This is a genomic window from Microtetraspora sp. NBRC 16547, assembly GCF_030268965.1.
Lineage (GTDB): Bacteria > Actinomycetota > Actinomycetes > Streptosporangiales > Streptosporangiaceae > Microtetraspora.
Map to the genome: position 1 here is coordinate 1 of NZ_BSSE01000041.1, position 44,198 is coordinate 44,198.

Annotated in this window: 43 protein-coding genes, 3 tRNA genes and 1 pseudogene; 33 read left to right on the forward strand and 14 right to left on the reverse strand. The window is 69.8% G+C overall.

All coding sequences use genetic code 11. From position 1 onward, the window contains the following. Positions 1-204, forward strand: a 204-nt coding sequence (locus QSK17_RS33240; RefSeq protein ID WP_285710080.1) for a zinc ribbon domain-containing protein, incomplete at its 5' end; no start/stop codon positions are given. 448 nt (positions 205-652) lie between these two features. Beyond that, complete coding sequence (cimA, locus tag QSK17_RS33245) at positions 653-2,227, forward strand: citramalate synthase (protein ID WP_285710082.1); 1,575 nt, start codon at positions 653-655, stop codon at positions 2,225-2,227. Between the two features lie 311 nt (positions 2,228-2,538). On the opposite strand, the gene QSK17_RS33250 is transcribed toward cimA, so the two are convergent. Together QSK17_RS33250 and QSK17_RS33255 are read right to left on the reverse strand one after the other, a co-directional pair. Beyond that, positions 2,539-4,209: a heparinase II/III domain-containing protein gene (locus QSK17_RS33250; protein ID WP_285710084.1), complete on the reverse strand. Its 1,671-nt coding sequence runs from the start codon at positions 4,207-4,209 to the stop codon at positions 2,539-2,541. A gap of 193 nt (positions 4,210-4,402) precedes the next feature. Next, positions 4,403-5,530: an MFS transporter gene (locus QSK17_RS33255; protein WP_285710085.1), complete on the reverse strand. Its 1,128-nt coding sequence runs from the start codon at positions 5,528-5,530 to the stop codon at positions 4,403-4,405. A gap of 264 nt (positions 5,531-5,794) precedes the next feature. On the opposite strand from QSK17_RS33255, the gene QSK17_RS33260 reads away from it, so the two are divergent. Continuing rightward, a complete protein-coding gene (locus QSK17_RS33260; RefSeq protein ID WP_285710087.1) occupies positions 5,795-6,139 on the forward strand; it encodes a VOC family protein in 345 nt (114 codons plus the stop codon). A 41-nt stretch (positions 6,140-6,180) separates the two neighbouring features. Here the strand turns inward: QSK17_RS33260 and QSK17_RS33265 are convergent, their stop codons facing one another. Continuing rightward, complete coding sequence (locus QSK17_RS33265) at positions 6,181-6,558, reverse strand: antibiotic biosynthesis monooxygenase family protein (RefSeq protein ID WP_285710090.1); 378 nt, start codon at positions 6,556-6,558, stop codon at positions 6,181-6,183. A gap of 178 nt (positions 6,559-6,736) precedes the next feature. On the opposite strand from QSK17_RS33265, the gene QSK17_RS33270 reads away from it, so the two are divergent. Continuing rightward, positions 6,737-7,507: a fumarylacetoacetate hydrolase family protein gene (locus tag QSK17_RS33270; protein ID WP_285710093.1), complete on the forward strand. Its 771-nt coding sequence runs from the start codon at positions 6,737-6,739 to the stop codon at positions 7,505-7,507. Beyond that, the gene (gltX, locus tag QSK17_RS33275) at positions 7,500-8,870 is read left to right on the forward strand and encodes a glutamate--tRNA ligase (protein ID WP_285710096.1); all 1,371 of its coding nucleotides are present in this window, start codon (positions 7,500-7,502) and stop codon (positions 8,868-8,870) included. Before QSK17_RS33270 ends, gltX begins: the two co-directional genes overlap by 8 nt. 101 nt (positions 8,871-8,971) lie before the next feature. On the opposite strand, the gene QSK17_RS33280 is transcribed toward gltX, so the two are convergent. Next, positions 8,972-10,951, reverse strand: coding sequence for a M3 family metallopeptidase (locus QSK17_RS33280; RefSeq protein WP_285710098.1), 1,980 nt, complete (start codon positions 10,949-10,951; stop codon positions 8,972-8,974). Between the two features lie 170 nt (positions 10,952-11,121). Between QSK17_RS33280 and QSK17_RS33285 the strand changes: the two genes are divergently transcribed. From QSK17_RS33285 to QSK17_RS33305, 5 genes are all read left to right on the forward strand, one after another. After that, positions 11,122-11,193, forward strand: a tRNA-Gln gene (locus QSK17_RS33285). Between the two features lie 64 nt (positions 11,194-11,257). Further along, positions 11,258-11,333, forward strand: a tRNA-Glu gene (locus QSK17_RS33290). A 10-nt stretch (positions 11,334-11,343) separates the two neighbouring features. After that, positions 11,344-11,416: transfer RNA gene (locus QSK17_RS33295), tRNA-Glu, on the forward strand. A 143-nt stretch (positions 11,417-11,559) separates the two neighbouring features. Beyond that, positions 11,560-12,546, forward strand: coding sequence for a TlpA disulfide reductase family protein (locus QSK17_RS33300; RefSeq protein WP_352231887.1), 987 nt, complete (start codon positions 11,560-11,562; stop codon positions 12,544-12,546). Positions 12,547-12,597: 51 nt separating this feature from the next. Next, a complete protein-coding gene (locus tag QSK17_RS33305; protein ID WP_285710100.1) occupies positions 12,598-13,095 on the forward strand; it encodes a PaaI family thioesterase in 498 nt (165 codons plus the stop codon). A 134-nt stretch (positions 13,096-13,229) separates the two neighbouring features. Here QSK17_RS33305 and QSK17_RS33310 read toward each other — a convergent pair whose 3' ends face one another. Both QSK17_RS33310 and QSK17_RS33315 read right to left on the reverse strand, forming a co-directional pair. Beyond that, positions 13,230-14,930: a hypothetical protein gene (locus tag QSK17_RS33310; protein ID WP_285710102.1), complete on the reverse strand. Its 1,701-nt coding sequence runs from the start codon at positions 14,928-14,930 to the stop codon at positions 13,230-13,232. Between the two features lie 36 nt (positions 14,931-14,966). Then, positions 14,967-15,683, reverse strand: coding sequence for an IclR family transcriptional regulator (locus QSK17_RS33315; RefSeq protein WP_285710104.1), 717 nt, complete (start codon positions 15,681-15,683; stop codon positions 14,967-14,969). A 136-nt stretch (positions 15,684-15,819) separates the two neighbouring features. On the opposite strand from QSK17_RS33315, the gene leuC reads away from it, so the two are divergent. From leuC to QSK17_RS33335, 4 genes are read left to right on the forward strand one after another with little or no spacing between them, the layout of a single operon-like run. Then, entirely contained in the window at positions 15,820-17,208 is a 1,389-nt protein-coding gene (gene leuC / locus QSK17_RS33320) for a 3-isopropylmalate dehydratase large subunit (protein ID WP_285710106.1), read from the forward strand. Positions 17,209-17,220: 12 nt separating this feature from the next. Continuing rightward, positions 17,221-17,808: a 3-isopropylmalate dehydratase small subunit gene (gene leuD, locus QSK17_RS33325; protein ID WP_285710108.1), complete on the forward strand. Its 588-nt coding sequence runs from the start codon at positions 17,221-17,223 to the stop codon at positions 17,806-17,808. Beyond that, positions 17,787-18,047 (forward strand): SCO5555 family protein, encoded by a 261-nt coding sequence (locus QSK17_RS33330; RefSeq protein ID WP_285710111.1) that lies wholly within the window; start codon positions 17,787-17,789, stop codon positions 18,045-18,047. The genes leuD and QSK17_RS33330 overlap by 22 nt, the downstream gene beginning before the upstream one ends. Before the next feature lie 49 nt (positions 18,048-18,096). After that, positions 18,097-18,393, forward strand: coding sequence for an HU family DNA-binding protein (locus tag QSK17_RS33335; RefSeq protein WP_285710113.1), 297 nt, complete (start codon positions 18,097-18,099; stop codon positions 18,391-18,393). A gap of 191 nt (positions 18,394-18,584) precedes the next feature. Here QSK17_RS33335 and QSK17_RS33340 read toward each other — a convergent pair whose 3' ends face one another. Beyond that, complete coding sequence (locus QSK17_RS33340) at positions 18,585-18,788, reverse strand: hypothetical protein (RefSeq protein WP_285710116.1); 204 nt, start codon at positions 18,786-18,788, stop codon at positions 18,585-18,587. A gap of 131 nt (positions 18,789-18,919) precedes the next feature. Further along, a complete protein-coding gene (locus QSK17_RS33345; protein ID WP_285710117.1) occupies positions 18,920-19,651 on the reverse strand; it encodes a TetR/AcrR family transcriptional regulator in 732 nt (243 codons plus the stop codon). Between the two features lie 193 nt (positions 19,652-19,844). Here QSK17_RS33345 and QSK17_RS33350 point away from each other — a divergent pair, with 193 nt between their 5' ends. Beyond that, on the forward strand, positions 19,845-21,338 hold the full coding sequence (locus tag QSK17_RS33350) for an MFS transporter (RefSeq protein ID WP_285710119.1): 1,494 nt from the start codon (positions 19,845-19,847) through the stop codon (positions 21,336-21,338). Between the two features lie 143 nt (positions 21,339-21,481). Here the strand turns inward: QSK17_RS33350 and cofC are convergent, their stop codons facing one another. Next, on the reverse strand, positions 21,482-22,150 hold the full coding sequence (gene cofC / locus QSK17_RS33355; protein ID WP_285710121.1) for a 2-phospho-L-lactate guanylyltransferase: 669 nt from the start codon (positions 22,148-22,150) through the stop codon (positions 21,482-21,484). Between the two features lie 209 nt (positions 22,151-22,359). On the opposite strand from cofC, the gene QSK17_RS33360 reads away from it, so the two are divergent. The 4 genes and pseudogenes from QSK17_RS33360 to QSK17_RS33375 all read left to right on the forward strand — a co-directional run bounded on the left by QSK17_RS33360 (position 22,360) and on the right by QSK17_RS33375 (position 25,631). After that, positions 22,360-23,082 (forward strand): lysophospholipid acyltransferase family protein, encoded by a 723-nt coding sequence (locus tag QSK17_RS33360; RefSeq protein WP_285710124.1) that lies wholly within the window; start codon positions 22,360-22,362, stop codon positions 23,080-23,082. 136 nt (positions 23,083-23,218) lie between these two features. Beyond that, positions 23,219-24,226: an NAD(P)H-dependent glycerol-3-phosphate dehydrogenase gene (locus tag QSK17_RS33365; protein ID WP_285710126.1), complete on the forward strand. Its 1,008-nt coding sequence runs from the start codon at positions 23,219-23,221 to the stop codon at positions 24,224-24,226. 18 nt (positions 24,227-24,244) lie between these two features. Further along, a pseudogene (locus QSK17_RS33370) lies at positions 24,245-24,472 on the forward strand (PLP-dependent transferase); the annotation flags it as partial. Positions 24,473-24,512: 40 nt separating this feature from the next. Then, a complete protein-coding gene (locus tag QSK17_RS33375) occupies positions 24,513-25,631 on the forward strand; it encodes a D-alanine--D-alanine ligase family protein (protein WP_285710128.1) in 1,119 nt (372 codons plus the stop codon). Positions 25,632-25,640: 9 nt separating this feature from the next. Here the strand turns inward: QSK17_RS33375 and QSK17_RS33380 are convergent, their stop codons facing one another. Next, positions 25,641-26,099: a DUF3515 domain-containing protein gene (locus tag QSK17_RS33380; protein WP_285710131.1), complete on the reverse strand. Its 459-nt coding sequence runs from the start codon at positions 26,097-26,099 to the stop codon at positions 25,641-25,643. A gap of 11 nt (positions 26,100-26,110) precedes the next feature. Further along, positions 26,111-26,344 (reverse strand): Lrp/AsnC family transcriptional regulator, encoded by a 234-nt coding sequence (locus QSK17_RS33385; RefSeq protein WP_285710134.1) that lies wholly within the window; start codon positions 26,342-26,344, stop codon positions 26,111-26,113. Between the two features lie 64 nt (positions 26,345-26,408). Here QSK17_RS33385 and QSK17_RS33390 point away from each other — a divergent pair, with 64 nt between their 5' ends. Then, entirely contained in the window at positions 26,409-27,356 is a 948-nt protein-coding gene (locus tag QSK17_RS33390) for a thiamine-phosphate kinase (RefSeq protein ID WP_285710165.1), read from the forward strand. Positions 27,357-27,416: 60 nt separating this feature from the next. Next, a complete protein-coding gene (gene thiD / locus QSK17_RS33395; RefSeq protein ID WP_285710136.1) occupies positions 27,417-28,217 on the forward strand; it encodes a bifunctional hydroxymethylpyrimidine kinase/phosphomethylpyrimidine kinase in 801 nt (266 codons plus the stop codon). A gap of 51 nt (positions 28,218-28,268) precedes the next feature. Here thiD and QSK17_RS33400 read toward each other — a convergent pair whose 3' ends face one another. The 3 genes from QSK17_RS33400 to rpmB all read right to left on the reverse strand — a co-directional run bounded on the left by QSK17_RS33400 (position 28,269) and on the right by rpmB (position 29,368). Beyond that, positions 28,269-28,703 (reverse strand): type II toxin-antitoxin system VapC family toxin, encoded by a 435-nt coding sequence (locus QSK17_RS33400; RefSeq protein WP_285710138.1) that lies wholly within the window; start codon positions 28,701-28,703, stop codon positions 28,269-28,271. Next, positions 28,700-29,011 carry a ribbon-helix-helix domain-containing protein gene (locus tag QSK17_RS33405; RefSeq protein ID WP_285710140.1) on the reverse strand — a complete coding sequence of 104 codons (312 nt, stop codon included), beginning with the start codon at positions 29,009-29,011 and terminating at the stop codon, positions 28,700-28,702. Before QSK17_RS33405 ends, QSK17_RS33400 begins: the two co-directional genes overlap by 4 nt. 171 nt (positions 29,012-29,182) lie before the next feature. Further along, positions 29,183-29,368 (reverse strand): 50S ribosomal protein L28, encoded by a 186-nt coding sequence (rpmB, locus tag QSK17_RS33410; RefSeq protein ID WP_061255238.1) that lies wholly within the window; start codon positions 29,366-29,368, stop codon positions 29,183-29,185. A gap of 217 nt (positions 29,369-29,585) precedes the next feature. Here rpmB and QSK17_RS33415 point away from each other — a divergent pair, with 217 nt between their 5' ends. The 12 genes from QSK17_RS33415 (at position 29,586) to ftsY (ending at position 43,995) form a co-directional block, all read left to right on the forward strand. Continuing rightward, positions 29,586-31,163, forward strand: a complete 1,578-nt coding sequence (locus QSK17_RS33415) for a DAK2 domain-containing protein (RefSeq protein ID WP_285710143.1) — start codon at positions 29,586-29,588, stop codon at positions 31,161-31,163. Between the two features lie 164 nt (positions 31,164-31,327). Beyond that, positions 31,328-33,487 carry an ATP-dependent DNA helicase RecG gene (gene recG, locus QSK17_RS33420; protein ID WP_285710146.1) on the forward strand — a complete coding sequence of 720 codons (2,160 nt, stop codon included), beginning with the start codon at positions 31,328-31,330 and terminating at the stop codon, positions 33,485-33,487. A gap of 457 nt (positions 33,488-33,944) precedes the next feature. Beyond that, positions 33,945-34,514, forward strand: a complete 570-nt coding sequence (gene rsmD, locus QSK17_RS33425; RefSeq protein ID WP_285710148.1) for a 16S rRNA (guanine(966)-N(2))-methyltransferase RsmD — start codon at positions 33,945-33,947, stop codon at positions 34,512-34,514. Positions 34,515-34,529: 15 nt separating this feature from the next. After that, positions 34,530-35,006 (forward strand): pantetheine-phosphate adenylyltransferase, encoded by a 477-nt coding sequence (gene coaD / locus QSK17_RS33430; RefSeq protein WP_285710150.1) that lies wholly within the window; start codon positions 34,530-34,532, stop codon positions 35,004-35,006. Positions 35,007-35,076: 70 nt separating this feature from the next. Beyond that, complete coding sequence (locus tag QSK17_RS33435; protein WP_285710152.1) at positions 35,077-35,634, forward strand: YceD family protein; 558 nt, start codon at positions 35,077-35,079, stop codon at positions 35,632-35,634. A gap of 1 nt (position 35,635) precedes the next feature. Further along, complete coding sequence (rpmF, locus tag QSK17_RS33440; RefSeq protein ID WP_061255026.1) at positions 35,636-35,815, forward strand: 50S ribosomal protein L32; 180 nt, start codon at positions 35,636-35,638, stop codon at positions 35,813-35,815. 240 nt (positions 35,816-36,055) lie between these two features. Beyond that, positions 36,056-36,802: a ribonuclease III gene (gene rnc, locus QSK17_RS33445; protein ID WP_502889340.1), complete on the forward strand. Its 747-nt coding sequence runs from the start codon at positions 36,056-36,058 to the stop codon at positions 36,800-36,802. 33 nt (positions 36,803-36,835) lie between these two features. Further along, positions 36,836-37,798 (forward strand): bifunctional DNA-formamidopyrimidine glycosylase/DNA-(apurinic or apyrimidinic site) lyase, encoded by a 963-nt coding sequence (gene mutM, locus QSK17_RS33450; protein WP_285710157.1) that lies wholly within the window; start codon positions 36,836-36,838, stop codon positions 37,796-37,798. Between the two features lie 56 nt (positions 37,799-37,854). Next, positions 37,855-38,124, forward strand: a complete 270-nt coding sequence (locus QSK17_RS33455) for an acylphosphatase (RefSeq protein ID WP_285710160.1) — start codon at positions 37,855-37,857, stop codon at positions 38,122-38,124. Positions 38,125-38,312: 188 nt separating this feature from the next. Beyond that, positions 38,313-38,507 carry a hypothetical protein gene (locus QSK17_RS33460; protein WP_061255024.1) on the forward strand — a complete coding sequence of 65 codons (195 nt, stop codon included), beginning with the start codon at positions 38,313-38,315 and terminating at the stop codon, positions 38,505-38,507. A gap of 255 nt (positions 38,508-38,762) precedes the next feature. Then, entirely contained in the window at positions 38,763-42,482 is a 3,720-nt protein-coding gene (locus tag QSK17_RS33465) for an SMC hinge domain-related protein (protein WP_285710163.1), read from the forward strand. A gap of 373 nt (positions 42,483-42,855) precedes the next feature. Then, positions 42,856-43,995 carry a signal recognition particle-docking protein FtsY gene (ftsY, locus tag QSK17_RS33470; protein ID WP_285710172.1) on the forward strand — a complete coding sequence of 380 codons (1,140 nt, stop codon included), beginning with the start codon at positions 42,856-42,858 and terminating at the stop codon, positions 43,993-43,995. Positions 43,996-44,198 lie beyond the last annotated feature (203 nt).

Consider the following 44,198-nt stretch of genomic DNA (forward strand, 5'->3'; position numbering starts at 1 on the left):
GCCGGTCGAGAGCTGATCGCAGTGAACCCTGCCAACACCTCCCGTACGTGTGCCCGGTGCGGGCACTGCGCGAAGGAGAACCGCCTCACCCAAGCCGAGTTCCGGTGCGTGTCGTGCGGGCATACCGTGCACGCCGACGTCAACGCGGCGATCAACATTCTCAGGGCAGGGCTTGCCCTTCGCGATGCTGCGGAAGCGGCTTAGCGAGAAGCCGCTCCCTTCAGGGAGCGGAGGAGTCACGGGTACATCATCCCCTGGCGGCACGGCGCAACGTGATTGACGCGACACGTAATGTAATCGCAAAGATCTGTGTGTACCTGGAGTTCCGGAAACTCGGACCTGGCGGCTCAGGGCCGTCGGCGACACTTGGGGTGGAGAGTCGTCCCTGGTCGGATGGGGGCGTGAGCCGGACGACAAGATTTGTGTCTCGAATTGTGAGACCTATGTACCGAGCAGGTCACGGCGTGTGGCAGACTTCAAGGCACCATGTTCTACGGTCTGCTCATTATCGGCAGGCGCGCTGGCTGACATCAGGACAACGCCAGCGCGCAGACCTCTCACGTCCGTGAGGGGTCTTTTGTGTTTTCCGGCACAGCGATAGAGCGGATGACCGCGCGCGGCGAGGAACACCCCGCGAAGGAGATAGCAAGAAATGGCCGATGACCGCTTCCATGTGTATGACACGACACTGCGTGACGGGGCCCAGCAGGAAGGCCTGAACCTCACGGTCGCCGACAAGCTGGCCATCGCCCGTCAGCTGGACGGCCTCGGCGTCGGCTTCATCGAGGGTGGCTGGCCGGGCGCCAACCCCAAGGACACGGAATTCTTCCGGCGAGCCCAAACAGAGCTCGACCTGAAGCATGCGCAGCTCACCGCGTTCGGCGCGACCCGCCGAGCCGGAGTGAAGGCCGCCGACGACCCGTTGGTGGCCGCACTGCGCGAATCCGGCGCGCCTGTCGTGACACTCGTTGCGAAGAGTCACGACAGGCACGTTGAGCTGGCCCTCCGCACGACCCTCAAGGAGAACCTCGCGATGATCCGCGACACGGTCTCCCACCTGCGTGCGGAAGGCCAGCGCGTCTTCCTCGACGCCGAGCACTTCTTCGACGGCTACGCGTCCAACCCGGCGTATGCGCTGGAGGTGCTCCGCACCGCCGCCGAGGCGGGCGCGTCGGTCGTCGCGCTGTGCGACACCAACGGCGGCATGCTCCCCGACGAACTGGCCGACGTCGTCCACGCCGCCGTCTCCACCGGGGCGCGGGTTGGCATCCACTGCCACGACGACACCGGCTGCGCCGTCGCCAACACCCTCGCCGCCGTCAAGGCCGGCGCCACCCACGTCCAGGGATGCGCCAACGGGTACGGCGAGCGCTCCGGCAACGCCAACCTGTTCACCGTCGTGGCGAACCTCCAGCTCAAGAGGGGGTTCGACCTCGTACCCACGCAGTCGCTGAGGGAGATGACCCGCATCGCGCACGCGATCACCGAGGTCACCAACGTCACGCCCAACTCGCACCAGCCGTACGTCGGCACGTCCGCGTTCGCGCACAAGGCGGGGCTGCACGCGTCGGCCATCAAGATCGACCCGAACCTCTACCAGCACATCGACCCCGCCCAGGTCGGCAACGACATGCGCATGCTCGTCTCCGACATGGCCGGCCGGGCGTCTGTCGAGCTCAAGGGCAAGGAGCTGGGGTACGACCTGACCTCTGACCAGTCGCGCCACCTTGTCGAGCGCGTCAAGGAGCTGGAGTCGCGCGGCCACACGTTCGAGGCCGCCGACGCGTCCTTCGAGCTGCTGCTGCGCGAAACCGTCGCCGGAGAGCGCAGGCGGCACTTCTCCGTCGAATCCTGGCGGGTCATCGTCGAGCGGCGCCCCTCCGGCGAGGTCGCGAGCGAGGCCACGGTCAAACTGCACGCCAAGGGCGAGCGCATCGTCGCCACCGGCGAGGGCAACGGCCCCGTCAACGCCCTCGACAAGGCCGTGCGGCTCGCGCTGGAGAAGCTCTACCCCGAGCTCGCCGGCGTGGAGCTCATCGACTTCAAGGTCCGCATCCTGGAAGGCACCCACGGCACCGACGCCATCACCCGGGTGCTCATCACCTCCAGCGACGCCACCGCAGACTGGTCCACCGTCGGTGTCGCCGAGAACATCGTCGAGGCGTCCTGGCAGGCCCTGGAGCAGGCCGTCACCTACGGCCTCCTCCGCGCCGGGTACAGTGCTTGACTTGCCTCGCTGCGCTCGGAGGGCGCGGGGCGCCCTTGAGGCGGCTCGTGCCCTTCTCGCTCAGAGTCGCTCGTTTCTCGCTTCCCACTCGCTCGTCGGTTACTTCCCCGCCGCGCCCCGCGCTGTGCTTACTTGCCTCGCTGCGCTCGGCGGGCTCGGGGCGCCTTTGAGGCGACTCGTGCCCTCCTCGCTCGGAGTCGCTCGTTCCTCGCTCGGAGTCGCTCGTTCCTCGCTCCGCACTCGCTCGTCGGTTACTTCCCCGCCGCGCCCCGCGCTGTGCTCGATTTGCCGCGCCTCCGGGGGAGCGGGGATCAGACGAGGTCGGAGTCGGAGATCTTGAAGGACGTGGGGCCGTCGGAGGTGTGGACGATCACGGTACGGCCGGAGCACGTCACCTCGGGCTTGGCGGTACCAGGCACGACGATTGTCAGCAGGGACGAGGCCGCGGGCGAGACCACCACCGGGGCGGCGACCTTCTGCATGTAGGCGGGGGAGATCCACCCCTGGTAGGGGTTGGTCTGGCCGCGTACCACCTTCTGGCCGCCGATCGGCTTGCACGAGGGCATGGAGAGTTGCACCAGCGTCGCCCGCCACGATCCTTCGCCGATGACGACACGGCCTCCGGCGTTGGAGAAGACCTTCATCGACGGGTCGAAGTGCCACAGGTTGCGCACCTTGCCCCCGGCCGCGTCGAGCACCGCCATGACGTCCTGGTCGTGGTTCACGAGCACCGCCCTGGTACGGCGCACGCCGTACGCGTTGTCGGTGACGGTGAACGACTGCCGGTCCTTGCCCACGGAGCGGTGGATCAGGGACGACGGCGTGCGGCCGCGGAACCTCTTGCCCACGACCACCGGGACGTTGTGCGCCTCCGGCGTCATCGTCCAGCGACGGTACGGATTGTTCTCGTATGAGTGGAAACCCGCCTCGGTGAGCAGGTTGCGGCCCTGCGCGTAGTAGGTCACGCCCAGGTGGTCCTCGTGGCCGTGGTGCTTCATGCCCGGCCCGAACCTGATCGAGTAGTAGGCCGACTGAGGGTCGCCCCAGGCCGTCCGGCCGAAGACGTATCCGGCCTTGAACACCTGCACGGTCTCGGAGGAGTGGGCGAACCCGGCGGGCTGGACGTCCGGCGCGCCGTCCCCGATCGGCACCATGTACCCGTTGGGCTGCGTGGCCGCGCTGATGTGCTTGGGCAGGCCGTCCCATCGCTTGGCGAGGTCGTCGGGCACCTTGAGGCCGCAGTCCTTGATGGTGTCCATCGCGACCCTGAGCCGGTCGTGCACGTAGATGGCGTACCGGGGAGCCTGTTCCCTGAGCGAGCCCTCGGAGTCAATGTCGATCTTCATCGACTTGACCATGCGGTCGAGCGCGAGGTCCTTCCAGCCCTTCTGGTTGTAGCGGCAGCCGATCCGCAGGAGGCCGATGTCCTGGTCGAGCCCGTGGTTGTGCCCGGCCTTGTAGAAGCGCGGGTCGGCCAGCACCTTCGCGTGCACGGCCAGGCTGTCCTTCAGCCAGGCGTCGGAGACGTACCTGCTCAGGCAGACCAGCGCCGGGGCGCGCAGCGCGGTCGGGTGGTCCTGCCAGGCGTACTTGTTGGTGGTCCGCCCGCCGTAGGGGTTCTTCTCGACCCAGTCCTTGGCGATCTCGCTCGCGCGGTTGAGATAGGCCTGCTTCCCGGTGGCTTCGTAGTCGGCCACCAGCCGTCCCATCCACCGCAGCGACTGGAAGACCATCTGCCAGGACCGGCTCTTGTACGGGTCGAGCGACCAGTCGACCTTGGACCCGATCTTGACGGCGGGGCGATCGAGGAACGACAGCTCGCCGTTCATGATGTCCTCGGAGGTCGGTGTCGCCGGGAGCCAGTCTCCCTGGCACTCCGGCGTGCGTGCGGGCGCCTGAGCGGCTTCGGCGGGAACGACGAGCCCGCCGCCGGCGAGGGTCAGTACGGCGATGAGGCCAAGAGCGTGAGTGCGGGGGCGCACGCCAGTTCCTTCCGACCACGGTGAGGGGGGTTGATCATGCTGTCCGAATAGTAATGATTCGGTCAAGCGGCAGGTTACATCGTTAGCAGGATTTGACGTCCCTGCCCAGCCGAGGGAGCCCGACTTCCGCTCGTCGGCTGGTCGAGCCGGCCCGCCGTGCCCCCATCCGGTCGCCGTGCGCCCGGGACACGACCTAAGTGGCCAGACGCGCCTTCAGGGCGAAGGGCACCACCAGGAACGCCGCGCCGGCGGTGAGGAAGGCCGCCGGCCCGACAGCACCGGCGACACCGCCCACCAGGGCGACCATGCCCGGGACAGCGGGCTGGGCGATCCCCCACGACGACCCCTGGAAAGCGAACCAGCGAGGACGTTCGGCTTCGGGAGCCGCATCGGCGACCAGAGCCTGCCAGCGGCCCAGCAACACCCCGTTCACGGCCGTCCATGCCAGATAGGCCCCGACGGTGAGCGGGAGATTCTCCGCGCGGGCCATCGTCAGGGCGAGCAGTCCGAGCAAGACGGCCCCGCCCGCCAGAACCAGGCCGTGAGGGCGCGGGGTCAGCAGTCGTCGCGTCGCCCACAAGGTCAAGGGAGCGAGGGCGGCCGCTCCGGTGAGAGCGACACCCGGGAGCCACGCGGGCGCGCCGCGCTGCAAGAGCACCAGGGGCATGAACATCACCACCGCCAGGTAGCCGACGGCGAAGGCGGTGCCCGCGAGGGTGAACCGCAGCAGCAGAGCCGATGGTCTCCAGCGCTTGCGGTCCTCTCCGGGAACCGGTCGCTCCGCGTTCCCGCGGGGAAGGAAGAACAGAGCGATCGCGGCGGCCGCCAGGCAGGTGGCGGCGTCGACGACCACCAGCCAGCGCACCCCCAGCGGTAGCAGCGCCGCGGCGATCAGTCCGCCGATCGCACCTGCGGCCACCAGCGAGCTGCCCAGCAGCCCGTACAGCTCCTGGCGCTGATCATCCTCGGTGACCTGGGCCACCAGCTCCTGGGTCGCCGGTTCATAGATCTCGAACGCCAGGCCCACCAGGACCACGGCGATCAACACCTGAGGGGGAGTCCGCGCAGCCGACAGGGCGACCAACGACAGACCTGTCGCGCAGAGACCCGCGGCCACCACGATCCGAGGCGGCAGCCAATCGAGGACGAAAGCCCCGGCCCAGCGTGAGAGCAGGGCCGCGACGCCGAAGAGCGCCAAAGCGAGCGACGCGAGGTCGGGACCGGCGAACACCGCCAGGAAGGCGAGCGCGTACGCGCCCATCTGGTTCAGTATCCGGACCCACAACAACGCCTTGGCCGCCCCAGGCATCGAAGCGAACACCCCTCGCACCTCCGACAGGCCCGCACGGCATCACCGTCGCGAACATCGAGCGAACAGACCAGGCGTCATCGTTCCAGGCGGCACCGACAAGAACGCACGGGTGAAGGGCCAGGGGATCCGCTTCCTGTTCGAGGACCAGGCGAAGCGGAAGCCGGGCAGCGCGGCGGCGGAAACGGTCAGGGATGGGACAGCGGGGCGAATTGCCGCGAACCCACTCGATGCTTGACCTTCTCCCGGGAATGACTCGCGGAAAGGAGGCAAGCGATGATCAAAGGCGCGCACTGGCTCATGTACAGCCGAGATCCGGACGCCGACCGGGCCTTCCTCCGCGACGTGCTCGGCCTGGGGAGCGTCGACGCCGGCAGCGGGTGGCTCATCTTCCGGTTACCTCCCGCCGAGTTGGGGGTGCATCCCACGGAAGAGCGGCCGATGTTCGATCTCTACCTGATGTGCGACCGGATAGCGGAGACGGTCAAGGAACTGAGCGCGAAGGGGGTCACGTTCACTCGGGAGGTCGGTGACGAGGGGTACGGCCTCGTCACCGGATTCCGCCTCCCGGGCGGCGCCGAGATCGGCCTCTACGAGCCACGCCACCCCACCGCCATCTGACCTCCCCGCTTCATGCTCCGCACCGCGAGGGGCGCGGCGAATCAAGCACTGTGCTTGGGTGTGGCGCTCTGCACGACTTCGAAGGACCACAGCTCGGCGCCCGAGGCCGCCGGACCCTGACCATGCCCGTGGCCCTGCTGCGGGGCCTGGCCGTGCCCGTGCCCGTGGCCGGCTTCGGCAGCGGCCTGGGCGTGTCCCGCCTGGAAGGCACGGCTCTCCTGCCAGCGCTGGAAGTCCTCCTCGCTGCGCCACCGGGTGTACACCATGTAGCGATCCGTGCCCTCGACCGGCCGCAGCAGTTCGAACCACTCGAATCCGTCGGCCGTCTCCACCATCCCCGCGCGGTTGGCGAAGCGCTTCTCCAGCTCATCGCGCATCTCCGCGCTCACCGTCAACACGTTGATCTTCACGACTGACATCGCGGGCTCCTCTGGTGAGTGAATTCGGACAGTGAATTCGGACAAGGCCACACTACGAGTCACCCAGGTCGCCCCCGGGACGCGCCACGGTGGTTCGCGCCGACATCGACCCTCGTTCCCGCTGATCACCCGATCCTGCCGGGCGAACCTTGCCGGTCAGGGCACTAGCCTTGTGACCGTGCGTATCGCGAGGTTCTCCAAAGGCGACGGCGTCGCTTTCGGCGTGGTGGAAGAGGGCGAGCAGGTCGTCGCCAGGATCGACGGGCATCCCTTCGGCGGGGTCGAGCTCACCGGGGAAAGATATCCGCTCGCCGAGGTCAGGATCGTCGCGCCGATGCTGCCCAGCAAGATCGTGGCGATCGGCAAGAACTACTCCGACCACGCGCGCGAGATGGGTGGCGAGGCCCCTGAGGAGCCGCTCATCTTCCTCAAGCCGAGCACCTCGGTGGTCGGCCCGGGGGAGGCCATCGCGTACCCCACGAAGCTGTCGCAGCGGGTCGACTACGAGGGTGAGCTGGCCGTGGTCATCGGGCGGCTCTGCCGGGACGTGCCGGTCGAGCGGGCAGCCGAGGTGATCTTCGGGTACACCTGCGCGAACGACGTCACCGCCCGCGACCTGCAGCAGCGGGACGGCCAGTGGTCCAGGGCCAAGGGCTTCGATACGTTCTGCCCGGTGGGCCCGTGGATCGAGACCGACCTGGACCCGAGTGACCTCGCCCTCACGACCAGCGTGAACGGCGAGCTCAAGCAGAGCGCGCGCACGTCGCTCCTGCTGCACGACATCCCTGCGCTCATCGCGTATGTGAGCGCGGTCATGACGCTGCTTCCCGGCGACATCATCCTGACCGGCACGCCCGCCGGCGTCGGGCCCATGTCCGTCGGTGACGAGGTCAGCGTCGGCATCGAAGGAATCGGAACTCTCACCAACCGGGTGATCTCTCGTGACTGACCTGCGTGTCCGCTTCGCGCCCTCGCCGACCGGCATGTTCCATGTCGGCGGCGCCCGTTCCGCGCTCTACAACTGGGCGCTCGCCGAGCAGTCCGGGGGCACGTTCGTGCTCCGCATCGAGGACACCGACGCCGCGCGCAACCGGCCGGAGTGGACCGAGGGCATCATCTCGGCGCTCGCCTGGATCGGCATCAACGGCGACTCTCCGCACTTCGAGGGCCCCTACTTCCAGTCCGCCTACGAGGCGCAGCATCGCGAGGCGGCGGCGACGCTGCTCAAGGACGGCAAGGCCTACCACTGCACCTGTACGCGTGACGACGTGAAGGCCAGGACCGGGTCCGAGCACCAGGGCTACGACGGCTTCTGCCGGGACCGCGGCCTCACGGAGGGCGCGGTCAGGTTCCGCACCCCCGACGAGGGCGTGACCGTGGTGGACGACCTTGTCCGCGGGCGGGTCGAGTTCCCGAACGCCGCCATGGAGGACTTCGTGATCGTGCGCGGCGACGGTTCGCCGCTGTTCATCCTCGCCAACGTGATCGACGACATCGAGATGCGGATCTCCCATGTCGTACGCGCGGAGGAGCACCTGTCGAACACCCCCAAGCAGCAGCTGCTGTGGGAGGCGCTCGGGGTCACACCGCCGATCTGGGCGCACGTTCCCGTCATCGTCAACGAGAAGCGGCAGAAGCTGTCCAAGCGGCGCGACAAGGTGGCCCTGGAGTCCTATCGCGACGAGGGTTACCTCGCCGAGGCGATGGTCAACTACCTCATGCTGCTCGGCTGGGGTCCCGGCGACGACCGGGAGATCATGCCCTGGTCGGAGATGATGCCGATGTTCCGGCTGGAGGACGTGAACCCGTCCCCCGCGTTCTTCGACGAGAAGAAGCTGCGCGCGTTCAACGGCGAGTACATCCGGGCGCTGCCCCTCAACGTCTTCATCGAGCGGTGCGCGCCGTGGCTCGACCCCAGCTGGGACCGCGAGACCTTCGCCCGGGTGGCCGAGCTCGCGCAGACCCGGGTGGCGGTGCTGTCCGAGATCACCGCGAACGTGGACTTCCTCTTCCTGGACGAGCCCGTCCACGACCAGGCGTCATGGGACAAGGCGATGAAGCCGGGTGCCGCCGAGATCCTCTCCGGGTACGCCGAGCGGCTGCAGGAGGTCAGCTGGGATCCCGAGTCGCTCAAGACCGCCCTGGAGGAGGTCGGGGCCGCGCACGGGCTCAAGCTGGGCAAGGCCCAGGCGCCGGTCCGGGTCGCGATCACCGGCCGCACGGTCGGCCTCCCGCTGTTCGAGTCGATCGAGGTCCTCGGCCGCGAGCGGGCCCTCGAAAGGCTGCGTACGGCTCTCGCCAAGCTCTCCTGAGACTCGTGCGGCCCCGCGTGGCCGGCCGCCCGCGTGTGATCGCGGGCGGCCGGCGTGGCGGGATCAGACCGCCCGCGTGATCACGGCCGGGTCATGGCGGGTCAGAGCAGGCCGCGGCGGGCGAGCAGGGGCTCGATCTGCGGGTCACGGCCCCGGAAGTCGCGGAACGCCGTCAGGGCCTCCACGCTGCCGCCCTTGGACAGCAGGCGCTGCCGGAACCGGTCGCCGTTCTCCCTGAGCAGTCCGCCGTTCTCCTTGAACCACTCGACCGTGTCGGCGTCGAGGACCTCGCTCCAGATGTAGGAGTAGTAGCCCGCGCTGTAGCCGCTGGACCAGATGTGCGCGAAGTAGGTGCTGCGGTAGCGCGGCGGCACCGCGGGCAGGTCCACGCCCGCGGTCCGCAGGGCCTCGGCCTCGAACTCCTCCGCGTCGCCGCCGGTGTAGGTCGTGTGCCAGGCCCAGTCCAGCAGCGTCGCGGCGAGGTACTCCACCGTCGCGAATCCCTGGTTGAACTTCTGCGACTCCAGCATCCGGTCCACGAGTTCGCGCGGCATGGGTTCGCCGGTCTCGTAGTGCCTGGCGTAGTTCGCGAGGATCTCCGGGTCGGTCGCCCACATCTCGTTGACCTGCGAGGGGTACTCGACGAAGTCCCTCGGCACCGCCGTACCCGAGAACCGGGGGAAGCGGACGTCGGAGAACAGGCCGTGCAGGGCGTGCCCGAACTCGTGGAACATCGTGTTGACCTCGTCGAAGGTCAGCAGCGTCGGCTCGCCCTTGACGATGTTGAGGTTGTTGACCACGACCGGCCGGGTGCCGTCGAGGGCCGACTGCTTGACCAGGCTGTTCATCCACGCCCCGCCGCGCTTGGAGGCGCGGGCGAAGAAGTCCCCGAGGAACAGGCCCAGCGGTGAACCGTCCTCGTTGAACACCTCGAAGACCCGGACGTCCGAGTGGTAGCCCTGCAGGTCCTCGCGCTCCCGGAAGGTGAGGCCGTACAGCCGCTGCGCCGCGTAGAAGACACCGCGCTCCAGGACGCTGTTCAGCTCGAAGTAGGGCCGCATGCGGGCGCTGTCGATGTCGTACCGGGCCTTGCGCACCTTCTCGGTGTAGAACGACCAGTCCCAGGGCTGGATCGCGTGCCCGGCGAGCTCCTCGAGGTCCGACTGCTCCTTGCGGGCGTTGGCCACGGCGGGCGGGACGAGCCGGTCCAGCATCTCGGAGACCGCCTGGGTGGTCCCGGCCGTCTGGTCAGCCAGGACGTACTCGGCGTGGTTCGCGTACCCGAGCAGTCTGGCCCGCTCCTCGCGCAGCCGCGCGATCCGGGTGATCAGCTCGGCGTTCTCCGCTCCGCGCCCGGTGGACGCCTTGTGGATCCGCTCGCGGAGCGCCCTGTGCGTGAGCTCGGCGAGCGCGGGCTGGCCGGTGGGCAGGACGAGGGTGATGAGGTATCCCGCGTCCAGTCCCCGCTCCTTGGCGGTCTCCTGGAGGCCCTGGACGGCGTCCGGCGAGAGCCCGTCGAGCTCCGCGGCGTCCTCGACCAGGACGGCCCGCGCGTTGGTGTCGGCGAGCAGGTTCTGCTGGAACGTGGTCGCCAGCGTGGACAGCTCCTCGTTGAGCTCCCTGAGCCGCGCCTGCTCGTCCTCTCCGAGGATGGCTCCCGCCCGGGTGAAGTCGGTGAGATAGCGGTCGAGGAGCCACTGCTGCTCGTCGTCAGCTGTCTGGACGGCCCGGATGCGGGCGAACAGCCGGGGGTTCAGGTGGATGGCGTCGGCGTGCTTGGACAGTTTGGGCGTGATGTCCTTCTGGATCTCCTGGACACCCGGCGTGGTGTCGGAGGAGGCCTGGTTGAAGAAGACCGTCGAGACCCGGTCGAGGAGCCGGCCGGACCGCTCCAGAGCCTCGATCGTGTTCTCGAAGGTCGGCGGCTCGGGATCGTCGGCGATCGCCGCGATCTCGGCGAGATGCTCGGCCATCCCCTGCTCGAACGCCGGGACGTAGTGCTCCTCCCGGATCTCCTGGAAGGGAGGCAGTTGGTACGGCAGGGAGCTGGGGCTCAGAAACGGGTTCACCGTCTGGGACATCGGGGGCTGCTCCTCATCGCTGTTCTCGACGCTGGTGGCTCTTCTCAGCCTGGCACAGCAGGGCTGTGAGCAGTGATGAGGAGCCACGCGGGCAATCGTTTTGGTGGTGGGCCGCAAGCTGGGCTATTCTTTCGGAGTCGCCAGCGAGCCCCAAGGGGCGAGCGAAACGATGGGGTATAGTGCAATTGGCAGCACGACTGATTCTGGTTCAGTTAGTCTAGGTTCGAGTCCTGGTACCCCAGCTGCATCCCTCCTTCGGGAGATGCTACGGATTCGGGTTCCCCCCGGTCCGATCACAGTGTGCACGGTCCCGTCGTCTAGTGGCCCAGGACGCCGCCCTCTCAAGGCGGTAGCGGCGGTTCGAATCCGCTCGGGACTACCACACACTGCGAGGTCCCGTCGTCTAGTGGCCTAGGACGCCGCCCTCTCAAGGCGGTAACGGCGGTTCGAATCCGCTCGGGACTACTTTCTCTCCACCCTCGGAACGATCGTTCCGAGGGTTTTTCGTTGTCTCGGTCCCCGCTTGCCGCCGATCTTCATCACCTCATTGACTGGACAGCGTTGCTATCCAATACTGGAGAGCGACACTATCTAATGGAGGTGTGGGGATGTTCACGTTGCTGGCGGACGGCCGCGATGAGGTCGTCCCGGGGCTGACCGTCCCGGCCGGAGAGAAGGTCCTCGGTTGGGAGCGCAAGCCGCACGGCTGGTGCCGGGGGGACGCCTGCATACCGGCCTTCCGGGCCACGGCCGCCGAGGCCGCCGCCGGCACCGACCTGGTCGCGTTCGCCGGGTTGCTCGGGCGCGGTGTGGTGGTCGACCACGACGAGAGGCTGATCGCGGTCGGTGACGCGCGGACGATCAGTCCCGAGGGGGCTCCGGAGTTCGAGCTGGACGGCTTCCGTCTCGGCGGCCTCCGCGGTACCAAGGTGGCGCTCGTCTTCTGGGCGTCGTGGTGCGGCTGCCGCTACGACCTGCCCGCCTGGGAGCTGCTGCACCGGGAGCTGTCCCCGGGCGGCTTCAGCGTGGTCAGCGTCTCACTCGATCGGAACCGTGAGGAGGCCGCCCCGTGGATCGAGGACGTGACCCATCCGGCGCTGGTCGACATGGAAGGCGCGGTCGCCGAGATGTACGGCGTCATCAACGTCCCGACCGTCGTGTGGATCGACGAGGAGGGGCGGGTCGCCCGGCCGCAGGACACCATGACCGCGACCGACACGTTCCGCGAGATGAACGGGCTCTCCTCCGAGGCCGCCACGGCGGCCCTGCGCCGATGGGTCGTCGAGGGCGAGTCCGGCCTGTCCGAGCAGGCCGTACGGGAGCACCTGCGCGTCCCGACCGAGGAAGAGCGGCTGGCCCGGCTGCACGCGCGCCTCGCCACCTGGCTGTTCCGCCGTGGCCGCGCGGACGCCGCCCGCGGGCACGCCCGCCGGGCGGCCGAGCTGGCGCCGCACGACATCGCCATCCGCCGGGGGCTGATGCCGCTCGACGGCGTGGATCCGTTCGGGGACGACTACTTCCGGCTTCGTGCTGAGCTCGAGGCCAGTGGGACGCCGATCTACCGGCCGCTGCCCGACTGGGCGGGGGAGCGGTGACGTGATGGGGCGGGTTGCGGTGCGCGGCACCTGGGTTCCAAAATCAGACTCATGACCACGACACTGCGCTCGCGCACGCACAGCTGGGCCCCGCCGACATTGCCGGGGGACGTCGCGGAGTTGAGCGGCCTGGAGTTCCTCCAGGCCATGCTCGACGGCGTGATCGCCGCTCCGCCGATCGCCGGCACGATGGGTTTCACGCTGCTGAAGGTCGAGCCCGGGGTGGCGATCTTCGAGGGGGAGACGGGAGAGCACCAGTACAACCCGATGGGCTCCGTGCACGGGGGCTACTTCGCCACCCTGCTCGACTCGGCCCTCGGATGCGCCGTCATGACCATGCTCCCGGCCGGGACGGCCTACACGACCACCCAGTTGAACGTGCACATGGTCCGCCCGGCCTTCGCGCACACCGGGCTTCTGCGGTGCGAGGCGAAAGCCCTCCATGTCGGCCGGACCGTCGCGACCGCCGAGGGGCGGCTGGTCGGCTCGGACGACGGCAAGCTGTACGCGCACGGCACGACGACCTGCGCCGTTTTCGCGATGCGCTGACGGTCCCGCCGCCGGGAAAACGGACCGGCCCCGGGCGGCGATCGTCGCGGACATGACAGCGGACATGACAAGGGGACACGCCCTCTCCAGAGCGTGTCCCCTTCTTCGTGCCCTTCGGGGCCGTGGAGCGCCGCCTAGCCGCGCGACCGGGCCTTGAAGAGCGCCCGCTTGGCGGCCTTGCCCACCTGCTTGTCCGGGTGGGCCTCGTCGACGGCTTCGAGCAGCTCCTCCAGGTGCGGGTGAGGCACCTTCCAGATCACGTCGAGCAGGCCGATGATCTGCTGCGCGGGGCCGATGTCGTGCAGGCTGCTGACGAACTCCGCGCGGCCGAGGCCCGCCGAGATCGTCCACATGTCGAGGATGAGCCAGTGCGTGTCGGCCTGGGTGGGCTCCGGGGCGTCCTCGACGTCCAGCTGGGCGAGGTGCGTCGCGGCGTACGGCCGGAGCGAGGGCTCCTTGAGCGCGTCGGTCCAGGCGGGCACGGCCACCTCGCCGAGGGAACCGACCAGGCTGGCGGCCTGCACCCGGACCAGGGCGTCGGCCTCGTCCTCCGCAGCGGCGGCGAGCAGCTCGGCGGCGGCCTGGGCGGGATCGCGCAGGGCGAGCCACGCGGTGAACTCGGCGTCCGCCTCCTCCTCCGGCAGGTCGGCGCTCAGCGACAGCAGGTCGAGCGCGGACATCGCGTCGATGGCGGGCCGGGCGTCGATGTCGATGTCCGCGTCGTCCACGAGGTGGACCACGCCTTCGGTGCCGAGGGGCGTGAGACGCACCTCGTCGTCCTCGACGGTCACCATGCCGTAGCCGGTCAGCCAGGCGAGCACCGGCGCCAGCGGGTCGCCGGCGGCGGCCCAGGCGTCGGCGCCGAGGTCGTCGTACTCGCTGACCGCCTCGGTCAGCTCCTCGCGCAGCTCTCCGACGGAGCGCGAGCCGCCGTTGACCAGCACACGGATCAGCAGCGCGCGGGTCAGCCCCGACAGGGCGAGGGTCAGGTCGTCGTCGTCCAGCTCGGGGTCGCCGTAGTCGACCGAATGAAGGCCGAGCAGCCAGGCGTCGAGCACATCGTCGTCGTCCTCGAACGGCCAGGCGGCGGTATCGGGGTCGACGCTGACCGTGTCGTCATCGTCCGGGGCGATGAACTCCAGGTCGATGGCGAGGTTCCACAGGTTCCACAGGGTCTGCGCGTCGCTCAGGCCGACGGTGCGCACCGCCTCCTTGACCTCTTCCTCGGTAAGGAGGGTGTCCTCGCCGACCTTGCGGCCGGAGCCGACCCACGCCGCGAGGTCGCGGGCCTGGGCGATGAGCGTGACCCCGCGAGCCGCCGCCGCGAGCTCGGAGTCCGGTCGCATCCGGATCGTGGGGAGGTCGGCGATCTCGTCGGCGAACGGCTCGAAGTCGCCGAGGCTCTCGTCCTCGTCGTCCTCGAACTCGTCCTCCTCCTCGTCCCAGTCGCGCTCGGCGATGACGTCCTCCATCGCCTCGACGAAGTCGTCCTCGATCTCGTCGAGCTCGGCGAGGAGGGTGTCGATCGAGGCCGACCCCTTCGCCAGGCGGTCCGTCTCGGACAGGAACGTCAGATAGGACCGCAGGGCGGGAACCATGCCGTCGGCGGCCTCGTCGGGATCCTCGACGACCTGCGGGATGCGTTCCAGCAGGACGGTGCGCAGGTCACCCGCCTTCCACAACCCCGCGTCGTCGCGGGCATCCAGGCGATGCCAGAGAACGGCCGGGCCCACCAGGTCGGGATCGCTGTCCGGAGCGTTGGCGGGAGCCCAGAGGATGAACTCCTGGAGCAGTGGACGCAGTTCAGCGGCGGCTGCCTCGATGCGGTCTGTCACCCCGCCAGCCTAGGGCTAACCGGGCATGCTCTCTAATCAGTTAGCGCGCCGCATCGCCTCGGTGATCCGTTCGGCGGCGGACACGACGGGGGCGGCGTGCATGCGGCCCGGCGTGCGGGTGAGCCTCTCGATCGGCCCGGAGACGGAAACCGCGGCGATGACCTTGCCCCCGGCACCCCGGATGGGCGCCGAGACGCTGGCCACGCCCTGCTCGCGCTCGCCGACGCTGTGCGCCCAGCCTCTCCTGCGTACGCTCGCGAGCGTGGCGGCGGTGAACTTCGCGCCACGCAGGCCGCGGTGCAGCCGGTCGGGCTCCTCCCAGGCGAGCAGGATCTGCGCGGCCGAGCCCGCGATCATGGGCAGTGCGGAGCCGACGGGTACGGTGTCACGCAGGCCGCTCGCGCGCTCGGCGGCGGCCACGCAGACCCGCTCGTCACCCTGGCGCCGGTAGAGCTGGGCGCTCTCCCCGGTGAGATCGCGGAGGTGCGTCAGGACGGGGCCCGCGACGGCGAGCAGCCGGTCCTCGCCGGCGGCCGTGGACAACTCCGACAGCCGAGGGCCCAGAACGAAACGCCCCTGGGTGTCACGGGAGACGATGCGGTGATGCTCGAGTGCCACCGCGAGCCGGTGTGCCGTCGGCCGGGCGAGGCCGGTCGCCTGGACGAGCTGGGCCAGGGAAGCCGGTCCCGCTTCCAGGGCGTTGAGTACGAGTACGGCCTTGTCGAGCACTCCGACTCCGCTAGAGTTGTCCATACCCCGATACTGCCGTCTCGCGATCCGAGACGCAAACACAATGGTCCGGATTGCCCGGTAGGCTTGTCCATATCCCGATATTTCTGTCTCATGATGAGAGACATCGGGAGGTCGAACGCAAGGAGGCGTCACAACCATGGGTCGCACACTGGCCGAGAAAGTCTGGGAGCAGCACGTCGTGCGGCGTGCCGACGGCGAGCCGGACCTGCTGTACATCGATCTCCACCTCATCCACGAGGTGACCAGCCCGCAGGCGTTCGATGGCCTGCGCATGGCCGGGCGGAAGGTGCGGCGACCGGATCTCACCATCGCGACCGAGGACCACAACGTCCCGACCGTGCTCGGCCCGATCTCCGACCCGGTGTCCCGCACCCAGGTTGAGACGCTGCGCAAGAACGCCGCCGAGTTCGGCATCCGGCTGCACCCCATGGGCGACGCCGGTCAGGGTGTGGTGCACATCATCGGCCCGCAGTTCGGTCTGACGCAGCCCGGCATGACGATCGTCTGCGGCGACTCGCACACGTCCACGCACGGCGCCTTCGGTGGCATCGCGTTCGGCATCGGCACCTCCGAGGTGGAGCACGTGCTGGCCACCCAGACGCTGCCCGCCTACCGGCCCAAGACCATGGCCATCGAGGTCAAGGGCGAGCTGCCGGTCGGGGTCACCGCCAAGGACCTGATCCTCGCCATCATCGCCAAGATCGGCACCGGCGGCGGCCAGGGGTACATCGTGGAGTACCGCGGTGAGGCCATCCGCAAGCTCTCCATGGAGGGCCGGATGACCGTCTGCAACATGTCGATCGAGGCGGGCGCCCGGGCCGGCATGATCGCGCCGGACGAGACCACGTTCGCCTACCTCAAGGGACGGCCCCACGCACCGTCCGGCGACGCCTGGGACGCGGCCGTCGAGTACTGGAAGAGCCTGCGCACCGACGACGACGCGGTCTTCGACAAGGTCGTGGAGATCGACGCCTCCACGCTGACGCCGTTCGTCACCTGGGGCACGAACCCGGGCCAGGGCGCTCCGCTCGGCTCCGCCGTTCCCTCGCCGGAGGAGTTCGCCGACCCGATCGAGCGGTCGGCAGCCGAGCGCGCCCTGGAGTACATGGGCCTGACCGCTGGGACGCCGCTGAACGAGATCCCGGTGGACACCGTCTTCGTGGGCTCCTGCACCAACGGCCGGCTGGAGGACCTGCGCGCCGCCGCCGACATCCTGCGCGGCCGCAAGGTCGTCACCCGCACGCTGATCGTGCCCGGGTCCATGCAGGTCAAGAAGGCCGCCGAGGAGGAGGGCCTGGACCAGGTGTTCAAGGACGCCGGAGCCGAGTGGCGCGAGGCGGGCTGCTCCATGTGCCTCGGCATGAACCCCGACACGCTGAAGCCCGGCGAGCGCAGCGCCTCCACCTCCAACCGCAACTTCGAGGGCCGTCAGGGCAAGGGGGGCCGCACCCACCTGGTTTCCCCGCAGGTCGCCGCGGCGACCGCCGTCACCGGCAAGCTGACCGCTCCCGCAGCCCTGGCCTAAGGAAGATCACCGATGGATGCCTTCACCACGCACACCGGCAGGGCCGTCCCCCTGCGCCGCAGCAACGTCGACACCGACCAGATCATCCCGGCCGTCTGGCTCAAGCAGGTCAGCCGCACCGGCTTCGAGAAGGGGCTGTTCTCCGCCTGGCGGGAGGACCCGTCCTTCATCCTCAACAACCCCGCCTACCAGGGCGCCTCGATCCTGCTGTCCGGCCCCGACTTCGGCACCGGCTCCTCGCGGGAGCACGCCGTATGGGCGCTGCAGCAGTACGGCTTCCGCGTCGTGATCGCGGCCCGCTTCGGCGACATCTTCCGCAACAACTCGACGAAGATGGGCCTGCTCCCGGTCATCCTGCCCGCGGAGGTCGTGGAGCGGCTGCAGGCTGCGGCCGAGGCCGACCCCACCGTCGAGATCACCGTCGACCTTGCCGAGCGCGAGGTCAGGCTGGGCTCGGAGTCCTGGTCCTTCGAGATCGACGACTACACGCGCTGGCGGCTCATGGAGGGCCTGGACGACATCGGCCTGACCCTGCGTCACGCCGACGACGTCGCGGTGTACGAGAATGGACGGCAGCCATGGCTGCCGACAACTGTCTGAACGGGTTTCAGCTAGAAGACGATCGCCTGGCGCGGGGGCTGCGTGATGCGCACCGCCGCGTCCGGGCGCTGGACGTGTCCCTCGAAGAGCGGACCCGCCTTACGCACAGGTTGCTTGCTATCTGTAACGTGGCAAAACAGGACATAGAGCATGCAACCGCCCGGCTTGATGCCTTCATCGCCTATCTGGACGGCGTGTCCGACACGCCCAGTGGGCGAAACGCAGCGGCTGGTGATTGAGTCCCATGCACGCGTCCCCTAATTTCAAGCGCGTAAGGGGGAGGAACCAATGAACAAGAAGGAACTCGTCGACGCGATCACGGACCGCGTCGGTGACAAGAAGACGGCCACCGAGGCGGTCAACGCGATTCTCGACGCCATCCAGCACGCCGTCGCCAACGGAGACAAGGTCTCCATCACCGGTTTCGGCGCTTTTGAGATGGTCCACAAGCCTGCCCGCACGGCTCGGAACCCTTCGACTGGCGCGCCGATCAAGGTTGAGGAGAGCTGGGGGCCCAAGTTCCGCCCCGGAAACGACTTCAAGGAACTCGTCAACGCGGGTGGGAAGAAGTCGGCCAAGAAGTAGCGGCGGTTTTCGGCCGGGGACGGCGTCCGGATGATCCGGGCGCCGTCCTACTTTTTCGTGTCCTGCGTCCCGCCCCGCCCCACCCCGACACGCGAGGGGCGCGGCGCGGAAGTAACCGACGAGCGACTCCGAGCGAGGAGGGCACGGGTCGCCTCAAGGGCGCCCCGAGCCGCCGAGCGGAGCGAGGCAATTCAGCGTGGCACGGGGAAAGTCGAGAGGGTGACGTAGGTGATGCGGTCGCCGTCGAGGAGGATGTTCACCCGCTGGCCGGTGCGCAGCAGCCGCAGCGGGCCGGCGTCGAAGGCGGCGGTGTCGAACGGCAGCTCGGTGCCGTCGTCCAGGAACACCGACCCGGAGCGGGTCGCGTCGTCGAAGATCTTCACCGTGGCCTGCACCTGATCAGCGTACTCGGCCCGACGCGGGGCGGATAATGCGTCGCCGGGAGGCGGGTGAGCGGACGGGCGGGGGCGGCCGGAATGCGCCCGCACTGAGGTCCTCCGAGGCCGGCGCGCCACGCAGCCCCGGATCAGCTCGCGTCGGGCGGCTCTTTCACGTAGGACGCGAGGCCGCGCAGGATGATGTCTAGTCCGAGTTCGAAGCGGTAGTCGTTGGTCTCGTCCACCATGAGGTTCGCCACCGCGAGCATGTTGGGGAACCGGTCGGGCGGGAGCGCCCCGAAATACGCCTTCATGTCGTCGCGGATCTCGCTCCACGACTTGACGTCTTCGCCCTCGTAGCGCTCCGTCCAGACGGCCTCCTCGGCGACGAAGCCGTCGATGTAGGTCGAGAGCATGTCTCCGGCGATGGCGGCGACGCGGTCGGGTAACCCGGTCGCGCGCAGTAGGGCGAGCAGCCTCTCGACATGCGGCAGGAGCTCGGGGGTGAACGGCGTCTGCCCCATGGAGATGCGGGCCATGTCGCGGTGGCGCTGCATCCGGGCGCGGCTTTCCCGCGCGAAGTTTTTGAGCTGCTCCTGCCAGCGCTCGGGGTCGTGCTCCGGCAGTTCGAAGCCGTCGAAGAGCCGGTGGTACATCAGCTCCAGCAGCTCGTTCTTGTTGTCGACGTGCGCGTAGAGGGCGGAGACCGTGACGCCGAGCTCGGAGGCGACCCGGCGCATGCTCAGCCCGTCGAGCCCTTCCTGGTCGAGCACGACGAAGGCGGCGTCGACGATGCGCTCGCGGGTGAGGGGGACGCGGGCCCGGGCGGGTCGCCTGCGCGCTCGCTCCCAGGGCGGTGTGGGCATGTCGAGCTCATTCATGTGGCCTCCCGCCGCACATGGTAGTGAACATCGCTCACCAGGACCGAACGGCGATAGAAACGAGATATATCTTGTGCGCCTCACGAAGGAGATATATCTTGAGAACACCGCACGTTTTCAGTGAACGCTGTTCGATAATAGAACACTGATCTGACATACTGAACACCGTTCTTGCTCGCTTCTGGAGGAAGCCATGACCACATCTGACGAGGCGGTGGCGTCCGCGCCGCCTGCCCACGAGCCGGCGCCGTACAGGTGGCGCTGGGCCGCGCTCTTCGTGATCCTCGCCGCGGAGGTCATGGACCTCCTCGACGCGATGGTCACCAACATCGCCGGGCCGACGATCAAGGCCGAGATCGGCGGCACCGCGAGCACCCTTCAGTGGCTCGGCGCCGCGTACACGCTGGCCATGACGGCCGGGCTGCTCACCGGTGGCCGTCTGGGCGACATCTTCGGGCGTAAGAGGATGTTCGTCATCGGTGCGGGCGGCTTCGTCGTGGGCTCGCTGCTGTGCGCCATCGCCCAGTCACCGGAGACCCTGATCGCGGCCCGCGTGGTGCAGGGCCTGTTCGGCGCCGTCATGCTGCCGCAGGGGCTCGGGATGATCAGGGAGATGTTCCCGCCCAAGGAGATGCAGTCGGCCTTCATGATGTTCGGCCCGGTCATGGGCCTGGCGTCGGTCGGCGGCCCGATCTTGGCCGGCTGGCTGGTGGACGCCGACTTCTTCGGCACCGGCTGGCGCATGATCTTCATCATCAACCTGCCGTTCGGCCTGGCCGCGCTCGTCGGAGCGCTCCGCTTCCTGCCCGAGTCCCGCTCGCCGCACCCGTTGAAGCTGGACATCCCCGGTGTCGTCATCGCGTCGCTGGCGGCGGTCCTGATCATCTTCCCGCTGGTCCAGGGCCGGGAGAGCGGCTGGCCGGCCTGGTCGTTCGTCATGATCGGCGCGTCCGTTCTCGCCTTCGCCTTCTTCGGATGGTTCGAGTCGCGGAAGAGCCGGGCCGGAGGCGACCCGCTGATCGTGCCGAGCCTGTTCCGCAAGCGCGCCTTCACCGGCGGCCTGCTGACCGGCGTCGTGTTCTTCTCCGGCATGGCCGGGTTCATGCTGGTCTTCAATCTCTACACGCAGATCGGCCTGGGCTACTCGCCGATCAAGGCCGGTCTCGCCGGTGTCCCCTGGTCGGTCGGCATGATCCTTGGCATGGGCATCATGCAGGCGGTCAAGCGGTTCGGCCGCAAGGTCCTGCACGGCGGAGCGCTCCTCATGGCGCTCGGGGTGCTCGGCGTCTACCTGACGATCGACCTGGCCGGCGTGGGGGTCACGCCGTGGCAGCTCGCGCCCGCCCTGATCGTCACCGGGATCGGCATGGGCCTGCTCATGGGCCCGTTCTTCGACATCGTGCTGGCGGGTGTCGAGCCGCACGAGACCGGTTCGGCGTCCGGCACCCTCACGGCGGTGCAGCAGCTCGGCAACGCCTTCGGCGTGGCCCTGCTCGGCACGGTCTTCTTCGACCTGCTCGGCCCGGTCCCCACCGGCACGTCCTTCGACCACGCCATGAAGATCACACTGTGGGTCGTGGCGGGCATGCTGCTGCTGACGTTCGTCGTCGGCTTCCTCCTGCCGAAGTACGCCCGCGAGGAGGACGCTCCCGAGCAGCAGGCGACCAAGGAAACCGTATCCGCCTGAACCGGGATTCGCAGCCCACGTCAGAACCGATCAACCACGTGGCCATGTGATCGCCTCAGCCGATCACATGGCCATGCCCATTCCCGGGGCCCATTCCCGGGTCCCTTCCTCGCCCGCTTCCCCACCCACGCCGTACGGCGCGGTCATCCGGCGAGGCCGGGAGCGATCGGGGGCCGGATGCGCGTGATCACGCTCAGAGTGGCGGGAGGCAGCCCCAGGGCGAGCGCCTCCCGAAGGTCGTCGACCGTGTCGACGTCCCTGCGGACGGACGCGATGCCGTCCATGGCCAACTCCTTCGCGCCGCCCGACAGGTGCCTGGCCTTCGACTCGCCGCCGAAACGCGGCTGGAAGGGCACGCCGGGCCGTACGCCGTAGAAGGTGGTGCCGACATCCGCGGCGTCGGGGACGAACGCCTGGTCGAACTCCGCGGCGGCCGCGAGGACCCGGTCCAGCTCCGCCGGGCGCAACGCGGGCAGGTCCGCCTGGAGTGCCCCGATGCCGTCGCCGGGCGCGAGCCGTGCGGCCTCGGCGGCTCCGAAACGGAGCGCGGTGTTGAGTCCCTTGTCGGGATCCGGTACGACATGGGCACCCAGGCCGGCCAGCCTCTCCGCGGGCACCGGGTCCGCGGTGACGACGATCACGCGGCCGACCCGCGCGCAGCTCAGCGCCGCGGACACCGTGTCGCACGCGAGCGCGACCGCGAGTTCGGCACGATACGGCCCCGCCGCGCCCGCGAGGCGGGTCTTCGCCCTGATGATGGTCTTCACCGGTACCACGAGGGTCCATCGCGTGAGCTGCATCGTGAGCTGCATATGGTAAGCATCCCGCCTCGACAGTCCACCGAGCCAACCGGGAGACTTGGGGTCACCAGCCGCCCGGGAGCGGCGGATCAGCACGTGGAGGAGCAAGTGACCGGACAACGAAGCGCGATGACGCGCGCCCGGATACCCGCCGAGACGGGCGTGCGGAGCAGGCGCGGCACGTCGCGGTTCCCCGTCCGGCCCGCACGCGAGGAGTCGAAATGAAACGCCGTGGCCGTCCCTCCCGGTTCTGGGAGTCCCTGGCCGTCCTGATCGTGAAGCCGTTGTCGCTGCTGCTGATCAGGCACGTCTGGCGCGGAGGGGAGTTCGTGCCTCGCGCGGGCGGCGTGATCATCGCGGCCAACCACCTGTCGTGGTCGGACCCGGTCCTGCTCTCCCACTACCTCTACAACAACGGGCGCTGGCCGGTGATCCTCGCCAAGTCCGGGATCTTCAAGGTGCCGGTCCTCGGGCACATCGTCGCCAAACTGCTGGCCATCCCGGTGCACCGGGGCAGCACCGACGCGACCCAGTCGCTGAAGATCGCCGAGGAGCGGCTCAGGGACGGCGGGTGCGTCATCTTCTACCCCGAGGGCACGATCACCCGTGATCCCGAGCTGTGGCCGATGGCGGGCAAGACGGGCGTGGCCCGGCTGGCGCTCTCGACCGGCGTGCCGGTCATCCCGATCGCCCACTGGGGCGCCCACGAGCTCCTGCCGTACGGCGAGAAGAAGCCGCGGCTGTTCCCGCGCAAGACATTCAAGGTGCTGGCCGGCCCGCCCATCGACCTGTCCAAGTACGAGGGCCAGCCGATGCGTGGCACGCTCCTGCGCGAGGCCACCGCCGACATCATGGCCGCCATCACCGACCAGCTCGCGGAGATCCGCGCGGAGAAAGCCCCCGGATCCCCTTATGACCCGAAAAACGCGGCTCACACAGGATGACCGCGTACGGTGAGAGGGACGACGCGCGGGGAACCGGGGCGACCGGTGGGCGGTGAGCGGGCCCGGCGCGGCGAGTGGAACGGCCGGCCGGGAGACGAGGCCGTCCCGCCGGATTACGAGGAGTGGTGAGCGAGCGGTGAGCAGCGCTGTCGTTTTCGGTACTGGCTCGTGGGGAACCACGTTCGCGATGATCCTCGCGGAGGCGGGCACCCGGACGACGCTGTGGGGGAGACGGGCCTCGGTCGTCGACGCGATCAACGAGAGGCATGAGAACCCGGAGTACCTCCCCGGGCTGCGGCTGCCGGAGAGCCTGCGCGCCACCACCGATCCGGCGGAGGCGATGGAGGGGGCGGACTTCGTGGTCCTCGCCGTCCCGGCCCAGACGCTCCGCGACAACCTCGCCGCATGGAAGCAGTACCTCCCGCCGGACGCCGTGCTGGTCAGCCTCATGAAAGGAGTCGAGCGGGGCACCTGCAAGCGGATGAGCGAGGTCATCTGCGAGGTCGCGGGCGTGCCCCCTGAGCGGGTGGCGGTGGTCTCGGGTCCGAACCTCGTCCCCGAGCTCGCCCAGCGGCAGCCCGCCGCCGCGGTGGTGGCCTGCTCGGACGAGGAGGTCGCGCGGCGGCTCCAGGAGGCCTGCCACCTGCCGTGGTTTCGCACCTACACCAACCCGGACGTCGTCGGTGTCGAGCTCGGCGGTGCGGTGAAGAACGTGATCGCGCTCGCGGTCGGCGTCGCCGCCGGCATGGGGCTGGGAGACAACGTGACCGCGATGCTCATGACCCGCGGCCTCGCCGAGATCGCCCGACTCGGCGCGGCGCTCGGCGCCGACCAGCACACGTTCGCCGGTCTCGCCGGGATGGGCGATCTGGTGGCGACCTGCAGCTCCCCGTTGTCCAGGAACCGCACCTTCGGTGAGAATCTGGGACGCGGGATGACCCTGGCCGAGGTCGTCGCCGTGACGAAGCAGACCGCCGAGGGAGTCAAATCGTGCGAGTCGGTTCTCGAGCTGGCAAGGAAACACGACGTGGAGATGCCGATCACCGAAGTCGTGGTCGGTGTGGTGCACGACGGGATGGCCCCGGGCGAGGCGGCGATGCTCCTGATGTCGCGAACCCCGAAGCCGGAGCGTTACGGCGTGTAGGCCCATGAGGCGCGGGCGCAGGCCGACGCCCTGCGGCTCACGCGGATCGCGTCCTCTCTCGGCGGGACCCACACCACGGCCGTGCATCTCGCCTCGACGCGACGCACGGCCGCGCGCCCCGACGAGGCGCCTTCCGGCGTGGACGCGGGAGCCGTACGGTTCTCGATCGGGCTGGAGGACGCGGAGGGCCTGATCATGGACGTGACCCGGGCGCTCGACGCCGTACGCGCGGCCACGCGGGCCTGACGAGCGGGTTCCCCGTCCGGAAGCGGTACATTCGAGCATCATGAACGAGCAGCGCGAGGTGCCTTCCCGGCCGATTCGAGTCGCCGTCGTTTTCGGCGGTCGCAATTCCGAGCACGCGGTGTCGCTGATGGGCGCGGGCAGCGTGCTCAGCGCGATCGACCGGTCGAGGTACGAGGTCATCCCGGTCGGCATCGCTCCGGACGGGCGCTGGGTTCTGGTGTCCGACGGGCAGCGTTACGCCATCGAGGACGGCGAGCTGCCGGTCGTGACCGAGTCCGGCACGGCCCTCGCCCTGCCGTCCGACTCCGGGGCGCTCGTCGCGCTCGACCCCGGGCAGATCCCGCGCTCCCTCGGCGAGGTGGACGTGGTCTTCCCGATGCTGCACGGGCCGTTCGGCGAGGACGGCACCATCCAGGGCCTCCTGGAGATGGCCGGGGTGCGCTATGTCGGCTCGGGTGTTCTGGCGAGCGCGGTCGGCATGGACAAGGCGTACATGAAGCTCGTGCTCAAGGCGGCGGGGCTTCCGGTCGGGCCGTTCGTCGTCGTCCGCGACCGGGACTGGCGCACCGACCGCGCGCGGGTGCTCAAGGAGGTCGAGGAGCTCGGCTGGCCGGTGTTCGTCAAGCCGGCCCGCGCCGGGTCGTCGCAGGGCATCTCCAAGGCGCACGACCTCGACTCCCTGGAGGCCGCGGTCGAGCTCGCCCGCGAGCACGACCCCAAGGTGCTGGTCGAGGCCGCGATCGTCGGCAGGGAGGTCGAGTGCGCGGTGCTGGAGTCCCTTGGCGACGCGCCCCCGGAGGCGAGCGTCCCCGGCGAGGTGTTGGTCCGGGGCGAGCGCGAGTTCTTCGACTTCGAGGCGAAGTACTACCCCGACCAGATGGCGCTCGCCGCGCCCGCCGACATCCCCGCGGAGACCGCCGAAGCGGTGCGTTCGATGGCCGTGCAGGCGTTCGAGGCGCTGTCCTGCGAGGGGCTGTCCCGGGTCGACTTCTTCTACACGCCCTCGGGTGAGCTCATCCTCAACGAGATCAACACGATGCCGGGCTTCACATCGCTCTCGGTCGCGCCGCAGCTCTGGGCCGCGACCGGCCTGTCGTACGCCGAGCTCGTGGAGCGGTTGATCCAGCTCGCACTCGACCGTCCCGCGGGGCTGCGCTGAGCCTTCTCGTCACTCGGGGATGGACGACTTGATCGGGCCGGCCAGATCCACCAGCACGTCTCCGGAGATGTGCTTTCCGGAGACCGTCACCTCGACGTACGCCTCCCGGTTGATCGCGGTGAACAGCGTGGGGAGCTTGGGATCCTCGTACCAGGTGACGCCGTTGAGGTCGGTCGCCTGGTCCGTGGCGGCCATCGAGGCGGGCCGGTCCACTCCACAGCGGAGGGCGATCTCGCCCGCCCCCCACACCGCCACGTACGGCGAGCGTGGCTCGCTCTCCACCCGCTCGGCGCCGTCGAGCCGGGAGGGCAGAGCGGTGGCGAGCTTCTGGCACGCGGCCGCCGCGGCTCCGGCGGGCGTGGGCGGGTCCACCCGCACCGCGCCGGAGCATGCTGAAAGGGACAGTACGGCGAGCAACCCGGCCGTCAACGTGGCCGACGACCCGGCCGCGGGGATCAGTCTTCGCATCTCTTCCCAGGTCAGATGTGCACGATCGGACATGTAAGAGTACGCGTGATGCCCTCCACAGCCTGAATCTGGGCGACCACCAGCTTGCCCAACTCGTCGACGTTGCGGGCCTCGGCCCGCACGATGACGTCGTAGGGGCCGGTGACATCCTCCGCCTGAGTGACACCGGGGATCCCGGCGATCTGGTCGGCCACATTGGCCGCCTTGCCGACCTCGGTCTGGATAAGGATGTAGGCCTGCACCATAACGCCCTCCGGATAGAGATCAGTGCCGGAGCGTACCGTACCTCGAATGCACTAGGGGTGTGCCATCACAGTCGGAGATCTTGGCGAATTCGGTGTAATTGGACGTATTGCTGGGCGATTGCCGCAAGGTGCGGCCATACTGCTCGGACCTGGAGATGACGCCGCGGTCGTGAGCGCGCCGGACGGGCGGGTTGTCGTGAGTACGGATCTCCTAATCGAGGGTAGGCACTTCCGTCGCAATTGGTCCAGTGGCTATGACATCGGGCGTAAAGCGGCAGCTCAGAATCTTTCTGATATTGCGGCTATGGGGGCTGAGCCAACCGCGATCTTCGTCGGTCTCGGTCTGCCCGCCGACGTCGGGACGGACTGGTTGGACGCCCTGACCGACGGCTTCCGCGACGAGTGCGCACTCGTCGGCGCCAGCGTGGCCGGCGGGGACATCTCCAGGGCCGACACCGTGATGCTCGGCGTCACCGCCCTCGGCGACCTCGGCGGCCGGGCACCGGTGACCAGGGCGGGCGCCCGGCCCGGACACGTCGTCGCGATCGCGGGCCGTCTCGGTCACGCGGCGGCGGGGCTCGCGCTGCTGCAGGCCGGGCGAGCGGACAGCGGAGAGCTCGTGGACGCCCATCGCCGCCCGCGTCCGTTGTACGCGTGCGGTCCCGGCGCGGCCCGGCTCGGCGCCACGGCGATGCTCGACGTGAGTGACGGGCTCCTGCAGGATCTCGGCCACATCGCGGACGCGAGCGGTGCCGGGATCGAGCTGGATCCGGCCGCGTTCCCCGTCACCCCCGAGCTCGCCGAAGCCGGTCGCGACCTGGGAGCCGACCCGCTGGAGTGGATCCTCAAGGGAGGCGATGATCATGCCCTCGCCGCGACCTTCCCTTCCGGCGTACGGCTCCCTGACCCCTGGCTGGTGGTGGGCCGGGTCACCGAGGGCCAGGGCGTCCACGTCATCGGCCGGGCCGACACCACGGGCGGTTGGGATCATTTCCGAGATTCCCGCGGATGAGAGGAAATTCCCGGCTCACCGCCCGGCGAGGCCGGGGACATCGCCTGGTTTGATAGGGGCATGACCTCCACTCCTCCACGCGTGCTCACCATCGCCGGTTCGGACTCCGGCGGCGGCGCCGGGATCCAGGCCGACCTCAAGACGATGCTGGCCCTCGGTGTGCATGGCATGAGCGTCATCGCGGCCGTGACCGCGCAGAACTCGCTCGGCGTCCAGGGCTATTGGGAGCTGCCGGTGGAAGCGGTCCAGGCGCAGCTCGACTCCGTGCTCGGCGACATCGGGGTCCAGGCGGTCAAGACGGGCATGCTGGCCTCTCCGGCGCTGGTGGAGACGGTCGCCGGAGCGCTCGCGGGCGTGGCGGCCCCCGTCGTGGTCGATCCGGTGGGCGTCTCCAAGCACGGTGACTCGCTCCTCGCCCCCGAGGCGGTGGAGACTGTGAAGGAACTGCTGCTGCCGGTGGCGACGGTGGTCACGCCGAACCTCTGGGAGGTAGAACAGCTCACCTCGGTCAAGGTCGAGGACGAGGACGACCTGCCACGCGCGGCGGAGGCCGTGCTCGCACTCGGGCCCACATGGGCGCTCATCAAGGGCGGCCACCTTCCCGGCGAGCCGGTGGACCTGCTGACCGACGGCGACCGGCAGTACCGCTTCGCCGCCGAGCGCCACGACAATCGCCACACACACGGGACCGGATGCACGCTCGCCTCGGCCATCGCCTCCCGGCTGGCCCTCGGCGACGACCTGCCGGAGGCCGTACGGCAGGCGAAGGAGTACGTCACAGGGGCGATCGCGCACGGCTTCCCCCTCGGCCAGGGCATCGGCCCCGTCGACCACGCCTGGCGCTGGCGGACCGGCGGATGACGGCATTTGATCCCGCCAAGCCGAGCGGGCCCGGGCCGGGTTCTCGGCCGGTCAGATGTCGAGGATGGCGCTCTTGAGCTCGGGGTCGACGCGCAGGACGCCGCTGCGGTCGGTGGTGACCACGATGGCGTCGATCGGCGCGGTCTCCGACCTCCGGGCGCACAGCGCCACGTTGACGGCGATGATGTCGTCGTGACCGCATGAGCCGATCTTCCTGCCGATCTCGGCGGCCCGGTGCGGAGTCAGCTCGTCGAACGTCACACCGGCGTCGCGGCCGCCGCCGGCCAGCTTGAGGAACGCCCCGAGCCATGCCTGGCGCGGTCCGCCCCGCCACACCTCCGCGACGACGGTCCGCGGGATGACGACCTGTGCCGTGCCCTCGGCCGCCCTGGCCAGGATCTCGAGGACGTCCTCGTTGCCCAGCTCCAGCTGGATCAGCGCTCCGGTGTCGAGCACGAACCGCGGCCGGTCGGAGAGTGAGCTCACGCGACGACCTCCTCAAGGGAGGCGCCGACGCCTTCCCTGACCCGGCGGAGGACGGCGACGGCGGTGTCGATCCTGGCCTTGACGTCGGGACCTGGCTCGCCGAACTCGGCCTTCAGATCCGCGACGAGCGCGGCGAGCTCGACTCGCTGCCGCACGCCCGACAGCGCTTCGGAGATCATTCCCGAGACGGAGTCGGCATGGCCCTCCTCGACCTGCGACTGCATCCAGGCGTACAGGTCGTCGGGCAGGCTCACGCCGATCTTCCTGGTCGCGTCGTCGGCCGACCAGGCGGGGGTGTTGGATGTCACGGAAACACCATATCGACGGCACTCTGAGTAATCGACCCGTAGATGTCGGCCGGGAGTGATTTCCTTCCACACGGAACAGGCGTCAGGAGAGGCCCGGGCGGACGACCGTATTCGCCCCGGCAACACGAAAGCCCGTCACCGAATCGGTGACGGGCTCCGGAAGAGCTGGGGTCAGCGGGTGACCTTACCTGCCTTGATGCAGGAAGTGCACACGTTCATCCGCTTCGGCGTCCCGTTGACCGTCGCCCGCACGGTCTGGATGTTCGGGTTCCAGCGGCGGCGGGTGCGGCGGTGCGAGTGGGAGACGTTGTTGCCGAAAGTCGGCTTCTTAGCGCAGACGTCGCAGACGGAAGCCACGGTCATCGCTCCTTAGATCAGTCGAATCGGCCCGGTCCGCCTAGAGCGGCTCATCCGAGCATGCCGGGGCAACCGGCTGGCCACACGAGGATATCCGATGTCGGCCGTTGCACGCCAAACGGGATCCCGGCGAACGGGGATAATCTCGTAGCGACCAACGGTAGCGCATGGGGACGGCGCCACGCGTGCGGGCCATGGGATCGAAGGGGCGACGTTCATGCTTGAGGTGCTCGACCCGCCCGCCGTACGCCGCTGGTCGCGCCGGTGCGCGGACGCACTCGGCCGCGCCAGGGCGGAGATAGACGCCCTCAACGTGTTCCCCGTTCCCGATGGCGACACCGGCACCAACCTGCATCTCACCGTGCTCTCCGCGGCCGAGGCCGTGGACGGCCTGCCGGGTGACGCGGGGGGCGACAGAACGTGGCAGACGCTCGCCCACGGGGCGTTGCTCGGTGCCCGGGGGAACTCGGGGGTGATCGTCAGCCAGGCGATACGCGGCCTGGCCGAGGTGCTCGGGCGGGCGGAGGGGCGGGGCGCGGATCTGCGCCGGGCGCTGCTGCGCGCCGCCGAGATGGCCAGGGCCGCCGTGGTCCGGCCGGTCGAGGGGACCGTGCTCACCGTTCTCGCCGCCGTGGCGGAGGCCGTACGGCACGCGTCCGACGATCTCGGCGACGTGGCGCGGGTCGCCGCCGAGGAGGCGCGCGGCGCGCTGCGGCGGACCACCGAACAGCTCGACGTGCTGGCCAGGAACCACGTGGTCGACGCCGGCGGAGCGGGCCTCGTGATCATCCTGGAGACACTGGCCGAGGTGGTCGCCGAGGCGTTCAGCGAGCGGCACGAGGTCCCGGCCCCGGCCGGGCGGGTGCCGGTCGAGGAGGCACGGGCGAAGGCTCAGGGATCCGCGCCCGGATACGAGGTGATGTACCTCCTCGACGCGCCGGAGGAGGCGATCGGCCGGCTCAGGGCCGCTCTCGACGCCCTTGGGGACTCCCTCGTGATCGTGGGAGGCGACGGGCTGTGGAACGTCCACGTCCACGCGGAGGACGCCGGCGCCGCGATCGAGGCGGCGCTCGCGGCCGGCCGCCCGCACCGCATCCGCGTGACATATCTCGGCGGCCGCATCCACGAGCCGGCTCCGGTGCGCGGGGTGGTCGCCGTCGCGGCCGGTGACGGCCTCGCCGAGCTCTTCCGCCAGGCCGGGGCCGTCGTCGTACGGCGTGAGCCCGGCGCGAACCCGCTCCTCGCCGCCGTGCTTGCGGCGATCAGGGAGGCCGGGAGCGAGGTGGCGGTGCTGCCGAACGACAACGGCGCCCAGGCGGTGGCCGCCGCCGCGGCGGAGATCGCCCGCGAAGAGGGCCTCACGGTCAGCGTCCTGCCGACCAGGGCCTCGGTCCAGGGTCTCGCCGCGCTGGCCGTGCACGATCCACTGCGCCGCTTCGATGACGACGTGGTGGCCATGGCCGACGCGGCGGGCCACACCCGGCACGGGCACGTGTGGGTGGCCGACCGCGAGGCTGTGACCAGCGCGGGGCTGTGCCGCCCGGGCGACGTGCTCGGCGTCGTCGACGGGGACGTCGCCCTCATCGGCACGGCCGTCGCCGACGTGGCGGTCCAGGTGACAGAGCGCATGATGTCGTCGAGCAGCGAGATGGTGACGCTGGTGACCGGCGCGGGCCCGTCCGCGACCCCGGCGGCAGCCGTACAGGACCATCTGGCGCGGGTTCGCCCGGATGTCGAGGTGGTCGTCTATGAGGGGGGACAGGGTGGTTATCCGCTGCTCATCGGCGTCGAATGACCGGCCGCACCGCCGCGAGGTGATTTCTGTCGGTGACCGGCGGTAGAACTTATTGCCATGACCGCGCGTTTCCCGGTCGCCGCGCGCCGTTCCATGGGCGCGCGGGCCTCCGTGCCGCGTGCGGCCGCAGCGCGGGGCACGATCCCGTCACGTGAGGGGGGCGCATGACGAGGTTCGACGAGCCGCTGAAGCGGGCACTGGGCAGGACGGCGGGCCCGCTGGAGCGCGCGCTCGGCATCGCCACGGTGGGGGAGCTGCTCCGTCACTACCCGCGTAGATACGCCGAGCGCGGCGAGCTGACCCCGATCTCGTCGCTGGAGCACGACGAGCACGTCACCGTTGTAGCCAGGGTGGCGGCGCTGCAACGCCGGCCGATGAAGAACCGGAAGGGCACCTGGCTGGACGTCGAGGTTACCGACGGCGAGGAGCGGCTGCACCTGGCCTTCTTCGGCAAGGGCGGCCACGCGGCGGAGCAGCGGCTGACCCCCGGCACCGAGGCGATGTTCTCCGGAAAGGTCAACGTCTTCCCTCTGCCGAGCGGCCGGCGCCGGGTGTCCCTCACCCATCCCGAATACGAGACCGAGGAGACCGAGGACGCGGCGGAGTTCGCCGCCGCGCCGGTCCCGATCTATCCCTCGGCGCAGGGCCTGGCGACGTGGACGATCCGCCGCGCGGTGCGCACCGTGCTCGACGTGCTGACGCTCGACGATCCGCTGCCGTCCGAGATCAGGCACAGGCACGGTCTCCCGGAGCTTGAGGTGGCGCTCCGCTACGTCCACCGGCCCAGAAACCACGCCGACATCACCCTGGCCCGCCGGCGGCTCAAGTTCGACGAGGCGTTCCTGCTCCAGTCCGTGCTGGCCCGGCGCAGGATTGCGGCCTCCGCCTGGCCGGCCCGCGCGCGGCCGGGGCGTCCCGACGGCCTGTTGCGCGACTTCGAGGCGCGGCTGCCCTTCGAGCTCACCGAGGGCCAACGCCAGGTCGGTGAGGAGATCGCGGCGGATCTGGCCCGCGAGCACCCCATGCACCGGCTGCTCCAGGGAGAGGTGGGCGCGGGCAAGACGGTGGTCGCGCTGCGCGCCATGTTGCAGGTGGTCGACTCGGGAGGGCAGGCGGCGCTCCTCGCCCCCACCGAGGTGCTGGCCCAGCAACACCACAGGTCGATCACCGGCATGCTCGGCGACCTCGCGACCGGAGGCATGTTCGGCGGCACGGGCGTGGGCCTGCTGACCGGGTCCATGGGCGCGGCCGCGCGGCGGAGCGCTCTGCTCGACGCCGCCTCGGGCGCCGCCGGGATCGTGGTCGGCACCCACGCCCTGATCCAGGAGCACGTCCAGTTCGCCGATCTCGGGCTGCTCGTCGTGGACGAGCAGCACCGGTTCGGCGTCGAGCAGCGCGACGCGCTCCGGGAGAAGGGTGGCGGCGGCAGGCCCCACGTGCTGGTCATGACGGCCACCCCCATCCCGCGGACGGTCGCGATGACCGTGTTCGGCGACCTGGAGGTCTCCACGCTGTCCCAACTGCCGTCCGGCCGCGCCCCGATCACCACGCACGTGGTGCCGGCCGCGGAGAAGCCGCACTTCCTCGACCGCACCTGGGAGCGGGTCCGCGAGGAGGTCGGGCTGGGCCGCCAGGCGTACATCGTCTGCCCGCGCATCGGCGACCAGGAGGGCGACGAGGGCGACCTCGGCAAGGGCGACGAGGAGCGCAGGCCGCCGCTGGCCGTGCTCGACGTGGCGGAGATGCTCGCCGAGGGCCCGTTGCACGGCATGAGGGTTGGCGTCCTGCACGGCAAGCTCCCCCCGGAGGAGAAGGACGCGGTGATGCGGTCCTTCACCAAGGGGGAGATCGACGTGCTCGTGGCGACCACGGTCATCGAGGTGGGCGTCGATGTGAGGAACGCCTCAGTCATGATCATCATGGACGCGGACCGGTTCGGCGTCTCCCAGCTGCACCAGCTGCGGGGCAGGGTCGGGCGCGGCGGCCTGCCCGGGCTGTGCCTGCTGGTGAGCGAGGCCCCCGCGGGCTCTCCGGCGCGGACGCGCCTGGACGCGGTGGCCGCGACGCTGGATGGGTTCGAGCTGTCCCGGGTGGACCTCGAGCAGCGGCGTGAGGGCGACGTCCTCGGTGCCGCGCAGTCAGGCCGCAAGTCGTCCCTGAAGATGTTGCAGCTGCTCCGCGACGAGGACGTCATCGAGGCCGCCAGGGAGGAGGCCACCGCGGTGCTGTCGGCCGACCCCGAGCTGGAGGGTCATCCGGCGCTGCGGGCCGAGCTCGACGCCCTGATCGTGGACGAGCGCGCCGAATACCTGGAGAAGGCCTGAGCGGCCCCTGGTCGACGTGACGGGGCAAAGACTGACGGGAGGGGCACTAGATCTCGAAAAGGTGACCTAGATCTCAAAAAGGTCGACGTAGATCTCAGAAAGGCCGCAAAACCGGCAAAGTACTGCCGCCGTGGCGGCCTCGCACATGAGAATGACCCAGGGCCCAGCCTTGGGACGGCCTCCCCCCGAATGCCGTCCCCGGCTGGGCCCACCCTCGGGTCAGGTGCCGAGGGCGCCGGCGTGCGGAAGGGCTCACGATCACACCGGCCGGCCTCCCCCTGGGTCACCTTGAAGGCCGCAGACTCATCATGCGGAACGCGGCGGCCTCGCGATACCGCTCTTACCCATTCGTCGCCACCCCTTGCCCACTCTTGACCGCCTGAGATCCGGTCACGCTCCCACACGGGAGGCCGCACCGGCGTCCCGGACCTCTCCCCGGGAGCGGGACAATGAACGAATGACGCGGGTCATCGCAGGTAGCGCCGGAGGACGAAGGCTGGCAGTGCCGCCGGGCAGAGGCACCAGACCGACGAGCGATCGGGCGAGAGAGGGGCTGTTCTCGACCGTGGGCTCGCTTTTGGGCTCGCTTGACGGAGCCCGGGTCCTCGATCTCTACGCCGGGTCGGGAGCCGTCGGCCTGGAGGCGCTGAGCAGGGGCGCGGCGCACGCGCTCCTTGTCGAGTCCGACGCGAAGGCCGTTCGGACGATCAGGGAGAACATCGCAGCTCTCGGCCTGCCCGGGGCCGTGCTCAGGCCGGAGAAGGTCGAGCGGGTCCTGGCCCAGGGGTGTGCGGAGCCGTACGACTTCGTGTTCGCCGATCCGCCGTACTCGGTCACGGACGAGATGGTCACCAGGGTCCTGGAGACGCTCCGCTCGGAAGGGTGGCTCGGCGAGGGCGCTCTGGTCGCGATCGAACGCGAGTCCAGGGGGAAGGACCTGGTCTGGCCGCCGGGTTTCGAAGAGGACAGGGTCCGTCGTTACGGAGAAGCGGCCGTTTGGTACGGTCACGCAGCCGGGAACCCGTAAACCTGGGGGTGCGCCTTGCGTCGCGTCGTATGCCCGGGGTCCTTCGACCCCGTGACCAACGGACATCTGGACATCATCGGCCGGACCTCGCGACTGTACGACGAGGTCGTCGTAGCCGTGCTGATCAACATCGAGAAGACCGGGTTGTTCACCGTGGAGGAGCGGATAGAGATGCTCGAAGCGGTGACCAAGGAGTACGGCAACGTCCGAGTGGAGAAGTTCCACGGACTGCTGGTCGACTACTGCCGGCAGAACGACATCGCGGCGATCGTGAAAGGCCTCCGCGCGGTCAGCGACTTCGACTACGAGCTCCAGATGGCGCAGCTGAACTACCGCATGTCCGGGGTGGAGACGCTGTTCATGTCCACCAACCCGGAGTACTCCTTCCTCTCGTCGAGCAGGTTGAAGGAGATCGCACGGTATGGTGGGGACGTATCCGGCCTGGTCCCGGACCTCGTCCAGCGGCTGCTCGTCGAGCGGCTTAGAGGCTGACCATCGGCTGGTATCCTTTCTAATCGGCCTTGCACGACGGCGGTGATTCGTCATGCCTAACGAGAGCAGGATGACTCTGCACACCCTCGACCCCCGAGCCCCTTGGGTGATCTCCACTCACGATCTGGGACGGCGACCGGGGTCGATGCGCAGAATCAGCCCGGTTCTTCCGGCACCGGCGGACCTCGCGGTCGGCATGATCGGCGTTCCCAAGGACGCCGACGTCGAGCTGGACATCCGGCTCGAGGCGGTGATGGAAGGCGTGCTCGTCACGGGCACGGCGCGGACTCCTCTCAGTGGAGAATGTTCGCGCTGCCTGGATCCGCTGACCTCGGAGATCGAGGTCGGTTTCCAGGAGCTCTTCTTCTACTCGGCGGAGGACGCCGGAGAGGACGACTTGCTCCTCGACGGCGAACTGCTCGATCTCGAGCCGATATTCCGTGACGCGGTGGTGCTCTCACTGCCGCTGAGTCCGATGTGCAGTGAGGACTGCCCCGGTCTCTGCTCGGAATGCGGGGTCAAGCTGGCGGAAGCCGGCTCGGACCACCGGCACGAGCGGATCGACGCGCGCTGGGCGTCGCTGCAAGGTTTGGTTGTGGACAACAAAGAAGACGATCAGGAGGGTTGACGTGGCCGTCCCCAAGCGGAAGATGTCGCGGAGCAACACCCGCGCCCGCAGGTCCCAGTGGAAGGCCGCCGCGGTCGCGCTCGTGAGCTGCCCCCAGTGCCGCTCGCCGAAGCGCCCGCACGTGGCGTGCCCGAGCTGTGGCACCTACAACCGCCGTCAGGTCATCGAGCCGTCGGCCTGATCGCGCGATAAGCGGACAGGGACGCCGACCGGGTCGTCAAGACGCCCCGGTCGGCGTTACCTTGCTCTCAGCGCGTACGGTGGCGAGCGGAGGCACGAGCGACAGGCGATATGTGCCCGCGGCCGTGGTGGACGCCGGGAGGCCCCAGTCTCTGGGAAACCGGCGCCCACCACGTCTTCGGGCTTCTCACCGACCTTGTCACCGTGCGGCGTCGCCATGCACAGGTGAACAGGAGGAACGGTGGGCGCAGCGATGAAGCCGGTACCAGTGGAGATCGCCAGAGACGAGCTGGCGGGCGAGATCGGTGTCGGTCTCAGCACGGGCATTCTGGAGCGGGCGCTCACGCACCGCTCCTACGCGTACGAGAACGGCGGCCTGCCGACGAACGAGCGCCTGGAGTTCCTGGGCGACTCGGTGCTCGGGCTGGTGGTCACCGACACGCTGTTCCGGGGGCACCCGGACCTTCCGGAGGGGCAGCTCGCCAAGCTGCGCGCCGCGGTGGTCAACATGCGGGCGCTCGCGGGCGTGGCCCGCGGACTGAACCTCGGGAAGTACCTCCGGCTCGGCCGGGGCGAGGAGGGCACCGGCGGGCGGGACAAGTCCTCGATCCTCGCCGACACCCTTGAGGCGCTGATCGGCACCGTGTACGTGGACAAGGGCCTGGACGAGGCGTTCCGCGTCGTCCACCTGCTCTTCGACCCGTTGATCACGCGTTCCGCCTCGCTGGGCGCGGGCCTCGACTGGAAGACCTCGTTGCAGGAGCTGACCGCCGCCGAGATGCTCGGCGTCCCGGAGTACCACGTCGAGGAGAGCGGTCCCGATCACGCGAAGTCCTTCGTGGCCACCGTCCGCGTCGGCGGCACGGAGTACGGCACGGGCGCGGGACGGAGCAAGAAAGAGGCGGAGCAGCAGGCCGCCGAGGCGGCGTGGACGGCGATCCGCGCCATCCACGAGGCCAGGGAGGGCGCCGGGCTCGGCCAGAGCTGAGCCGCGTCCTCCGGAACGAGCTGAGGAGGCGGGATGCCTGAGCTGCCCGAGGTCGAGGTCGTCAGGCGCGGGCTCGACCAATGGGTTTCCGGCCGGACGATCGCCTCGGCCGAGGTGCTTCATCCGCGTGCGGTCCGCAGGAACGCCGGGGAGCTCTCCGACCAGCTGAAGGGCCGGGAGATCCGCTCCGCCGAACGGCGTGGCAAATATCTCTGGCTCCCGCTCGGCGACGAGGGGACGCACGACCGTTCAGAAGCGGCGGACGAGCACCTCACCGGACCGGAGACGGACCTGGGCGTGGGAGAGCATTCGGCGGGGGAGGCGCTGCTCGCCCATCTGGGCATGAGCGGCCAGCTTCTGGTGATCGAGCCGGACGCCCCGCTGGAGAAGCACCTCCGGGTCCGGATCGGCTTCGCCGACGGTGGCCCCGACCTGCGTTTCGTCGACCAGCGCACGTTCGGTCACGTCCTCGTCGCGCCTATGATCGTCCCCGCGCGGCCGCCGGGCGCCGTGGCGTTCCGGCCGGTGCCGGAACCGGTGGCGCACATCGCGCCGGATCCGTTCGAGGACGTTTTCGACGACGCGGAGTTCGCCGCCAGGTTGCGCCGGCGGCGTACCGGGATCAAGCGGGCGCTTCTCGACCAGTCGCTGATCAGCGGGGTCGGCAACATCTACGCCGACGAGGCGCTGTGGCGGGCCCGGCTGCACTGGGCGCGGCCCACCGAGACGCTGAGCACGAAGAAGATCGCCGAGCTCCTGGCCGCCGCCCGCGCGGTGATGAACGAGGCGCTGGGGGAGGGCGGGACGTCCTTCGACAGCCTGTACGTGAACGTCAACGGCGAGAGCGGCTACTTCGACCGCTCGCTGGCCGTGTACGGCAGGCGGGACGAGCCCTGTCGCCGCTGTGGCACCCCGATCAGGCGGGAGGCGTTCATGAACAGGTCCTCCTACAGTTGCCCCCGGTGCCAGCCGCGTCCGCGGGACGCCCGCCCCTGACCGCCTCGCAAGGGACGGTTTCCGGGGGAACGGCGGCCTCTTGGATACTGGGAGTCATGATCCGGTTGACGGCATGGGTGCGCGGACGGGTTCAGGGCGTGGGGTTCCGCTGGTGGACCCGGGCCAGGGCGCTGGAGCTCGGGCTCGCCGGCTGGGCGACGAACCTGTCCGACGGCAGGGTTGAGATCGTGGCCGAAGGTCCACGGGAATCATGCGAGTCGCTCCTTGGACTGCTCAGAGGCGGCGACACGCCGGGGCGAGTGGATGGCGTTACAGAGCGTTGGAGTGACGCTAAGGGCGGTTTGGTGGGTTTTGTCGAGCGATAGCCCTTCCTTCAGGCGTCGCAAATGCGGTATATTTACATGTCGGGAGTGCCCATCGGTGCGTCTGTGTGAAGCGTTCAACTTGACCGCATCCAATGCCGGTGCGACTCTTGAGAGGAACCACGCGCACCCCTCCCGCGGCATGAAGTGCGCGAACCAGTCTGGTCACTCAGCGTGGAGGACCCTTTACTATGGCGAAGGCTCTACTCGGCCACGTCGGCGGTCCTGACCCTCGAATGGTCTCCGAAATGCGCCGTCTCCAGCAGCGCATCCGGGACCTGGAGGCAGAACTTACCCGGCTCCAGGCACAGAACGATGCGCTGGCGGCGCAGTCTCGGGATGAGGCACTGGTCCGGCTGCAGGATCGCGAGCCGGCCCTCACCTGAGGCCGGAAGAGGAATCACCGTCAGGGACGCCTGCCAAAGGCGTCCCTTGTCATTTGTGTACCTAAATCCTGATTCGTGGCTGATTGAAACGCATTCGTGCCGTTACGTCTTCCCGGTGGCGGTCCGATAATCTCGTTCCCGCATAAAGTTGTCCCTATAGGTATTCCACGACGGGACTTACGGGTGATATCGATGCCTCTCGTCTCAGGGGACCGGTAGTCTTCCCGGAAAGCTGGGCAGGGAGGGGGCCGGTCGTTGTACCTGAAGACCTTGACCCTGCGCGGCTTCAAGTCCTTCGCCTCCGCGACCACCCTGCGCTTCGAGCCCGGCATCACCTGCGTGGTCGGCCCCAACGGCTCCGGCAAGTCCAACGTCGTCGACGCGCTCGCCTGGGTGATGGGCGAGCACAGCGCGAAGTCGCTGCGCGGCGGCAAGATGGAGGACGTCATCTTCGCCGGCACCTCCAGCCGGCCGCCGCTCGGCCGGGCCGAGGTCACGCTCACGATCGACAACACCGACGGCGCGCTGCCGATCGACTACACCGAGGTGACGATCAGCCGCCTGATGTTCAGGTCGGGCCAGAGCGAATACGCCATCAACGGCGACACCTGCCGCCTCCTCGACATCCAGGAGCTCCTGTCCGACTCCGGCATCGGCCGTGAGATGCACGTCATCGTGGGCCAGGGCCAGCTCGACCAGGTGCTGCACGCTGGCCCCGAGGACCGCAGGTCGTTCATCGAGGAAGCCGCGGGTGTCCTCAAGCACCGCAAGCGCAAGGAGAAGGCGCTGCGGAAGCTCGACGCGATGCAGGCCAACCTCACCCGCGTGCAGGACCTCGCGACCGAGCTGCGCCGCCAGCTCAAGCCGCTGGGCCGGCAGGCGGAGATCGCGCGCAAGGCCGCGGTCATCCAGGCCGACCTGCGCGACGCCCGCCTGCGGTTGCTCGCCGACGACGTGGTCACCCTCCGCGAGACCCTGGAACGGGAGGCCGCGGACGAGGCGGCCGTACAGTCGCGGCGCGCGCAGGTCGAGACCGATCTCGCGCGTGACCAGCAGAGGGAGGCCGAGCTCGAGGCGGCGGCCGGGGAGGCGCAGCCGAGGCTCACCGCCGCCCAGGAGACGTTCTACCGGCTCTCGGCGATCCGGGAGCGGCTGCGCGGAGTCGAGAGCCTCGCCGTCGAGCGGGAGCGGCACGCCGCCGACGCGGCGTCGATCGAGCGGCGCGGTCGCGACCCCGAGGAGTTCGAACGGGAGGCCGCCGAGGTCCGCGAGAAGGAACGCGTCCTGTCGGAGGAGCTCGACGAAGCACGCGAACGGCTGTCCGCCGCGGTGGAGATCCGGGCCGAGGCCGAAGACGCGTTGAGCCAGGAGGAGCGCAGGCTCGCCGTCGCCGCCCGGGCGGCCGCCGACCGGCGGGAGAGCCTGGCCCGGCTGCGCGGCCAGGTGGAGTCCGCCAGGAGCCGCGCGCGGGCCGCCGGTGACGAGATCGGCCGGCTCGCCCGGGCGCTGGAGGAGGCGCGCCAGCGGGCGGAACGCGCGCAGGCCGACTGCGACACGCACGAGCTCGGCGAGTCCGTGGCCGACCCGGCCCTGGCCGCCGAACTCGATGCCGCCCAGGAGGGGGTGGACCTCGCCCGCGCCGCCGTCGAGTCGGCCAGAGCCGTGGTGGATCAGGCCAAGGAGGCGGTGGACGAGGCCAAGGAGGCCGTCGCGGATCCCCGGTCCGCGCTCGCGGCCGCCACGTCCGCGGTCGGTACGGCTCGCGCCGCCGACCAGCAGTCGCAGCGCGCCGTCGCCGCGCTTGAGGCCCGCCGCGAGGCACTGGAGATGAGCCTCGCCCAGGGAGCCGACGGAGCCGCCGCGCTGCTCGGCGGGGGACTCCCGGGGGTGCTGGGCCCGATCGCGACCATGCTGACCGTACGCCCGGGAGCCGAGTCCGCAGTCGCCGCCGTGCTGGCGGCCGAGGCGGTCGCCGTTGATTCGCTGAACAGTGCCGTCGAGGCGCTCGAACACCTGCGGGACGGCGACGGCGGCAGGGCCGGACTGCTGATCGCGTCCCCGCCGCCGGCACGGAGTGTGACGCGTCCCCCCGTGCCGATCGACGGCGCCGTGTGGGCGGCGGACCTCGTCACCGCGCCCGGCGAGCTGCGCGCCGCCGTGGACGGCGTCCTGTCCGGCGTTCTCGTCGTCGACGACCTCGCCGCCGCGCGCAAAGTGGTGGAAGGCCACCCGGACGTCCGGGCCGTCACGCGTGCCGGCGACCTGCTCGCCGCGCACGAGGCGCGAGGCGGATCCGGTGACGGCGGTTCGGCGCTCCAGATGCGGGCAGCGCTCGACCAGGCCGCCACCGACCTGGAGGCGGCCCGCGCGGCCGCCGAGGAGAACGCCGAAGTCCTCGACCAGGCCATTGCCGCGGAGGCGGAGGCCCAGCTCGCGCTCGAAGCCGCGCAGGCGCGCGTGAACGAGGCCCAGGCCGGGGTCACCGCCGCGCAGAACGCCGTCAACACCGCGCAGAACGGGCTCAACGCGGCCCAGGCCGTACTCGACCGGGTCAGGGCCGCGCAGCGGGATGCCGACCGGAAGGCCGCCGACGCGGCCAAGCAGCTCGCCCGGCTGGAAGCGGCCGTCAAGGCGGCCCAGGACGAGGGCGCCCGGCTGGCGAAAGCCGTACAGGACGCGGAGGAGGCCAGGGAGTCGGCCCAGGCGGACGCGGCCGAGATGGAGGAGCGGCTGGCCGAGGCCGAGTACGCCCAGGAGCTTGAGGCGGAGCCGACCACCGACACGCGTGACGAGCTGGCCGCCGCGTGCGGCGTGAGCAGGCAGTCGGAGATGGAGGCGCGGCTCGCCGTACGAACCGCGGAGGAGCGGGTCAGGGGCATCGCCGGGCGGGCGGAGGGGCTGCTGCGCGCGGCCCAGCGCGAGCGCGAGGACCGGGCCAGGGCCGCGGCGCAGCGCGAGCGGCGGCGCAGGCAGGCCCAGATCGCCGCCGCGGTCGCCCGCGGCGCGCAGGCCGCGCTCACCGCGCTGGTCGGCTCCGTCGAGCAGGCAGCGGCCGAGCGGGACGAGGCCGAGCGGGCCCGCGGCGAGATCGAGACAGAGCTCAAGACGGTGCGGCTCCGCGTCCGGGAGCTCGGCGGCGAACTGGACAAGCTCGTCAACCGGGTGCACGGCAGCGAGATGGCGCGCACCGAGCAGCGGCTGCGGCTCGAACAACTGGAGCAGCGGGCCTTCGACGAGTACGGCGTCGAGCCGGACGCCCTCATCGCCGAGTACGGCCCGGCGGTTCCGGTGCCCGGCGAGCCTCCGGTCCCCTTCGTACGTGACGAGCAGGAGAAGCGGGCCAGGGCGGCGGACCGCCAGATGACCCAGCTCGGCAAGGTCAACCCGCTCGCGCTCGAGGAGTTCGCCGCGCTCGAGGAGCGCCACGCGTTCCTGACATCGCAGCTGGAAGACCTCAAGAAGACCCGCAGAGATCTCCTGCTCGTCGTCAAGGAGGTCGACGACCGGGTCGAGCAGGTGTTCTCCTCGGCGTACGAGGACGTGGCCCGCGAGTTCTCCGAGATCTTCGGGCGGGTCTTCCCGGGCGGTGAGGGCCGCCTCCTGCTCACCGACCCAAACGACATGCTGACCACCGGGGTCGAGGTAGAGGCCAGGCCGCCCGGCAAAAAGGTGAAGCGGCTGTCGCTGCTCTCCGGCGGGGAGCGGTCGCTCACCGCGGTCGCGTTCCTGGTCGCCATCTTCAAGGCCCGGCCGTCACCGTTCTACGTGATGGACGAGGTCGAGGCGGCCCTGGACGACACCAACACCCAGCGGCTGCTGACCCTCTTCGAGGAGCTGCGGCAGACCTCCCAGCTCATCGTCATCACGCACCAGAAGCGGACCATGGAGATCGCCGACGCGCTGTACGGCGTTTCGATGCGCGGCGACGGCGTCACCCAGGTCGTCAGCCAGCGCCTTCGCGAAGCCGCACACTGACACGGCCGGGCGCTCCCCGCTCGTTTCTCGGTTACTTCCCCGCCGCGCCCCTCTGTGTGGTTTTGTCGCGCATGCGGCGCGACGGTTCGGGGCGCTTCTTGAGGCGGCTCGTGCCCTCGGCGCTCGGGGTCGCTGCGCTCCCCGCTCGCTTCTCGGTTACTTCCCCGCCGCGCCCCTCTGTGTGGTTTTGTCGCGCCTGCGGCGCGACGGTTCGGGGCGCTTCTTGAGGCGGCTCGTGCCCTCGGCGCTCGGGGTCGCTGCGCTCCCCGCTCGTTTCTCGGTTACTTCCCCGCCGCGCCCCTCTCCTGTGCCGGAGCATCTTGGGGCGTCTGGAAAACTTGAGCGCGTGGAAGGTTACCTCGGCATCATCGTGATGGTCGTCGTCATCGCCGTGCTGGCGGTGGGCGGCCTGTTCCTGTTCCGGCCAAAAGCCAAGGACCTCCCTCCGGTGGAGGCACCGCCGGAGCCGCAGATCCCGGACCTGACGGTTCCTCCGCAGGAGGGGCCCGTCGAGCGGGAGGGTGGCACGATCACCACCCTGCCTCCTCCCGAGGAGGAGCTGCTCAAGGCTCCGGAGATCGAGGTTCCGCCGCCGTCCGCCGGCCGCATGGTACGGCTGCGCACCCGCCTGGCCCGCTCCCAGAACGTGCTGGGCAAGGGGCTCCTGGAACTGCTCTCCCGCGACCGGCTCGACGACGACGTCTGGGACGAGATCGAGGAGATCCTGATCACGGCCGACGTCGGCGTCGCGCCGACTCGGGCGATGGTCGAGGAGCTGCGGACCAGGGTGAAGGTCCTCGGCACGCGCACTCCGAAGGAGGTCCGCGGCCTGCTCAGGGAGGAGCTGCTCAAGCAGATCTCGCCCGACCTGGATCGCACTCTGCACACCAAGTCGCCGGCGGGACGGCCCGCCGTGCTCCTGGTCGTCGGCGTGAACGGCACCGGCAAGACGACCACGACGGGCAAGCTGGCCCGCGCCTTGGTGGGTGACGGCAACAAGGTCGTCCTCGGCGCCGCGGACACGTTCCGGGCGGCCGCGACCGACCAGCTGCAGACCTGGGGTGACCGCGTGGGCGCCGCCGTCGTACGCGGCCCCGAGGGCGGCGACCCGGCGTCCGTCGCGTTCGACGCGGTGGCCAGGGGCATCGAGGACAGCGCCGACACGGTCATCATCGACACCGCCGGACGGCTGCACACCAAGACCGGCCTGATGGACGAGCTGGGCAAGGTCAAGCGCGTGATCGAGAAGAAGGCCCTGGTCGACGAGGTGCTGCTCGTCCTCGACGCCACGACCGGCCAGAACGGCATGCGCCAGGCCCAGGTGTTCGCCGAGGCGGTGAACATCACCGGTATCGCCTTGACCAAGCTCGACGGCACAGCCAAGGGCGGCATCGTCATCTCGGTCCAGCGCGAGCTGGGCGTGCCGGTCAAGCTGGTCGGCCTGGGGGAGGGCCCCGACGACCTGGCCCCGTTCGACCCCGAGGTGTTCGTGGACGCCCTGCTGGGCGACTGAGCTTCGCCGAGACGGGCGGGATCGACGGCACTGTCCGATCCCGCCCGTCTTTCACGCCGATCCCCGGCCGGTTCGCTCTACCGAAATGCGGGCCAGTGCTCCGGCCTTCAGGCCAGGGGTGAAGGCCCGCGCGGGAGTGCCCGCTAGGGCGCGAGCGTGCCTTCACCCACAGGTCACAGTGGGCGTTGCTGCTGCTCGATGTA

What these genes read in the sequence shown, in the direction of transcription:
- QSK17_RS33315 (WP_285710104.1), bottom strand. Translation starts at nt 15,683, where the DNA reads ATGGACAACTCTAGCGGAGTCGGAGTGCTCGACAAGGCCGTACTCGTA.
- cofC (WP_285710121.1), bottom strand. Translation starts at nt 22,150, where the DNA reads ATGCAGCTCACGATGCAGCTCACGCGATGGACCCTCGTGGTACCGGTG.
- rsmD (WP_285710148.1), top strand. Translation starts at nt 33,945, where the DNA reads ATGACGCGGGTCATCGCAGGTAGCGCCGGAGGACGAAGGCTGGCAGTG.
- recG (WP_285710146.1), top strand. Translation starts at nt 31,328, where the DNA reads ATGACGAGGTTCGACGAGCCGCTGAAGCGGGCACTGGGCAGGACGGCG.
- QSK17_RS33360 (WP_285710124.1), top strand. Translation starts at nt 22,360, where the DNA reads ATGAAACGCCGTGGCCGTCCCTCCCGGTTCTGGGAGTCCCTGGCCGTC.
- QSK17_RS33460 (WP_061255024.1), top strand. Translation starts at nt 38,313, where the DNA reads ATGGCGAAGGCTCTACTCGGCCACGTCGGCGGTCCTGACCCTCGAATG.
- mutM (WP_285710157.1), top strand. Translation starts at nt 36,836, where the DNA reads ATGCCTGAGCTGCCCGAGGTCGAGGTCGTCAGGCGCGGGCTCGACCAA.
- QSK17_RS33375 (WP_285710128.1), top strand. Translation starts at nt 24,513, where the DNA reads ATGAACGAGCAGCGCGAGGTGCCTTCCCGGCCGATTCGAGTCGCCGTC.
- QSK17_RS33265 (WP_285710090.1), bottom strand. Translation starts at nt 6,558, where the DNA reads ATGTCAGTCGTGAAGATCAACGTGTTGACGGTGAGCGCGGAGATGCGC.
- QSK17_RS33455 (WP_285710160.1), top strand. Translation starts at nt 37,855, where the DNA reads ATGATCCGGTTGACGGCATGGGTGCGCGGACGGGTTCAGGGCGTGGGG.
- cimA (WP_285710082.1), top strand. Translation starts at nt 653, where the DNA reads ATGGCCGATGACCGCTTCCATGTGTATGACACGACACTGCGTGACGGG.
- QSK17_RS33345 (WP_285710117.1), bottom strand. Translation starts at nt 19,651, where the DNA reads ATGAATGAGCTCGACATGCCCACACCGCCCTGGGAGCGAGCGCGCAGG.
- QSK17_RS33385 (WP_285710134.1), bottom strand. Translation starts at nt 26,344, where the DNA reads ATGGTGCAGGCCTACATCCTTATCCAGACCGAGGTCGGCAAGGCGGCC.
- thiD (WP_285710136.1), top strand. Translation starts at nt 27,417, where the DNA reads ATGACCTCCACTCCTCCACGCGTGCTCACCATCGCCGGTTCGGACTCC.
- QSK17_RS33335 (WP_285710113.1), top strand. Translation starts at nt 18,097, where the DNA reads ATGAACAAGAAGGAACTCGTCGACGCGATCACGGACCGCGTCGGTGAC.
- QSK17_RS33305 (WP_285710100.1), top strand. Translation starts at nt 12,598, where the DNA reads ATGACCACGACACTGCGCTCGCGCACGCACAGCTGGGCCCCGCCGACA.
- QSK17_RS33330 (WP_285710111.1), top strand. Translation starts at nt 17,787, where the DNA reads ATGGCTGCCGACAACTGTCTGAACGGGTTTCAGCTAGAAGACGATCGC.
- QSK17_RS33280 (WP_285710098.1), bottom strand. Translation starts at nt 10,951, where the DNA reads ATGTCCCAGACGGTGAACCCGTTTCTGAGCCCCAGCTCCCTGCCGTAC.
- QSK17_RS33435 (WP_285710152.1), top strand. Translation starts at nt 35,077, where the DNA reads ATGACTCTGCACACCCTCGACCCCCGAGCCCCTTGGGTGATCTCCACT.
- QSK17_RS33380 (WP_285710131.1), bottom strand. Translation starts at nt 26,099, where the DNA reads ATGCGAAGACTGATCCCCGCGGCCGGGTCGTCGGCCACGTTGACGGCC.
- QSK17_RS33350 (WP_285710119.1), top strand. Translation starts at nt 19,845, where the DNA reads ATGACCACATCTGACGAGGCGGTGGCGTCCGCGCCGCCTGCCCACGAG.
- ftsY (WP_285710172.1), top strand. Translation starts at nt 42,856, where the DNA reads ATGGTCGTCGTCATCGCCGTGCTGGCGGTGGGCGGCCTGTTCCTGTTC.
- QSK17_RS33260 (WP_285710087.1), top strand. Translation starts at nt 5,795, where the DNA reads ATGATCAAAGGCGCGCACTGGCTCATGTACAGCCGAGATCCGGACGCC.
- leuC (WP_285710106.1), top strand. Translation starts at nt 15,820, where the DNA reads ATGGGTCGCACACTGGCCGAGAAAGTCTGGGAGCAGCACGTCGTGCGG.
- leuD (WP_285710108.1), top strand. Translation starts at nt 17,221, where the DNA reads ATGGATGCCTTCACCACGCACACCGGCAGGGCCGTCCCCCTGCGCCGC.
- QSK17_RS33300 (WP_352231887.1), top strand. Translation starts at nt 11,560, where the DNA reads ATGTTCACGTTGCTGGCGGACGGCCGCGATGAGGTCGTCCCGGGGCTG.
- QSK17_RS33415 (WP_285710143.1), top strand. Translation starts at nt 29,586, where the DNA reads ATGCTTGAGGTGCTCGACCCGCCCGCCGTACGCCGCTGGTCGCGCCGG.